The 56,905-nt window shown below is 43.3% G+C and carries 65 protein-coding genes, 1 pseudogene and 1 riboswitch (1 of these 67 cut by a window edge); of the genes and pseudogenes, 15 read left to right on the forward strand and 51 right to left on the reverse strand.

What is annotated here, in order from left to right; genetic code table 11:
- From VIS94_07820 to VIS94_07830, 3 genes are all read right to left on the reverse strand, one after another.
- The coding region (locus VIS94_07820) for a DDE-type integrase/transposase/recombinase (GenBank protein HEY9160976.1) at positions 1–182 on the reverse strand (182 nt) is incomplete at its 3' end.
- Positions 183–191: 9 nt separating this feature from the next.
- Positions 192–746 (reverse strand): hypothetical protein, encoded by a 555-nt coding sequence (locus VIS94_07825; protein HEY9160977.1) that lies wholly within the window; start codon positions 744–746, stop codon positions 192–194.
- On the reverse strand, positions 743–1,096 hold the full coding sequence (locus tag VIS94_07830; protein ID HEY9160978.1) for a transposase: 354 nt from the start codon (positions 1,094–1,096) through the stop codon (positions 743–745). Before VIS94_07830 ends, VIS94_07825 begins: the two co-directional genes overlap by 4 nt.
- Positions 1,097–1,571: 475 nt before the next feature.
- On the opposite strand from VIS94_07830, the gene VIS94_07835 reads away from it, so the two are divergent.
- From VIS94_07835 to VIS94_07855, 5 genes and pseudogenes are all read left to right on the forward strand, one after another.
- Positions 1,572–1,991, forward strand: coding sequence for a hypothetical protein (locus tag VIS94_07835; GenBank protein HEY9160979.1), 420 nt, complete (start codon positions 1,572–1,574; stop codon positions 1,989–1,991).
- 182 nt (positions 1,992–2,173) lie between these two features.
- A pseudogene (gene tnpA / locus VIS94_07840) lies at positions 2,174–2,707 on the forward strand (IS200/IS605 family transposase).
- A gap of 499 nt (positions 2,708–3,206) precedes the next feature.
- On the forward strand, positions 3,207–4,139 hold the full coding sequence (locus VIS94_07845) for a hypothetical protein (GenBank protein HEY9160980.1): 933 nt from the start codon (positions 3,207–3,209) through the stop codon (positions 4,137–4,139).
- Entirely contained in the window at positions 4,140–4,862 is a 723-nt protein-coding gene (locus VIS94_07850) for an ATP-binding cassette domain-containing protein (GenBank protein ID HEY9160981.1), read from the forward strand.
- A gap of 11 nt (positions 4,863–4,873) precedes the next feature.
- Positions 4,874–5,386 carry a hypothetical protein gene (locus VIS94_07855; protein HEY9160982.1) on the forward strand — a complete coding sequence of 171 codons (513 nt, stop codon included), beginning with the start codon at positions 4,874–4,876 and terminating at the stop codon, positions 5,384–5,386.
- 32 nt (positions 5,387–5,418) lie between these two features.
- On the opposite strand, the gene VIS94_07860 is transcribed toward VIS94_07855, so the two are convergent.
- The 3 genes from VIS94_07860 to VIS94_07870 all read right to left on the reverse strand — a co-directional run bounded on the left by VIS94_07860 (position 5,419) and on the right by VIS94_07870 (position 7,790).
- A complete protein-coding gene (locus VIS94_07860) occupies positions 5,419–6,951 on the reverse strand; it encodes an IS66 family transposase (GenBank protein ID HEY9160983.1) in 1,533 nt (510 codons plus the stop codon).
- Positions 6,952–7,123: 172 nt separating this feature from the next.
- Positions 7,124–7,477 (reverse strand): IS66 family insertion sequence element accessory protein TnpB, encoded by a 354-nt coding sequence (tnpB, locus tag VIS94_07865; protein HEY9160984.1) that lies wholly within the window; start codon positions 7,475–7,477, stop codon positions 7,124–7,126.
- Positions 7,470–7,790, reverse strand: coding sequence for a hypothetical protein (locus tag VIS94_07870; protein HEY9160985.1), 321 nt, complete (start codon positions 7,788–7,790; stop codon positions 7,470–7,472). Before VIS94_07870 ends, tnpB begins: the two co-directional genes overlap by 8 nt.
- 331 nt (positions 7,791–8,121) lie before the next feature.
- On the opposite strand from VIS94_07870, the gene VIS94_07875 reads away from it, so the two are divergent.
- The 4 genes from VIS94_07875 (at position 8,122) to VIS94_07890 (ending at position 11,119) form a co-directional block, all read left to right on the forward strand.
- Positions 8,122–8,412, forward strand: a complete 291-nt coding sequence (locus tag VIS94_07875) for a hypothetical protein (protein HEY9160986.1) — start codon at positions 8,122–8,124, stop codon at positions 8,410–8,412.
- 119 nt (positions 8,413–8,531) lie between these two features.
- Positions 8,532–9,131, forward strand: coding sequence for a hypothetical protein (locus VIS94_07880; protein ID HEY9160987.1), 600 nt, complete (start codon positions 8,532–8,534; stop codon positions 9,129–9,131).
- Between the two features lie 43 nt (positions 9,132–9,174).
- The gene (locus tag VIS94_07885; protein ID HEY9160988.1) at positions 9,175–9,555 is read left to right on the forward strand and encodes a hypothetical protein; all 381 of its coding nucleotides are present in this window, start codon (positions 9,175–9,177) and stop codon (positions 9,553–9,555) included.
- A gap of 430 nt (positions 9,556–9,985) precedes the next feature.
- Positions 9,986–11,119 carry an SMI1/KNR4 family protein gene (locus VIS94_07890; GenBank protein HEY9160989.1) on the forward strand — a complete coding sequence of 378 codons (1,134 nt, stop codon included), beginning with the start codon at positions 9,986–9,988 and terminating at the stop codon, positions 11,117–11,119.
- Between the two features lie 320 nt (positions 11,120–11,439).
- On the opposite strand, the gene VIS94_07895 is transcribed toward VIS94_07890, so the two are convergent.
- From VIS94_07895 to VIS94_07965, 15 genes are all read right to left on the reverse strand, one after another.
- A complete protein-coding gene (locus VIS94_07895) occupies positions 11,440–13,515 on the reverse strand; it encodes a PIN-like domain-containing protein (protein ID HEY9160990.1) in 2,076 nt (691 codons plus the stop codon).
- Between the two features lie 101 nt (positions 13,516–13,616).
- Entirely contained in the window at positions 13,617–14,483 is an 867-nt protein-coding gene (locus VIS94_07900; GenBank protein ID HEY9160991.1) for a hypothetical protein, read from the reverse strand.
- Positions 14,484–14,569: 86 nt separating this feature from the next.
- Positions 14,570–15,592 carry a hypothetical protein gene (locus VIS94_07905; GenBank protein ID HEY9160992.1) on the reverse strand — a complete coding sequence of 341 codons (1,023 nt, stop codon included), beginning with the start codon at positions 15,590–15,592 and terminating at the stop codon, positions 14,570–14,572.
- A 62-nt stretch (positions 15,593–15,654) separates the two neighbouring features.
- Positions 15,655–17,046: a hypothetical protein gene (locus tag VIS94_07910; GenBank protein ID HEY9160993.1), complete on the reverse strand. Its 1,392-nt coding sequence runs from the start codon at positions 17,044–17,046 to the stop codon at positions 15,655–15,657.
- 79 nt (positions 17,047–17,125) lie between these two features.
- Positions 17,126–18,739: a DUF2326 domain-containing protein gene (locus VIS94_07915; protein HEY9160994.1), complete on the reverse strand. Its 1,614-nt coding sequence runs from the start codon at positions 18,737–18,739 to the stop codon at positions 17,126–17,128.
- Positions 18,729–18,959 (reverse strand): ABC-three component system middle component 7, encoded by a 231-nt coding sequence (locus VIS94_07920; GenBank protein HEY9160995.1) that lies wholly within the window; start codon positions 18,957–18,959, stop codon positions 18,729–18,731. Before VIS94_07920 ends, VIS94_07915 begins: the two co-directional genes overlap by 11 nt.
- Positions 18,943–19,743, reverse strand: a complete 801-nt coding sequence (locus tag VIS94_07925; protein HEY9160996.1) for an ABC-three component system protein — start codon at positions 19,741–19,743, stop codon at positions 18,943–18,945. Before VIS94_07925 ends, VIS94_07920 begins: the two co-directional genes overlap by 17 nt.
- 83 nt (positions 19,744–19,826) lie before the next feature.
- Positions 19,827–20,057: a single-stranded DNA-binding protein gene (locus tag VIS94_07930; protein HEY9160997.1), complete on the reverse strand. Its 231-nt coding sequence runs from the start codon at positions 20,055–20,057 to the stop codon at positions 19,827–19,829.
- A 230-nt stretch (positions 20,058–20,287) separates the two neighbouring features.
- Positions 20,288–21,937, reverse strand: a complete 1,650-nt coding sequence (locus tag VIS94_07935) for a recombinase family protein (protein ID HEY9160998.1) — start codon at positions 21,935–21,937, stop codon at positions 20,288–20,290.
- Between the two features lie 26 nt (positions 21,938–21,963).
- Positions 21,964–22,866 (reverse strand): recombinase family protein, encoded by a 903-nt coding sequence (locus VIS94_07940; GenBank protein HEY9160999.1) that lies wholly within the window; start codon positions 22,864–22,866, stop codon positions 21,964–21,966.
- Position 22,867: 1 nt separating this feature from the next.
- Positions 22,868–24,460: a recombinase family protein gene (locus tag VIS94_07945; GenBank protein HEY9161000.1), complete on the reverse strand. Its 1,593-nt coding sequence runs from the start codon at positions 24,458–24,460 to the stop codon at positions 22,868–22,870.
- 76 nt (positions 24,461–24,536) lie between these two features.
- Positions 24,537–24,701, reverse strand: a complete 165-nt coding sequence (locus VIS94_07950) for an SHOCT domain-containing protein (protein ID HEY9161001.1) — start codon at positions 24,699–24,701, stop codon at positions 24,537–24,539.
- A gap of 15 nt (positions 24,702–24,716) precedes the next feature.
- Positions 24,717–25,088 carry a recombinase family protein gene (locus VIS94_07955; GenBank protein HEY9161002.1) on the reverse strand — a complete coding sequence of 124 codons (372 nt, stop codon included), beginning with the start codon at positions 25,086–25,088 and terminating at the stop codon, positions 24,717–24,719.
- 42 nt (positions 25,089–25,130) lie between these two features.
- Positions 25,131–25,511, reverse strand: coding sequence for a resolvase (locus tag VIS94_07960; GenBank protein HEY9161003.1), 381 nt, complete (start codon positions 25,509–25,511; stop codon positions 25,131–25,133).
- Positions 25,512–26,071: 560 nt separating this feature from the next.
- Positions 26,072–26,521 (reverse strand): sigma-70 family RNA polymerase sigma factor, encoded by a 450-nt coding sequence (locus VIS94_07965; protein ID HEY9161004.1) that lies wholly within the window; start codon positions 26,519–26,521, stop codon positions 26,072–26,074.
- 563 nt (positions 26,522–27,084) lie between these two features.
- On the opposite strand from VIS94_07965, the gene VIS94_07970 reads away from it, so the two are divergent.
- Complete coding sequence (locus tag VIS94_07970) at positions 27,085–27,411, forward strand: helix-turn-helix transcriptional regulator (GenBank protein HEY9161005.1); 327 nt, start codon at positions 27,085–27,087, stop codon at positions 27,409–27,411.
- Between the two features lie 80 nt (positions 27,412–27,491).
- Positions 27,492–27,583, reverse strand: a riboswitch (cyclic di-GMP riboswitch).
- Positions 27,584–27,743: 160 nt separating this feature from the next.
- On the opposite strand, the gene VIS94_07975 is transcribed toward VIS94_07970, so the two are convergent.
- The 16 genes from VIS94_07975 to VIS94_08050 all read right to left on the reverse strand — a co-directional run bounded on the left by VIS94_07975 (position 27,744) and on the right by VIS94_08050 (position 40,785).
- Positions 27,744–28,190 (reverse strand): MarR family transcriptional regulator, encoded by a 447-nt coding sequence (locus VIS94_07975; protein HEY9161006.1) that lies wholly within the window; start codon positions 28,188–28,190, stop codon positions 27,744–27,746.
- Between the two features lie 54 nt (positions 28,191–28,244).
- On the reverse strand, positions 28,245–28,568 hold the full coding sequence (gene emrE, locus VIS94_07980) for a quaternary ammonium compound efflux SMR transporter EmrE (GenBank protein HEY9161007.1): 324 nt from the start codon (positions 28,566–28,568) through the stop codon (positions 28,245–28,247).
- Between the two features lie 267 nt (positions 28,569–28,835).
- Positions 28,836–29,105, reverse strand: coding sequence for a helix-turn-helix domain-containing protein (locus VIS94_07985; protein ID HEY9161008.1), 270 nt, complete (start codon positions 29,103–29,105; stop codon positions 28,836–28,838).
- A gap of 4 nt (positions 29,106–29,109) precedes the next feature.
- On the reverse strand, positions 29,110–30,930 hold the full coding sequence (locus VIS94_07990; GenBank protein HEY9161009.1) for a type IV secretory system conjugative DNA transfer family protein: 1,821 nt from the start codon (positions 30,928–30,930) through the stop codon (positions 29,110–29,112).
- Between the two features lie 13 nt (positions 30,931–30,943).
- Entirely contained in the window at positions 30,944–32,377 is a 1,434-nt protein-coding gene (locus VIS94_07995; protein ID HEY9161010.1) for a DUF3991 domain-containing protein, read from the reverse strand.
- Complete coding sequence (locus VIS94_08000; protein ID HEY9161011.1) at positions 32,352–32,528, reverse strand: hypothetical protein; 177 nt, start codon at positions 32,526–32,528, stop codon at positions 32,352–32,354. The genes VIS94_07995 and VIS94_08000 overlap by 26 nt, the downstream gene beginning before the upstream one ends.
- A gap of 17 nt (positions 32,529–32,545) precedes the next feature.
- Positions 32,546–35,449 (reverse strand): MobP3 family relaxase, encoded by a 2,904-nt coding sequence (gene mobP3, locus VIS94_08005; GenBank protein ID HEY9161012.1) that lies wholly within the window; start codon positions 35,447–35,449, stop codon positions 32,546–32,548.
- Positions 35,450–35,451: 2 nt separating this feature from the next.
- Positions 35,452–35,859, reverse strand: a complete 408-nt coding sequence (locus tag VIS94_08010; GenBank protein ID HEY9161013.1) for a hypothetical protein — start codon at positions 35,857–35,859, stop codon at positions 35,452–35,454.
- 396 nt (positions 35,860–36,255) lie between these two features.
- On the reverse strand, positions 36,256–36,918 hold the full coding sequence (locus VIS94_08015) for a hypothetical protein (protein ID HEY9161014.1): 663 nt from the start codon (positions 36,916–36,918) through the stop codon (positions 36,256–36,258).
- A gap of 66 nt (positions 36,919–36,984) precedes the next feature.
- The gene (locus tag VIS94_08020; protein HEY9161015.1) at positions 36,985–37,263 is read right to left on the reverse strand and encodes a hypothetical protein; all 279 of its coding nucleotides are present in this window, start codon (positions 37,261–37,263) and stop codon (positions 36,985–36,987) included.
- Entirely contained in the window at positions 37,260–37,442 is a 183-nt protein-coding gene (locus tag VIS94_08025) for a hypothetical protein (protein HEY9161016.1), read from the reverse strand. The genes VIS94_08020 and VIS94_08025 overlap by 4 nt, the downstream gene beginning before the upstream one ends.
- 90 nt (positions 37,443–37,532) lie before the next feature.
- Entirely contained in the window at positions 37,533–37,823 is a 291-nt protein-coding gene (locus VIS94_08030; GenBank protein ID HEY9161017.1) for a plasmid segregation centromere-binding protein ParR, read from the reverse strand.
- A 4-nt stretch (positions 37,824–37,827) separates the two neighbouring features.
- Entirely contained in the window at positions 37,828–38,709 is an 882-nt protein-coding gene (locus VIS94_08035) for a ParM/StbA family protein (GenBank protein ID HEY9161018.1), read from the reverse strand.
- Between the two features lie 31 nt (positions 38,710–38,740).
- Positions 38,741–39,100 (reverse strand): DUF6103 family protein, encoded by a 360-nt coding sequence (locus tag VIS94_08040; GenBank protein HEY9161019.1) that lies wholly within the window; start codon positions 39,098–39,100, stop codon positions 38,741–38,743.
- Positions 39,101–39,113: 13 nt separating this feature from the next.
- The gene (locus VIS94_08045; protein ID HEY9161020.1) at positions 39,114–39,710 is read right to left on the reverse strand and encodes a DUF6329 domain-containing protein; all 597 of its coding nucleotides are present in this window, start codon (positions 39,708–39,710) and stop codon (positions 39,114–39,116) included.
- 46 nt (positions 39,711–39,756) lie between these two features.
- On the reverse strand, positions 39,757–40,785 hold the full coding sequence (locus VIS94_08050; GenBank protein ID HEY9161021.1) for a hypothetical protein: 1,029 nt from the start codon (positions 40,783–40,785) through the stop codon (positions 39,757–39,759).
- On the opposite strand from VIS94_08050, the gene VIS94_08055 reads away from it, so the two are divergent.
- Positions 40,784–40,918 (forward strand): hypothetical protein, encoded by a 135-nt coding sequence (locus tag VIS94_08055; GenBank protein HEY9161022.1) that lies wholly within the window; start codon positions 40,784–40,786, stop codon positions 40,916–40,918. The genes VIS94_08050 and VIS94_08055 overlap by 2 nt on opposite strands.
- 80 nt (positions 40,919–40,998) lie before the next feature.
- On the opposite strand, the gene VIS94_08060 is transcribed toward VIS94_08055, so the two are convergent.
- A complete protein-coding gene (locus VIS94_08060) occupies positions 40,999–41,535 on the reverse strand; it encodes an SLOG family protein (GenBank protein ID HEY9161023.1) in 537 nt (178 codons plus the stop codon).
- Between the two features lie 123 nt (positions 41,536–41,658).
- Between VIS94_08060 and VIS94_08065 the strand changes: the two genes are divergently transcribed.
- The gene (locus VIS94_08065; GenBank protein ID HEY9161024.1) at positions 41,659–41,985 is read left to right on the forward strand and encodes a helix-turn-helix transcriptional regulator; all 327 of its coding nucleotides are present in this window, start codon (positions 41,659–41,661) and stop codon (positions 41,983–41,985) included.
- Between the two features lie 34 nt (positions 41,986–42,019).
- On the opposite strand, the gene VIS94_08070 is transcribed toward VIS94_08065, so the two are convergent.
- Genes VIS94_08070 through VIS94_08080 form a run of 3 tightly spaced genes read right to left on the reverse strand, consistent with a single transcriptional unit; the run spans position 42,020 to position 45,455 of the window.
- Entirely contained in the window at positions 42,020–42,529 is a 510-nt protein-coding gene (locus tag VIS94_08070) for a gamma-glutamylcyclotransferase family protein (protein ID HEY9161025.1), read from the reverse strand.
- A gap of 24 nt (positions 42,530–42,553) precedes the next feature.
- Positions 42,554–43,606 (reverse strand): amidoligase family protein, encoded by a 1,053-nt coding sequence (locus VIS94_08075; GenBank protein HEY9161026.1) that lies wholly within the window; start codon positions 43,604–43,606, stop codon positions 42,554–42,556.
- 19 nt (positions 43,607–43,625) lie between these two features.
- Entirely contained in the window at positions 43,626–45,455 is a 1,830-nt protein-coding gene (locus tag VIS94_08080; protein ID HEY9161027.1) for a DUF87 domain-containing protein, read from the reverse strand.
- 461 nt (positions 45,456–45,916) lie between these two features.
- Here VIS94_08080 and VIS94_08085 point away from each other — a divergent pair, with 461 nt between their 5' ends.
- Positions 45,917–46,873 carry a P1 family peptidase gene (locus VIS94_08085; protein ID HEY9161028.1) on the forward strand — a complete coding sequence of 319 codons (957 nt, stop codon included), beginning with the start codon at positions 45,917–45,919 and terminating at the stop codon, positions 46,871–46,873.
- The gene (locus VIS94_08090) at positions 46,863–48,200 is read left to right on the forward strand and encodes an FAD-binding oxidoreductase (protein ID HEY9161029.1); all 1,338 of its coding nucleotides are present in this window, start codon (positions 46,863–46,865) and stop codon (positions 48,198–48,200) included. The genes VIS94_08085 and VIS94_08090 overlap by 11 nt, the downstream gene beginning before the upstream one ends.
- A gap of 38 nt (positions 48,201–48,238) precedes the next feature.
- Here VIS94_08090 and VIS94_08095 read toward each other — a convergent pair whose 3' ends face one another.
- Positions 48,239–49,246 (reverse strand): nucleotidyl transferase AbiEii/AbiGii toxin family protein, encoded by a 1,008-nt coding sequence (locus VIS94_08095; protein ID HEY9161030.1) that lies wholly within the window; start codon positions 49,244–49,246, stop codon positions 48,239–48,241.
- Positions 49,227–49,895, reverse strand: coding sequence for a DUF6088 family protein (locus VIS94_08100; protein HEY9161031.1), 669 nt, complete (start codon positions 49,893–49,895; stop codon positions 49,227–49,229). Before VIS94_08100 ends, VIS94_08095 begins: the two co-directional genes overlap by 20 nt.
- 456 nt (positions 49,896–50,351) lie before the next feature.
- On the opposite strand from VIS94_08100, the gene VIS94_08105 reads away from it, so the two are divergent.
- Positions 50,352–51,014: a hypothetical protein gene (locus VIS94_08105; protein ID HEY9161032.1), complete on the forward strand. Its 663-nt coding sequence runs from the start codon at positions 50,352–50,354 to the stop codon at positions 51,012–51,014.
- Positions 51,015–51,107: 93 nt separating this feature from the next.
- On the opposite strand, the gene VIS94_08110 is transcribed toward VIS94_08105, so the two are convergent.
- From VIS94_08110 to VIS94_08145, 8 genes are all read right to left on the reverse strand, one after another.
- Positions 51,108–51,698: a hypothetical protein gene (locus VIS94_08110; GenBank protein HEY9161033.1), complete on the reverse strand. Its 591-nt coding sequence runs from the start codon at positions 51,696–51,698 to the stop codon at positions 51,108–51,110.
- Positions 51,691–51,960: a hypothetical protein gene (locus VIS94_08115; protein HEY9161034.1), complete on the reverse strand. Its 270-nt coding sequence runs from the start codon at positions 51,958–51,960 to the stop codon at positions 51,691–51,693. The genes VIS94_08110 and VIS94_08115 overlap by 8 nt, the downstream gene beginning before the upstream one ends.
- Position 51,961: 1 nt before the next feature.
- Positions 51,962–54,043, reverse strand: coding sequence for a DNA cytosine methyltransferase (locus VIS94_08120; protein HEY9161035.1), 2,082 nt, complete (start codon positions 54,041–54,043; stop codon positions 51,962–51,964).
- Entirely contained in the window at positions 54,040–54,477 is a 438-nt protein-coding gene (locus VIS94_08125; protein HEY9161036.1) for a DUF4406 domain-containing protein, read from the reverse strand. Before VIS94_08125 ends, VIS94_08120 begins: the two co-directional genes overlap by 4 nt.
- On the reverse strand, positions 54,474–55,379 hold the full coding sequence (locus VIS94_08130; protein ID HEY9161037.1) for a conjugal transfer protein TrbL family protein: 906 nt from the start codon (positions 55,377–55,379) through the stop codon (positions 54,474–54,476). The genes VIS94_08125 and VIS94_08130 overlap by 4 nt, the downstream gene beginning before the upstream one ends.
- Positions 55,380–55,444: 65 nt before the next feature.
- Positions 55,445–55,897 (reverse strand): hypothetical protein, encoded by a 453-nt coding sequence (locus tag VIS94_08135; protein ID HEY9161038.1) that lies wholly within the window; start codon positions 55,895–55,897, stop codon positions 55,445–55,447.
- An 11-nt stretch (positions 55,898–55,908) separates the two neighbouring features.
- On the reverse strand, positions 55,909–56,247 hold the full coding sequence (locus VIS94_08140) for a DUF3852 domain-containing protein (protein ID HEY9161039.1): 339 nt from the start codon (positions 56,245–56,247) through the stop codon (positions 55,909–55,911).
- 86 nt (positions 56,248–56,333) lie between these two features.
- Positions 56,334–56,905, reverse strand: the 3' portion of a protein-coding gene (locus VIS94_08145; protein ID HEY9161040.1) for a hypothetical protein. 1,126 nt of this gene lie beyond the right edge of the window; 572 of the gene's 1,698 nt are visible here — the last part of the coding sequence; the start codon falls outside the window, past its right edge; it ends in the stop codon at positions 56,334–56,336.

The following is a 56,905-nucleotide window of genomic DNA, read 5'->3' on the forward strand; positions in this document are numbered from 1 at the left end:
TCTTCTTTGAATCGCCCCCACAGGTATTCACATTTTGCATTGTCATGACACCTACCACCTGCACTGTTCATACTTTGAATTATTCCATATCTTTCTATCGCTTGACGATACTCCCCACTGGTATACTGGCTTCCTCTGTCAGAATGGATAATCGCTCCTCTTAATCCAGGATAAGCTATAATTGCACTTTTTTAAGTCTCTGCACATAATCCTGTTTTCATGTTGTGTTCCATTGAAATCCCTAAAATTGCATTATCAAAGCAATCTTCAATTGCTGATATATAAAGCTTCCCATCGGCAGTCTGAATTTCCGTAATATCAGTCCCGGCTTTTTCAAGCGGTCTTTCCGCTGTGAAATCTCTTTTGATCTTGTAGTCCGACTTCATGGCTTCCCTGTCTGCTTTTGTTATCCCGTTGGGCTTGTGCTTAGGGGTGTGCACTATACCCAAACGTTCCATTATCATATACACTGTCCGTTCGCAAGGAATATGTGGAAATTCGCCTTCTACGGTTTCTTTCTTTATTTCTAAGGCTTTATGCATCCGATATCGCCCATATGTATCATTACACTCGTCTTCATCTATTATTTCGTAAATTTCGGCCGCCAGAGCTTCGTATTTCCAAGGCTTCTTCTGTGCTTCAAGGTGATTATAGAAGCCTTGTCGAGAACCCTTCAATATCCTGCAATAAAACGCAATATCGCCTGTCAGTTTACCATTTTCGGTCTTTATTGCGATGAGCTTCATTCGCTCTTCTTTGCCAACCTCTGACGGCTCGCTGCGAAAAAAGCGGAAGCCTCTTCCAAAAAGTCATTTTCTTTCTTCAATCGTGCATTGTCCTTCACCAAAGCCTTAATATCTGCCCGCAACTTCTGAATTTCCATTGCTTGAGTCATTGCAGAATCTGGAGTTTGAGTGCCTGCACCAGTATCCAAATCACCTATTTCTGCATGCTTTACCCACTGGAATAAAGTAGTCTTGGGCACACCTAATTCTATAGCCGCCTTTGTGATTCCTATCTCTTTTACAAGTTTTACAGATTCCGCCTTGTAATCTTTTGTATACTGTCTTGTAGTTCTTTTTTCATTTCCTGACATGATTGCCCCCCGTTTTTTCTTGCTTTTAGACTATTTGTTCGAGGCCTTCGTGTCAAGTATTATTATACAACATCATCATTGAACCAACCATTTCTAGGTATGACAATTCTTTGGCACATCGAAATGGAAAAAGATAAAATTGAGGAAATTTTTTCTGCTTGAAGTCAAATTGTGCTACTTTCAAAGGCATCCAACAAACCCCATGGGCAAAAATACCAAAAATTCATATTTTTATAGTTTAAATGTGAATTTTAGAGAATTTAAAAGTAATTTTCAGATAAACTATGTTAACTTGTTCTGTAAATGTTTTTCCTTTTTGAAAATTTTGCTAATAAATGATATTGTTAGACATACAAAAACTAGTTTATTGTAAAATATGACGTAAAGGAGGGGGAGTAGTATCAAGTTTTATAATTGCAGAAGATAGTTTTTACAGTTTTATTACATTCTAACTTATGATATGGAGGATAATAATATGTCAAAATTAAGGCTACGTATAGTAACATGTTTAATGGGTTTAGTCGTTCTTGCAAACTCAGTACCAACTTTTGCAGCAAGTACCACTTCAGGGCAGTCTTCTGGAGGATCAGCAGGATATGCCAATTGTAACGGCAGTATAACCGTCCAGCAAGGTGGATTTTGGAGCAATGACTCAGCTACAGCCTATACAAGTGCAGATGCGACTGGTACATACGGAGTTGCAGCCGTCGTTTGGTATAACGATGGGTCAAGCGAAAAGACCCAATATGCTGACAAAATTGTCAATAATTCTACAGGGCAGATTTCTGTAACTAGTGAGGCTCCAAACGACTATGGTAATAAAGGTACAGGTGGACACACCTACTCTTCATCAATTCGCGGATCTTGGTCAGGGAGCACTTCACAATACTTCTAACCATGTAATGATCATCGGAGCATGGAATATTCGTGCTCCGGTCATTGTTGTATACAGAAAACCACCTGCTATGCAGGTGGTTCCAAAAAGCTTTCAGCTATGAGTAGAAAAAACTACCTCTGTTTGATAAGATAGTGCAGGTTTAGCCAGCCGCACTAAATATGAAGGAGGTAGTAATCCAAATGGATACAGAAAGTTTATCACATACACAATGGAATTGTAAATACCACATAGTTTTTGCACCAAAATATAGAACACAGGTTATATATAGAAAAATAAAAATTGATATAGGAAAAATTTTGAGAAAGCTGTGTGAATATAAGAAAGTAGAAATAATTGAGGCCAATGCATGTCCAGACCACATACATATGTTAGTGTCTATACCGCCTAAAATGAGCGTATCAAGCTTTATGAGATACCTAAAAGGCAAAAGTTTGCTAATGATATTCGACAGGTACGCAAATTTAAAGTATAAATATGGTAATAGGCACTTTTGGTGTAGATGATATTATGTGGATACAGTAGGCAGAAATAAAAAGGCAATAGAAGAATATATTAGAAAGCAATTACAAGAAGATATAGCATATGATCAGATTAGTTTGAAAGAATATATGGACCCGTTTACGGGTGAGCCAGGAGTCAAGAACAAAAAGAATAATCCCTTTAGGGATTGTTTGAGGAAAAGTGCTGCTGGCAGACTATTCAATGAGCCTTGAGGCTCTGCTTAGCACCATGCCCTTATAGGGCTAGAGCAAATCACCTGCTTAGCGGGTGGGCATGATTTTTGGAGTCATGCTAGCATAACTTGGAGGTGAAAGTCCCACTATGGAGGCTGGTAGTTGCCAACTATTAGAAAATTGCAAGGGAGTCCTCCATGTTGCTCCCTAGAATCCCGTGAGTAATAATTAACCTGAAATAGTTACCATGACGAAGCCTAGCCAACAATCATGTGACGAGTATTGTATGATATATAGCAATATGTTATATGTGTACTTCAAATCAATGTCATGTGATTTTGGGATTAATTATCCTGTTCACTTTATTTGGGGCTATACTCTTCCTTCTACCTATCTCTGAAGTTTGTACTTTTGAAGCAAGGAAAACTTGAAGGAATACCAGAAAAAGCACTGAGTGAACCAAGATTATTTTTTGTATTATTAGACAACAAACACTCGGTTTTGACATTCTTATTGTTGTTATAGGGGTGATAACAAAATGAAATCTAGAACATTTAATCTTTTGGTGATTATAATAATTTTAATGTTTTTAACAAGTTGTGTCCATGAAGAAGTATTGGAATTAAATGAGTATAAAAATAAGTACAATTATGGACTTCAAGTATTTGACATGTCCATGAAAATGCTCCCTAATGCCATTGATAAGTTTTCAAAAAATAAGGACCGAATTATCAAGTTCTATAACTTGACAGATTATAAAACTGATTATACCTTTCTTGTGACATTAAACGGATATATGTGTCCTATTAAGGTTAACAACAAAGAAGTTGGAGTCTATTATAATGGCAGCACTGAAGCAAATTCTGTTACTGAGATGGAAGTCAATATTCAGTTGGATGAAGAACAGCTTCTTCCTGAAAAAAATTTTCTTGTCTTCACAGTTATTACAGAGAATCAGATCGTTACTGGTCAGGAGGATAACATGTTTTTTAACAAGGTATCCTTTGCTCATCAATTGATTGTTCCAGACACTATTCAGGTCGAAACTAATACATTTACCACCAATGAAACTGATTATTGCTATAAGAGTGAAGAGATTAATGAGAGGTATAGCAATCATCAGTTTGCCACATTACAAGGAATAGAAACAAAGAGATACGAGATGATAATTGATAGGAGTATTCAGTTTAACTATGATAAACGCAAAGAATTTAGAATAGAAGCGGTTGGAGATAAAGGAGTGTACTCTCTTCTTATATTCTGCAACAACAAACCTATCTATCTTTCAAAAGATAAATACAATTACGTATTCACATTGAGTGGAGAAAACATGCTTTCAAAAGAAATAGAATTAACAGGTGAAGATACCGAAGGAACTTTATATGCCTTAATATTTCCTTTGGAAAGTGATAATTACATGCCGTTTCTTACCAATAAATCTAAATTTGAACTGATTAGAGAGGAAAAATAAATGCTAGAGATAAAAAACTTAACAAAAAAATACCGAGATAATCATGTTATAGTAAACTTGTCTACCATATTTGATATTGGAATAACATCAATACTGGGTGCAAACGGGATTGGTAAATCAACTTTGCTTAATATTATTGCCACTTCTCTTGATTATGATAATGGTCAGATATTATACAATAATAATGATATAAATATATCAATATCCGAATACCGTAAATCTTTGGGATTTGTACCTCAATCTCCTCCATATTATCCGTTCTATACCGGATATGAGTTTCTTGAATACATATGCCTATTAAAACAAATACCAGTTAAACATATTCAAAGTGAAATAGAGAGAGTTATAAGCATCGTTAGAATGACCGAATATGCAAAGAAGAAAATAAAAGCTTATTCAGGAGGTATGAAGCAACGAATTTCTATAGCCCAGGCATTACTAGGCAACCCAGAGATTCTCATTCTTGATGAGCCAACAGTGGGACTTGATCCGAAAGAGCGAATGCTCTTCTTAGAATATATAAAAGAAGTTTCTAGTACTAAAGTAATATTATTCTCAACTCATGTCGTTTCCGATGTTGAGGATATATCAAACAAAATACTGTTATTAAAAGACCGCTCGATAATTTATGAGGGCACTGTTCCAGAAATAATTGAAGAGCATAATAAAAAGTTTCCAAAGGTGAATAACCTATCAGAGGTCTTTCTCAACATATATGACTGAGGTGAATGTATATGAACATATTGTTAGTACGTTATTATTTCATAGATTTATTCAATAAATTCAAGTATATATTCGCTGGGGTTATAATAATTTCAGCACTAATAATCGCACTACAATACTCACCCGCTAGAGAATTTGGAGAGGCATATACTCGATTAAGTGAACAATTTTCAGGTCCCTTTACAAATGAAAAATACAGGGATATAGAAGAATTAATTAGTAAATACAACAAAATGAACTCCATAGCTTATGATGATTTAGACAGCAGGTGGATGAAAAAATTTTATGAACATGAGGAAAATTATTCGGATTCCATTGAGGATTCAGAATTATGGGAAGAATCGCAAAAATTTTTAAAACAAAAGGGTGATTATGGCAACACAGTATATTATGATATGTTGATACTTTCAACTCTAATTAACTCTTATCGTGAATTGGGTCAGATAGAAGAGAGAAAAATACAAGCACGTGAAAGTATTAGGCGAAATATAGGTAAGCGTCAAAACGATAGTGTATTGACATAATAAAATAGAGCCCAGTTTATTCAGGCTCTATTTTAAATATTATTTTTCTTGGATTTGCATGTTTCAGGTATCTTATCAGACCACGGCAGCAAATCCTGCAAGAAATCCCTGCTTGTTCCCATGTAATGTTTAGGAATGGTTTCAAAAACATATACAAGATATTCATATGGTTTTAATCCATTGGCTTTTGCCGTTTCAGTAATGCTATATATTATTGCACTAGCTTTTGCTCCGTTTGGAGTATTGCAGAATTCCCAGTTTTTTCTTCCTGTTGCAAAAATTCGGATAGACCTTTCAACAGCGTTATTATCAATAGATATGCTTCCATCCAGCAAATAGTTCATAAGGTATTGTTGCTGCTTTAAAGAATAGTTAATTGCCTTGCCAATTAGAGAGCCGGAATCAATAGCTCCGGACATAGATTTTAGCCATTGAAAATAAGCATCAAGAACAGGTTTGCTTTGATTAAGCCGTCCTTCATACCTTTCCTCCGTAGATTTATCTTTTAATATGGCTTCAATCTTATATAATAGAGCAATACGTTTAATGGCTTCATCAGCTATAGTTCCTTTTCGTTCTTTTTCAGGAACACTTTTCAAACATTCATCATATCGACGCCTTGCATGTGCGAAACATCCCGATACAACTATGTTTTCAGGCAGTTTATGATAAACATCATAGCCATCTGCGATCAGATATCCAGAGTATCCTTCCAAATATTGCTTGGGATGATAGCCACCTCGGGTAGTTTCGTAATTGAATAATATAATCGGCGGTCCGTTACATAGTTCCCCAGAACGATACACCCACATCCAACTATCTGTGGTTGCTTTACGGCCGTCCTCATGTAATACTTGAACTTTTGTTTCATCTGAATGGATTGTTTTATACGAAAGAAGCTGTTTTTTCATCTCATCATATAAAAGGGATAAATATTCTTCGCTGCAACGTATCATCCAGTTAGCCATTGTCTGTCTGGATAAATTTACACCATAGCGTTGAAATTCACTTTCATGCCGTGCCAGAGGCATAGAGTTTACATACTTTCCGTTCATTATAGCAGCAACTATCGAAGGAGTAGCTATACTACCACGAAGTAACGATTGTTCTTTAGGAGCACGTATGATATTGTCGCATTTGCTATCCGCACAGCCATATACATATACCTCATGTTCCTCCCTTTCAAAGTGTGCTGGAACAAACCTGAGATAACTGGTTTTTTCTGTTTTAATAACTTTAAGTAATTTACCGCATTCACTGCAGATTCTTTCTTCATCAGAAAGTTTATGTTCAATATGTATAACAGGAAAATCGGCAAGGTCGGTTTCACGCTTGCCTTTTTGCTTTTTACGTTTAAAAGGCTTAGGAACAACTACCTCGTATTCAGGTTCAGCAATGTTGGCATTCGAAATAGCTTCTACTTCATTAAAACAAAGAGATACCTGTTCGTAACCTTCCGGATATTTGTCTTTTTCGCTTGAAGAACCGAAACGACGGTGGTTATACAGACTTATTTGTTGTATAAGACTATCCATCTTGGTACTAATTTCTTTATTCTGTTCCATAAGGAGCTTGCATATGGAAATAAGTTGTTCTTTAGAACAATCATTCAATTGTTGGTCTGTTAAGATGTTATCGTTTAATGTTTTCATATGTATATTATACCATATTTAGTGCGAAAAATCCAGCATTCATTTCGTTAAAACCTTGATAATTCAACGTTTCGCAGAATTTTTACTAAATTACAATGCCTGGATGACGTTCCTTAAACGCACTGCTTTGCTCAATGGATAATCCTTCGAGTAACCATCGAAGTTCTTTAATAGATACTTGCTTTACATCAGATGCAGTCATGGGCCATCGAAAATTTCCTTTATCCAGTCGCTTCATTAAAAGCCATAGACCTGTCCCATCCCACTGAATTATTTTTATAAGGTTATGATTTCTATTACAAAATACAAACAGACACTTTGAATATGGATCCAGTTTAAATCGAAGTTTCACAATAGCAGCAAGACCATTAATGCTTTTACGCAGATCAGTGGCACCACATGCAAGATATACTTGAGTTCCAGCACCAAAATCAAGCATACACTTCAAGTGCCTTCAATACTTTGCGAATGGTATCTACATGACAGTTATCAGGTACATCTATTTCTATTTTTCCAAGTCGTATTACTATTGGAACTGAAGTGTTAATTATAATATCTTGTGTAGTTACTGGCACAAATTCATTCGGTGCATCGCTTGATGTTATGGTTTCCTTATTAAATCTTCTTATCCAATAGTAGAGTGTCTTAATTGATACATTATTTTTATTGCACCACTCTTGTGCTTTGAGTTTGCTGGAACGATAATCAGCTATTCTTTCCTTCCAAATATCGTGTTTTATATTACTTGACATCAATACCTCCCAGAACTATTATTTTAAGGTATTATCTCAATAAATTACTCTTCACTCAAGATACAGTCGGTTTGACACTTACAAACATCCTGTCTCTGCCTGGGTTAAGACCAGAAAGCTGAATGAATATTTTATTTAGAAGAGGAGAAACGAAAATGAATAAAGAAGAAGTCAAAATACTTTTAAAGAAGTTTGGCCTATCAAAAAATGCAGCAGAATACTATTCCAATTTTGAAGTGAATGATAAGAGAATCGGGCATGGTTAGCAGCATTTCGCTTTGTCAGGCCATTAAATAATAGTCTTGAATTTTATAAAACTGAATATGGTAATGTGCTGAAGCACAGAATCGAACAAGGTTTAGATATTTCTGAAGCAGAAACAGAACTTATAAATAAAGGAGCATCTCCAGAATTATTAGGGAAATTTGCATATGAAATAGCATTAACGGCATTAAATGAAGTTTTATATCGTTTATCAGACCCTGCGGGATCCGATTATGATTTGGAAAATGAAGGAGAAGGTTTACCATCTTGGACTTTAATGGAAACAAATGCAAATTATGAGGTAACAGGAAGACATGTAACCGAACTTCATAACTTAATTCCATTTTCAAATTTATAATATGGTAATAACGAAAATAATCTAGTAATTTTTGCAGGACTTAGACACTATGCCCCCACAAAAGGCTTAATGCACGCAAATACAAGTTGACATATACGCCACATATAGGAGATATTAGAATGAATTCTATTCACAATATAAAGAACATTAATAAAGAGAGGTTAATTTCAATTATCCAAAATTTTGATCGCTCAAAAATCCAATCCATTTTCATTTGGACAATGCAGGAATATCAACAAACAGTGTCCCTATACAGTATACAAAAAGACAACCATATTAGTGAGATAGATGCATTTGTACCACTATGGTTAGCAAGTGTGATTGATTACGAAAACTGGTGGCAATTAAACAAATGCATGGATGAAAATACAGCTTCAGATTTATACGAGTATCAGCTAAAAAAATATATTGAAGACATTGATTTTGTGATTCAAGAACCGTGCTTTATTTCTCAATATTCTAAAGGACAAATTGATGAAAAGTCAGGATATGTAAAAAAATTCAGACCCAAATTTCCTTTTAGAAGTGATGATCTAGATGTTGCCTCAACATTAGATAATGGAATATACTTGAATTACAAATTCATTAATGAAGAGACTTTTAGTTTTAAGGAAGTAAAAGTGGTTTCAGGTTATCAACTACGTTTTGATAAATCATATGCAGGGTATAGAGATTTGTTTTTTGAAAGTGAGAAAGAATACTTCTATTTTACTGAGTAACTTCTGGTTTGCTACATGATCTTGTCCATGAGTACACGTTAGAATGGTTTTACCCCAACCTGATAATTATATATTAATCAAAAAGGAGATACCTGCAATGTGCATTGATTGTAGCAAAATGGAACAACTTGTTGCTGAGAATCAAATAAATTTGAATGTAGTTCAACAGTTATTAAGAGAGAATACAATAGAATTACATGCTGGAAATTGTTTGCCAGAGGAGATTGAGATGTATTTGGATAAAGGGAATCACTACACAATAAATACATATTATCAATGCAAAGTATGTAAAAAGTATTATTATATTGGATTTTGCTTATATGGGAGCCCAATTATAAAAGAAATTGATAAAATTGAGGTTGACCAAGGAATATCGCGACTAGAATGGGGATTTGTTGGTGTTCATTTTACAAATCACAAATAAAGGCTGTATTAGGCTTAGATTTTGAAGATAATTTAAATCTGAACTATTGATTTAAGAAGCGGATATCTTATCTATTGCTGGGTTTCTATGGCTTTTATTTTAAGAAACAAGTTTATTTATGAATCACGGGGTGCTCAGCAAACCTTTTCAGGGACATAGAAGGTATATAACCCTCGAATGTTTGGTGTGTGCACGTTTACAAAACTTGACGTAGCTGCAAGCACACATTATTCGCGGCAAAGTTGATGAAAGATTAATTAAATAATAAATTATAGCGATAAAATAAGGATGAAAAAATATGTCTTGTCTAGGAGTGCTCTTTGCAATTGAACAATCAGAATCCCAAAAGCTGAAAAAGTTAAAAGCAGAAGATGATTTAATATTTTTTGTTTATAAAAGGTTATAAATTTATTATTATGGAGAGTGAAAAATGGACTATAGAAGATTTCTTTCCCCAATATCAAGCGATAAGAACTTAGAGGTTGTCCCTGAAGTTATTAAACAAAAGATTAATGATTTAGAAAAGGAATTTAATATAAAACTTCCTCCCGCATATATTGAAATGATACTATCTTGTGACGGTGGAAGAATTAAAGATACATATGCATTATTCAAGAATGATAAGGGAAAAACATGTCACACCTATATTGATATTATGTATGGAGTTAATAGAGATTTTTGGAGCATTCAAAGAGCATTTAAACAAAACTGGGAATTACTCCTTGACAATGGTTTCTATGAATTTGTATATGATCTTATGTTTTATATTTTTAAATCAGGACAATTTGATAAATTCAGAGAAGAAGGTATAATACCAGAATACTTTGATAGTGAGGAACCTGATGATGAACAAATTAACCAATTTTATCAAGAGTTCCATAATTATGCGAATAAGTTAGATGCTGCAATCAGAAAGATAGAGTATACGGACAATAGAAGTTTAAACGCACGGGTAGTTGGGTATTATGAAATGGTTAAATTCTTTAGGTTATCTTTTGAATTTGCATCAGATGATGGACATGGTGCTTATTATTTCTTTTATGGAGATAAAAATGATTCGGAACCAAGCGTATGGTATGCTTATGATCTGGATTATTGGTATAAAATATCACCAAACTTTGAAGAATTTATCAAATCACTTGTTGTAAATAGAAAAGATCTATGTTTTGGTGTAGATAAAATTGATGATAATGTTTGTTCCTTTATTAATAAATTGTTAACTTCTGTCTTCGGATTTGATAGTGCTTTAACCATAGAAATTCTTCTTGATAGCATTGCAAACAAAATGTTCGGTTACGAAATAACATTGTATGATAAGTACGCAATATCGGTATCACGAAATATGTACAAAGATGGTAGCGGTTATAGGGAGACTCATTATAAGAACTATGAGTTTATAATTGAGGTTGGAGTTAAATGTTATGACGATAGTGATCAGACCTTATTTAAGGAAGCATATGAGGACAAAATAATTTCGGTTTATAATGATTTTAAAAATATAAAGCTACTCTATACAGTAGGTTATCATAGCATGATAGATGAAATCATTAAAGCTGACGAATAATTTTAATCAATCCCTTTTCGTTCCAAATATTCCAATTAGTTAGGGGGCATTTTCCCTAAACTCTGCTATACCTTTACGCAAAATCCCTAATAATTACGCGTATTTGTTTGAATTACGCGTTAAGGTTCACCCCCCCTTGTGTCATTTCCTGCCTCCACAGCACAAAAAAACACACAGGTAAAATCACCCAAAACCCGCTACACCTCACTCACCAAGCCCTTTACGCTCTATCAACGCCACCGATTCAACATGCCTTGATGCGTCAAAAAAGATGCCGCTTGAACCTGGTGGGCCCTTGGCGGCAGGGTATTTTATTCTTTTTACCGGCTGAATTTTACCGTTTTATGATACTTAATTGTCTTCCCAGTTATATCATCACATGTAATATAAGTTCCTACTAAATTTCGTCCTTTTTGCCCAAATACAACTTTCACATTATCCGGCTGAACACTGGTTATAGGAACTATAATCTCTATCTCGTAATCTCCATCAGGAATGGAATTTGAGGATACATCACTACCATATTTGAATATTTCACTCTCGAATTTTCCATAATCTAATATTTGCGCTTTTGAGCTTGCTCTATATTTAATTTTTCTATTAATAAGTTCAATCATTAAATATGTATTTATTGGTAAATTAGTCGTACCTATAATCTGCACATATTTATTTTCTATATTTTTTGCCTCACATATAAAATACACTTCTAATTCTTTTCCTGCTTGAGGCGGCAAAATTTCCATTGTCTTTGGCAGTGGATATGCATTCCCCAGCGGAATTGCTTCTCCTTCGAAACTACAATCTTCACCATTAATAACAAAGCCAATATCCTTAAATCTTTTTATCGCTAATGCGTCAATTTCATTTAAACTCAAGTTAATATTTGTTGATTGATTTTGAACCAATGTAAAAGCTCTATTTATCTCAATTAGCGAACTCGCAAAGTTCTTTGCTGCATCTATGAACATCAATGCTTCAGCACGATCGATTGAATTTTTACTCTCATACTGATCCCAATTTTTCATCATATAGTTGTATACTTGATAGTCATCTTCATTAGGTTTGATAAAAATTCCACGCTTTGATTCTAATGTTACACTCTCTAAAATACATCTTTCAAAAACCCCTGTCCTAATTTCTATGTTAGAAATATCTTTACCAAATATTTCCCCCGATGAAGCTCCAGTTATGAAACTACAATCAAAGGAAATGTTAAGTGTAAAATAAAACTCATCCCGTATATCACTTATTGTAATTCTCCCAATTTCTTTATCATTATACGCACCAACAATTTCTGCACTACCATCTAATTCAACTAAATAGTGCACCCTTGTTTTTACATCAACAGAAACACTTTTTACGATTAATGTTAAATTATTTATTTCTTTAATGCAATTAATTTCCTCAACAAATGGCAGCAAATATACATGTTCTTCAGAATTCATCCAATCAAGCATTTTCTGCTTAATATCTTCCTGGCTATTCCTTACAGCTATATCAGCATAATCGTCTTTTTGCATTTCTGCTAAACTTAATACTGTATCAACATGCAAAATCTCACCTATGTACTCTACAAATTTATCATCTGTTAAAATACAAATCTGATTTCCGTTTGATCGTTCCTCATACTCTTTCAATAATTCTTCACGGGGAGCCGTTGCTCTTTCATCTTTTTCCAAGAACCAATCCTCTTTTGTATCTGCAGTGACAAAAACTATCGGCTTTCCTTTTTTCTTACCAAAAGATATAATCTCATACCATAAAACCAAGTCTCCAAAAATGTCTACTCCGTCTTTAGTCGATTTTGAATTATTACGTGGATCATCCATATATCCTGGTGGAATTTTATATCTATAACGAATATCACCATCTTTATATATCTCAAACAAAGTTGATGGAGCTAGCTCATCCATTTCACTATGATTACAAATCAACCTAAAGAAATCTTCAACTTCCTGTTTGTCCATAAAACCGTCATTCTCTTGCTTTATACAGCTTTCACCATATCTCTCTAAAGATTTTTTGAGTATTTCTAAATCAGAAATGGACTTGCTAGAAATTTCTTGACTTTGCGCAAATTTATATTTGATAAAAAATTGCATTTGCTTCATAACTGCACTACTGCAACTATTTATTGCATTTTTTATATCTGTTACAGTTTTTTTTGCATTACTAATACGCTGATTTTCTACTATTGGCAGATTTTTTTGAAATTCGTGTCTTACTTGTGATGGTACCCATATATTCTCCTGTATAAGTCTATAAATCAAAAGTAACTCCTGACTAGATTTTCTTGAATACCGAAGTAAATTCAAGTAAATATTTGTATCAAAAATATAAACAGGATCACTACTGTATAAACTTTTAAATGCATCCTTGCTGATAAAATTTCCCACGAATTATCTCCTTCTCAAACGAATTTAAGCAAAAAACTGCTTATCCAGACATTACATCGAACCGCGTTTTTAAAAATTCTATACAAAATGAATAATGTAAATTACTCAAATAGGCTCAAACGCTCATTAATGAAATTCGCTAATTGTAGTGGAGTGAATTTCATTCCATCTATGTAACCATCTGTATTGAATACACCATCTACATGTCCTGTATCCAATCTTATATACATGATTTTATTTATTTCTTTTTCCATAATCATCTCTCGTATAGCTCTAAATTCAAGTCCACACCATTTTTTATCTTGATATTTCTCACATAAGAAAACAACAATTAATTTTGATCGATTTCTATATATGTCTTGTAAAAGAGTGTCCAATGATGGCCTTGCAAGTTGACTAATAAAATTGTTGTCATAAAAAATACGATTTTTATCTAATATTTTCTCAAGTTCTCTTACTACTTGCTCAACTATGTCTCGTGATTCCCCTGCAAATGTAAATGAAACATCAAAGAATTGCTTTATGATGTCTACAGGTCGATTTGTTTTTACAGCTTTAAGGTTAATACCTATGGATTGTAATTCCTTAAACAAATTCACTTTCTTAATTGCCCAATGCGTTCTATTAAATTCCCAATTCTTTATATCTAATTCGAATTGAAATTTATGTAATTTTTCTTTTGAAAGCACTTCTACTTTTTCAAAGGTTATTTTAATACCAACTTGTCTCACGACAATATCTGTTATATAACCAATACTAGCATCTTTATCGTAATAATCTTCATAAGCAAAAATACATAGGGAGTTTTTTATCTCATTAATTTCGTCCTTCCCAAGCTTAACAAATTTATCAACAAGATCTTTTTCCGTATATTCCACTATACACCTATCTATATCAAATATTGTTGAATTTGAGTCCCAAGCATTTTCATCGCCTGAAATAAACAAATTGTATATTTCTTCACTCATCTACAATCGCTCCTTTGTTTTATTAATAGAAGGCAATGGAATAATTATAAAGCAATATCTTCAACCTAATGAAGCATTTAACTATTTTATTTGCCAAATAGCTTTTTTATAAAGCCTTTATTTTTCTCTTCCTTAAGCTCATTTTGAAGTTTATAAATACTATCTTGGTCTCTTTGATGTTGCTCAGTCAATTCAGAATTCTTTTGAAATACTTTATTCACTGTACGTAATTTATTCTCATTTATAATAAGCTCATTTTCCAGCTTTTCATATTTTTTATTTAAAATATGTAATGAAGTCTCATTGCTTCTAATTTGTTCTTCTTGAGCTTCAATAATATTTTTATTGTTTAATATTTGTTCTTGTAGTTTTTGTTTTTCCTTTTCAAAATTTGCCAAGATTTTATACCTCTCCTCCATGTTTGATCCCGCCTCAGGAAAAACATCATTTATATATTTTCCAATAACTTTATAATTGCTTTTTTCAACTTTTTTCCTAATTATCTGTTTATAATATTCATGCTGCTCTTCATTGCTAATATCTTCGGGCACTCTTTGATTATCATATATTTTAGCTTGAAATATTTGTATTCCATTTTCAGTTAAATCATTAATTTTAGATTTTTCAACTTTATGAGTAACAGCAATCTCCAAAGCTAATTTTCCATTCCATTTGTAATAATACAACAACGGTTCTGTTCTCTCTAGCTCAAGCATTATATCAATATAATACAAATTGTAAGGTGTTCTATAAAAATACTCCATTTTAGCATTTTTGATAAAGATCATAACTTGAGTACCGAATTCATCTAAAAGCAATCTATTAGCTTCAGAATATACTATTTCATAAAGTTTATGAGTCATTGTCATTTCACTACTAATACCAGCATGCGTAGAACCAGAATAATAGCTAAAATGTGCAGACTTACCATCTATACTTGATCGTTTGGGAAACACTTTTTCTGCATTTTTTAATTCAGGAGAGTCCCAAAAATCAATTATTTCATCTTTATTATTGATTCTGGAATTTTTCATCTTTAATGCTTTATACACACTTACAGATTTCATTCCAGAATTAGATTTATAATATGCATAAAATTTCTTTACCACATTATCCCTCTCATTGTTTACTATAATGAATACTCAATTTGCTTGTGATTTTTAGCTGTCTATTATATCTTATAATTACTTGCAGAAGCCTTAGGTTTTGCATCAATAATTATAAGATGCGCTGGCTTCTCTCCTCTAGCCTTTCTTTGTTCATAGTTATCTTCTACCTGCTTAACCCTATAAGAATCCTTACCATTATCCACTAATAAAAAAATCTTACTATCGGTTTCCTCAGATTTTGCATATTCTTCGATCTGCACTTCAAATCCATGTAATGTTTCACTATTGGATGTTAGTTTTATCTCAATAACGGTTTTATCAGTGCCTCTACTAATTTTAAAATCAACAGGTCCCCTCCCCGTATTTGATTCTGGACTAATATCTAATCCATTAGCTTTGCAGTAGTACCCTGTACATCCGTGTAATGTCCTCTGAACAATTTTTTCTGCATTTCTGCTATCCGCCGTCTCTAGCACTGAATATCCTTTCTGATTTTCTACCCATTGTTTATATACGTTCAAAATCTCTATTGCTGATTCATATGAATTCTTTTGAGAAGCCACCATGAAGCTTTTTGCATTAGTAACGTTATGAATAATTTTTTCAATCAGATAATCCAAATTTTTATATATATTATAGGGAGGAACAACAGTAGCATCATAGTCAGCTATAACCTGCCGTAATATCTCAGGTTTTTTAAATATAAACTCTTTAATATAATGTTTCTTACTACTAACAGTAAGTTTCTTCCACTCTTTTCCTACCAATTCATTAATTTCAGCTCTAATTGTCTCATTTTCAATACAAACTCTATCAATATCATCCCAATCCTTCGCAATAGGAAGTTCATGTAATATGTCAATTGGTAATAGTAAAAGTTCACAACCCTTATACGGATTAATAACAATTCCGTTCTTAAATTGAATATCCGGATAATTCTCTTTATTTATCCCTATTAATTCATAAACGTGCTTAGTGTATAAAACGATATCATCATATATTAATCTAGCAACCATATCACTAAGCCGATCCGGTCCAACGTTCTCTTCAAAAAGACTAGTTAGATGGAATATTTCAGGCTGTTCTGAACCACTTTTTATGATATCAAATGCATCTTTTATAATTTGCTCTCGTAATTTTTTTCCGAATCCAGCTCCATGCGTGCCTTTAGAAAATCCGAGATTTATTCCACTCACTTCCGAAAAATTAAATTTATTAATAGCAGTTCTATAACATTTATCTTGATTATTATTAGAAGCCTTAAGCAAGATACCAATACCTTTAAAATATTCATTGATTTTATTATATGATTCAGCAAACTCAGGAACTTTTGTAAGTTTGAGTCTCTTAATATTGATAAAATAGTTGCTGTCTTCATCTAATAGCGAATCAAATACTCCCAAGTCTTCTAACTTAGTCCCTAATTCGAACTCTTCCGACACAAATACTGACATGACCCACCCACTTTCTCTAATCCTATTTGAACTTAAATAAGCTCCATAATTCAATATAATACTGAGTACCATTCAAGCTTTATTTGCTACTCCATGACCTTCCAAATAGTTCATTGCCATTTGCAGATAGTTCTAATACTTTTGTCTCTTTCAATATTTTTTGACTTTCCAAACTATAAGCTGATTTTTTATCAAATGAAATAAAAATCTGTTTACCAGCATCCTTATATTTAAACAGTATTTTTTCTATAGCTTCATCGGATATCTGCTTTAGTACAACAGAATCATGAATTAAGATAGGCAATGCTGTCATCTCCAAAACGCTTAAATCATATACTACCATGCTCTTGTAAGAGGTACCTGTACCGGTATCATCAATAGTTTCAAAGGTATATTGATTTTTATCAAAAGAAATAATTGGTGGTTTCTTTTTCCCAGAATATATGTAGTCATTTATTGTCAACATTTTAGTGTTAATCGTATTCTGAAGTTGGTGCAGTTGTTCTAGCTTCATATTATCTCTTCTTAGTTTTGCATCATCTCTGGAAGTCGTGAGGCTATCCAATTTTAGGAATGCATTATTTTCATTCTCTAGCGTTTCCATTCTTTTTTGTAAATTTGAGTATTTTGCTAATATTGCCTTTGACAGATTAGGTATCTGAATAATTTCTTTTATATTCTTTTCGATTCCATCTACTTCAGCTTGAGAAATGGAAATAAGCCTGTTTAGTTCATCTTTCTTATCCTTTAATTCAGACTTTAAAACAGTTCTAATTTCTTGATGGAACTTTTCTACTTCCGAAATGCCTTTTATGTTTGCATTAGGAAAAAAACTTAATAAATCATCAAATTGTTCTGACTTTAAGTTGGCCGTTTCTTTGATATTATTATCTATAATTGTAAGTTGCGAATAATATCTACTTCTTTGCCTTTTAGCAAGTGATAAACGCTGCTTTAATTTCATTACCTCATCAGCTTTAACTGAATCCAGATCCAATAGGCCGTTATCCAAATCTTGAGAAATTCTTTCTTTTTCTTTACTTATTGCATCTATCTCTTTCAAATTCGCATTATATTGTCGTTTTCCAATAGATGCAACAAACTTGTATTTTTGCGCATTTTTTAAGGCACTTAGTTCAGATTCTTTTTGCTTTACTAATAATTCCAACTCAGAAATTACATTGTACATATCAAACAATTTTAGTAAAGCATTAATTGGTGCTCCGGCAGATTCATTATGAACAATGTCTAATGGACGTTTTTCATTAAGATTGTCCTTTCCATATATTCTGGCAAACCTACCAACAATATCTCTAAAGCTAATATCAGAAAGTGTTATGTCATACTTGACCTTTAAAAAATTACAGTAATCTGTAAGTGACATATTGGAGATAATATTATATTTATTATCACATTTACTTACATTCTCTAAATCATCAGTATTTCTTAAGAAATAATATCTCTCATTGTCAAAAATGAAACAGAATTTAATTATATGCTGTCCTACATTTCTTTGAATATCTGTAGATTTTAATATATAATCTTTTCCGCCAAACACAAAATCTATAATCATAAGAAATGTAGACTTTCCTATAGAATTGCTTCCTATATCATCACCTAAGACAGTATTTAAATTGGCACGAAATTCAATTCTTTTCTGTTTAAATTGCTCACAAATAATTTCAAATAGCATAGTAAACTCTCCTCATCTCATAACTATATTCTATTTTTCCTAATGCATATAAACATTCTACTGCCTCTAAAAATTCTGCAATATCCTCGAATTTGTTAATTACATTTATATATAGTTCATAAATAGTTAAATGCTTTTCTTGCTCTAACGCATTTAATATTATTGGGAATTTACTAATTATGCTTTCTCTATAACTAAATAGTTTATTTGGTAATTTCATGGAACACCTCACAACTCTGCACAAAATACGAAATTACTGCTTCGCAAGCTTCATTTGATGAGCCTATTGATTTGGACTTTAACCACTTTACCAAGGAATCAAATATTTCACTCTTACTAATCATTTCTTTTTCGCATTTTAAAAAGCTTGTCTTTATTTCTGATGCAACTAAATTAAAGTTTAATTGTCCAGCTTGATCCAAATTTTGAAATGTTTCTTTTATAAAATTGAAATAAATGCAGACATACGTCTCAATCTTGACTTTTAAAATCGCATATGTATTTTCAATTTTATTTGAAATCTTCAATGCTTGGTAATCCAGTTTCATTTCTTCCAAAGTATTTTGATCAATTTTGGAAAGTGCATTAATAACAATAATTATTTCTTGCTCCAAATCCTGGTGAGAAGTTACTATTTTAGTTTTAGACGCACTCAGCAACCCCTTCTTGATCGTGAGTAAATTCAAATACTCATCTTTAGTTTTATGATCATCATAATACCCATGGCAATCCTTGCATAATGCGATTTTATTTTCAAACTCTTCACAGTTAGCGCCAAGTCTTTCAAGTCCTTTAAGTTCCAGCACTTCATTAGGGGTAGGGCTGTTAGGATAGATATGTGCAATCTGATACTGTTTATTCATACGCTTTCCCTTTGCGGCTAGCATGTATTTACCACATAAAGGACACAAACCACCAACTTCCAGTAAATATGCGTTATCCATGTTATCTGTAATCGCAATACGTGCCATTAAATATGTATCTGTTGATTCTACTTTCCCCAATATAGACCCTCCTAACTAATATAAAAATATGTGATATCAACTTGTTACTGCTAACGGGTTCTTTTGTGTAATTAATAATTATCTTATTTCATGTATCTTTGCTGACCAGAAGAAGTCTTTTCTATTGGGGTCACCACATTATTTATTGAATTGATGTAATTTAGGAATAATGTACCTAGCAATAGCCGATCACTTCTTGATATTCTATTCCATTCATAACCCTTGAATAGATCTCTTAGCAAAAAGATTTCGCCAGGATTGACGCTAGATATTTCATATATTGCAGTTTCTAACAGTTCATTAACATTTGGCATTTATTAACCCCCATAAAGACAATAACAATATGAACAACATTGTTATTGCAATTGTATAACTTTGGGATATTTATTTCAACAAGAAACGCTCAAATTTACCAAATTTTATTAAATTTCTATTTATAATCTTAAGCTACCAACACTAAAACCCTCAGTATTAAACTGAGGATTTTAGTCTTAACAGCTTTTTTAGCAGGAACAGTAATGCTATAACTGTTCCTGCCTATATCTCACTCATAATAAGAAACTCTCTGTTTCATCACGATGCCGGATTTGAACTGTATTTCAATCGTATCTTCACTTATAACCTTGATACTCTGTAGCAGCCGCCGTACCAGATCATTGTCAAAGTCCCTCACCTCACAGGATGCTTTTTTCAGGCATGTATCCATGTCGTTGACCCTCTGCTGAAAATTCGCAGCCTGCTTTTGTTCCTTTATAATATCCAGCTTCTTTTGCTTAAGCTCTTTGATCTGCTCAGCAATTTTCTGATACTGCTCGTCAAAATCATCGGTAACCGAACCCTTTTTAGCATTTTCTTCAATCAGCGCCAGCATATCCCCTTGAAGTTTTGCGATCTGTTCATCATGCTCAGTGGGCACTTTTTTTGTGGAGTAACTTCCGATGACCTGAATCACATTTTCTCGGAAAGCACCTACAAAATCGCCCCTATTTTCGACGACACTGTTGATGGCAGTCATGACCGCTTCATTTAGAATTTCCTCTTTGAGAGTAGGGGAGTGCTGGCAGTGCTTGGTTCCATTCTTCAGGCGGTTTTCGCATCTCCATACGGCACTTTTCTGACCATTCTTCGACCAAACCTGTCTGCGGTAGGGCTGTCCGCATTCCCTGCAGATCATGATGTCGGAAAGAGCGTACTTGGAGCTGTACTTACTCTGCTCTTTCTTCGCCCTCCTGGTTGCCGCGGATTTGCATAAGCTCGCCCTTCTGGCCTTTTCCTCCTGCACCCGGTAATAAAGCTCTTTTGGAATAATGGCTTCATGATTATCCTGTACGTAATACTGCGGGACAATGCCCTGATTCTTTACCCGCTTTTTGGTGAGGAAGTCCACCGTATAGGTCTTTTGCAGAAGAGCATCACCCATATATTTTTCGTTGCTCAGCATATGGTCAATCACACTGGGGTGCCAGTCTGTCTTGCCGGTTACTGTGAATATACCTTCACTCTCCAAAATCTTGGCAATCTGGACATAGCTGCTTCCTTCAAGGAAGAGCCGGAAAATTCGCCTGACGATTTCGGCTTCCTCCGGCACGATGATCAGCTCACCGTTTTCATCCTTGGTGTAGCCCATAAACTTGTTATGGTTCACCGAGATGATTCCGTTTTCAAAGCGTCTGACCAGTCCCCATCGGGTGTTTTCACTCAGGTTCCGGCTTTCCTCCTGTGCCTGGCTGCTTAAGATGGTAATCAACAGCTCTCCGCCGCTCTCCATGGTGTTTATGCCTTCCTTTTCGAAGAAAATGGGGATATTCCTTTCCTTGAGCTTTCGGATATTTTGTAGGCTGTCTACCGTATTTCTGGCAAACCGGCTGACGGATTTGGTGATGACCATGTCGATTTTTCCTGCCATGCAGTCCCCGATCATGGCGTTAAAATCATCACGCTTTTTGGTGTTGGTCGCGGACTTACCATCGTCGGCATAGATACCGACCAGCTTCCAGTTTGGATTGCTTTTGATTTTTTCGGTGTAATAGGATATCTGGGCTTCATAGCTGCCTTCCTGCTGTTCCAGTGTTGTGCTGACGCGGCAGTATGCAGCTACCCGCAGAGCCTTGTACTGAACCTTAACACTCCGGTCGTATTCCGGTTGAGAAGGTATAAACGATATGTTTTTCTTTTTTGCAGTCGCTGTCTGCATAAAATCGCATCCTTTCTTTTTGTTCTTTAATGGGGAATCTCAACCTTCATGGAGAGACTGTTGATAAATTCAAAGGTCAGTTTGCCATCATGAACTATGACCTGACGAATAACCGTGCGAAACAACTCAGCATCAAATTGGGATAAGGTATTCCTGTTTAAAAATGACTGCTTCATTTTTTCAGTGTTGTACTCACGGTCATCTATCTGAGCCGTCCTATAAAAGGCTTTTGCCCTTTCAAAAATAAGAGCCGGAAGCTCATTGGACGAATACCGTCCTTCTGCCTCCAGCTCTTTTATTTTCTTGTCCAGTTTTACAAATTCAAAATCATTCACGACTGGTTCTTTTTTTGAGGTTCGATCAAGGCATTGCTTTCTTGCCAGAATTCGATTGGCTGCTAACTGGAAAGCCGATCCTATTTGTTCATCCGTAAGAAAGCTATTACAGCAGCAAACCTTATTTTTATCGATATATCTCTTGCATTTCCAGAAGGTCCGTTTTGTCGGTCTGTCACCATGCTCCACATATTTCCGATAAACATCACCGCATTCACCGCATCGCAGGATACCTGAAAAAACGGACTGTCGGCTCATGCTGTTATACTGCAGATTTCGTCCCAGCTTTTCACATTGCTCATTTCGACGTTTCTGTACCATGCTGAACAGTTCTTTGTCGATTAACTGCGGATAAAACTCATCGCCCTGATATTTCACATTATCCAGAATCCTACTTACCGTTCCGTGGTACCAGTATGGCTGATTGTTAGCATTCAGAAAACCTTCTGCTGACAGCTCCTTTGCAATGACCAGCAGGGAAGCACCTGTTGCATAATCCCGAAATATCCTTTTTACTGCATCAGCTTTGGGATCATCTATCTGAATTTTACCATCCACCAGCTTATAGCCGATGGGCATATGTCTCTGTGCCATATCAATCATTCTCCTTTCCGGTAACCTCTGTCAGCTCCAGCTTGTTAATCAGCCGGAAGGTAATCCGGTCACTTTGTATGATCACATTCTCGACAGCCTGTGAAAACAGTTCTTCGTTGTATTTCTCAATGATGCCAGGGTAATTTTTGATAATCCCCAAAAGAAGCTCCGTTCCGGTGATTTCCTGCTCAAAGCCGTTGCTGTCCAGCAGCTGGTTCCTTTTCTTTTTAGCCGCCGCAAGCTCAAGCGTAAGGGTATTCTGGCGCCCTATAAAAACAGCAGGGTCCATGTACCCCTTCGATATCAATCGGCTCAGGATATGTCCCTGCTCTGTCAATTCCATTATCTTGTTATTACAGTCCTCAATTTCCTGTTCCTGCTGCTCATCCATCCGAAGCTTTTTCAGGACATCCAGCAGAGGGAGAAGGATTTCTTCATAGTTGCTGATCAGCTTATTCCACATAAGGATGAACACCTGCTGGAGAACATCCTCGCGTACAGCCTTCTGACTACATTTTGTTTTATCCTCGATATGCTGGTGGCAGCACCATTGTATTTTCTCATAGGGCTGGTCGATGTAGATTTTCTGCCGACGGAAGGTACTGCCGCACTCGCCGCAAAGGATCTTTCCGCTGAAGCCATAGCGGCTCTGGCACTTTTTAGAATCAAGACCATGCTGTTTTCTGCGATATTCCATGATTTCCTTGACTGCCTCTGCCTGTTCGGGCGATATGATCGGTTCGTGATTGTCCTCAATAAAATACCGAGGCATCTGCCCTCTGTTGTGCTTCCGCTTAAAGGGAAGTACCTCGGTCGTATAAGTTTTCTGTAACAGCAGATTACCGGAATAAATAGGATTATGCAGAATTTCCTTGATTACACTGTCATTCCACTTTTCAGCGGTACGGATGGTAGGGAAGTGTTCGTCCGTCAGTTCCTTTGCAATCACATAGGTACCTTTCCCGTTTAAATAGTCCCGGAAAATCCGGCGTACTATAGTTGCTTCTTCCTCCTGAATGACCAACTCACCCTTCTCATCCTTAGTGTAGCCATAAGCAGGACAGCTTAAAATGAACGTCCCATCCTGAAAGCGTTTTACTGCCGCCCATTTGTTGTTGGTGGAGGTGTTCTCCGCTTCTCCCTGCGCGATGGAGCTTAAAATGGACAGCATCTGCTCACTTTTTTCCGACAGGCTGTTTATGTGCTCCTTTTCAAAATAGACGGCAATTCCAAGCTCCTTCAGCCTACGGATCGCTTGTATGCTGTCCACGGTGTTTCTTGCGAAGCGGGTAACGGATTTAGTAATGATCATGTCGATCCGCCCGTCCTCACAGTCCTTCATCATCCGTAGAAAGTCATCTCTCTTCTGCAGCTTTGTTCCGCTTCGCGCTTCATCGGCATAAATTCCGACAAACTCCCAATCTTCCTGTTTCTCGATGAAGGTTTTGTAATATTCCATCTGTACAGAGAAGGAATTATGCTGCTCGCGGGAATCAGTACTGACTCTGCAATAGGCACAAACCAGCTTTTTAGGCTGTAATTGTCTGATGACCTGCTGCTTAACAGGATTAATAATTTGTACATTCTTTGCCATAGAATTCTCTCCTTTCTTTTTGGTGGTTCTCCTGTTAGCAACACACATTACCACACCATTTTCAGGAAAGCTAGTGTTATTTCACATATACCTGAGAAAGTTCAGGTGTGAAGGTTTGACGGTTCAAATTATCAATTTTTTTATATTCATCCGTGGTGATTATTCCGTTTCGAAGCAGGATATTTAACAGCTTTATGGCAATTTTATACTGTACTTCATTGGCTTCCTGAGTTTTTGACATGCCAATGCCTCCTTCCTATCGCAGAAAGAGACTCAGTCTCTGCTGTTCCAGTCGGATTTCTCCTTCCAGAGGAGAATAAACCGTGATACCTAACTGCTTTAAATTCTGCAGGAGCTCTATTGTTTTCAGAGTATCCCGGCTTATCCGATCAAGCCTTTTCACCAGCAGGACATCTATTTTTCCATTTTCCGCAGCCTGCAGGGCCTCCAGAAGGCCAGAGTGATTCATCTTCAGACCGCTTCCGGTGTCCTGAGAGCTTCCGGTCACGATAAAGTCCATCTGTTCCGCATAATTATAGAGTTCTTCTTTCTGGCTTTTCAGACTGCCGTGCTCATCTTCTGGTGCGTCAATCCGGCAGTAAATCCATGCGCGTAGTTGTTCCTTCATAGGTAACCCTCCAATTCATAATAATTGTCAAAAGTGCCAGAGCTACAGCATGCGCAACTCGGTTTCTGTTACTCTCTGATCTTCCTCATACAAAAGCTTTTGAAATTCTTCCTCACTGGCTGCTACAATCTCGGTCGGTTCTTTTTCGCCCATCTGCAGGGGAAGAAGCTCTTTCAGTACTTCCTGCAGGAACGTCTGATCAGGACAACAGTTGATGAACTCTCCAAAGGTGTTCAAAATGAGCCTGTCCGCCAGATCTGTCAGAATCATATGGTCGGCATGCTCCTTGTGCAGCATAATGAAATTTGCAGTATTTGCCGGGGACTTCTCGAAATAAAACACTTGGCGTTCTCCATCGTAACCGTAGACATAACCGATGACCAGGTCTTTTTCCAACAATTCATTTAATGATTTTTTATTCATAGATGTAACCTCCTAATTTCAATGTTTAATCTCACAAGGACGCGGCAGGACGAGAGCGAAAAAAATTCAAATCCTGCCGCGTAGTTTCTAAGATCAAACGATCTTGCTTGTTCTTCATTTTATAGCTTCTATTCGGCACTGCTTCCCGAAGCCAGGGCGACAGCATAAACGGCTTGTAGTCAGCAAGCCTCATAGGAATTTCACCTCTCCCAGGTTCTCTGCGAGCCGCCCCCATTGCGATGTCTGTGGCTGGGCGGAAGTAGCATTATCACTGTCCGTTTCATGGCAAAGCAGTCCACCATGGACTGTTTTATGACCAGGCTTTACCGCTCGTCGCCTTCGATACCATCGGTTCGACGAATGTCTAAGGCGGCATATATGCCGCCTTACGCATCCGCAGGTAGTCTTAGCGTGCCCGTCAATGTCGCTGCCGCTCATCACGGCCGGACAGATCATGTATTTAAGCTGCCGGATATGAAATTTTCAAGGAGCAAAAGGGAGAATAGAAAAACCCCCTCACTTACTTCCACGTTGAGTGAGGGGGTTGCACGGAAAATTTTTTACTTTTCCATAAGTTTTTTTAATTTATAAAGAATTTTGACCTTTCTGTCATGGATGGTCATATAGGGAATGCCTGATTCTGCTGACAGCTGACGCTCACTTTTGCCGTTAAAAAACAGTTCAGCGATTATCTCCTGTTCTTCCGGTGTAAGCAGCTTGAGGTAGGTCAGCATTTTCTCAATCATCACGGCCTTCACAGCGGCGTCCTCAACGCCTTCAGCATCGGCGGCGAACTGCCTGTTTTCCTCCAGAAGCCGATCAAAGGAGTCTTCCCGGCTAGGGAGGTATGTAACGGTTCCTTTGGCGTAGTCAATCCGGTATCTCTCTATCTTCAGGTCGTATTGCTGGTAATCCATCTTTCGGTCGCTTTTTTCCAGCACCTCAATAATTTCATCGCTTAAATCGGGATATTTCTCCCGATAATTCGTCTTTTTATTAAAATTAGCCATAGGCTTGTCCTCCATTTCGTGATTTTTAAAATCCGGAAATGAAGAACAAGTGGAGGGGAACGGCATCCGACGCAGTTTCCCTTTTTACGACAAAAAAAGCCCACTTGGATACAATCCAAATGAGCTTTTTCTAATTTTACGATTTTGTATATCCTACTTATACGTTCTGACAGTTCTAATTGATGGCCGCATTTGCCCTCTGACCAAAACAGGCTATTTTTTAGCAGTTTACTGTTTACGATGCGGCATAAAATGAAGTCCGCTTCATCACGCCCGGCCGCTATTCAATAGCGGTCGCTGAATTTTTGTGGCATACTGAATAAGCATAAAAAGACCCTCCAAGCTTGTAAGCTTGGAGGGGTAGCGTTTAGGCATGGAAAAAGTCCCGCCAAACTCACGTTTTTTTTGTTGGCGGGTTCGCCTTGTCCTGTTTCGACTTCTATTTAAGCCGCATAAATACGGTCTTTTACATTAATACGTGCTAATAATTCCTGTTTATATGGTTCTGTCATATCGTTTCACCATCCAAGTAGGAACTGTAGACTGTTATTGGAGGTGAACTAATGAAACTTAATAACTTTGACAGGCTTGGCATTATCCTGAAGACTGCCCGAAAAGCCAAAGGTCTTGCACGGGAGCAGCTAGCTGAAATCATAAACATAACGCCTCGCTATCTGATGTCCATTGAAAACGAGAACAAGAAGCCAAGTTACGATGTCCTGTTCCGGCTTATCCGAGAGTTGGGCATATCTGCGGATACAATCTTTTATCCTGAAAATCAGCATGTCGATACCAAGGTTGAGCAACTCGTGCGATCATTATATCTGTGCGATGATCGGGAACTGAAGATTGCAACTGCAACAATACAAGCACTGCTAGACAATAAATAGCTACTGTCGAAATACAACCATTCTTAAAAAAAGATAAACCTGCCGCGAAATAATCGGGCAGGTTTCGTACAAATAATCACTCAAGCAACCAGGCTATCATAGTGTATTTCTACACACCTTAGACCCTATGGCTTTGCGTCCCTGTCTTTAGACAGGTTTGCCCTTAACACTATAATTCAGTTTTAATTTATAGCAACAACATATGTTGTTGCATAGTCATTTCCTATATTTACAGCATCCAAACATGATTTTATATGGCGCTTTTACGCCAGTAATAAAATTTCGACATTCAAACATATTTGGGCAATTTTATATCTTAACCGCTGATATCATTATTTTAAAAGAGATTTATCTAAGGAGCCAGCGAGTAAAGAAAACGTTTCGGATATAGCCATACGTTGTTCCTGTGGGATACTGGCAAAGGCTTCTATTTCCATTGATCTGAGTTCTTCAAGTATGCAGTTTGCATATTGCGCTCCTTCTTCTGTAAGCTTTACAATCTTATTTCTACGGTCTTTGGGATTCGATTCCCTAAAAATAAAGCCCTTTTTCTCAAGTCCAGAAAGAACTAATGAAACCGTTTGCTTGGGTAAAAGTAATTTATTCCCGATTTCGATCTGAGTACAATAAGGTGTACTTGTGTTTATTACATATAATACAAACACAGTTGTTTCATTCGTGTTGTGATTCTGCGCCCAAACACGATATACATCATTAACCCGAAACCAAAACTCATAATAAATATTAATTTGTTCTATTATTTTATCTTTCTCATTCATACAAATAATCCCTTCATGAATCATTGAATAACTCTGCAAATATTTATTGGCTAATTAATGAGCAACACCACCTAAGTTCAGGCCTACAACCCCTGCTACAATGAGAAGTATAGATACTACTTTTATTGCGTTGACATTTTCTTTAAAAAATAAAACTCCAATCACCGCTATAGCAACTATTCCAACTCCAGACCATATAGCATATGCTGCACTAACCGGTATTTTTTTTAATGCTAATGCTAAAGAACCGAAACATAGGATAAATGCTATGAACATCCCTGCACTTGGTAATAGCTTTGTAAGTCCATCAGACATTTTCATCAATGTTGTTCCAGCAAGCTCAAGTACGATAGCGACTGCTAAAAAAATCCATTCCATTATATACCTCCTAGTAATATTTATTTTCAATATTAGTCCATATCTGGACTAATATTAGTATAAGGTTTATTTTTTGATTTGTCAACAATAAGCATGCTTTCACGGATGGAACTCTGTAAAAGATTCTCCTATAATACTCTTTGTCTTTTCTCTGTAGTTAAATATTCATAGAGTGGGAGGTTCTCATTCATGGTTCACCATGAACTCTCCCATAGTCCACTGAATAGTCAGACCTTCCCCTTGGCGGGAAGGTCCTTTTTTGTCCGCTCAACTGGAATCCAACCGATCCAAATAATACAGGTTGCTGCTCTTGCCGCCGTTTTCACGCCATCGCTGTTCCCGGCGGAGATGACCGTCTTTTTCAAGGTCGGCAATGGCGCGCTTGACCGTACTGCGGGACAGCTTCAATTCTCTGGCGATGGTACCAATCGCCGGGTAGCATTTGCCGTCCTTGTTGGAGCGGTCAGAAAGATACATATAGACAGCTCTTGCGCGGTGTGGCAGCTCTGAGGAATAAAGTGAGGTAAAGTGCCCCATTGAGTCACCTCCTAATGCTTTCCTGTTTTTGAACAAATGGATCTAGATTAATTGCTGTTCCCTGTGTATGAAGCATGCCGCCTGATGCAGGTTCAGGCACGTTTGGTTCCTCAGGCACTTCCTCACAGGCAGAATGGCGCCGGATTATTTCTTCCTCCAGGGTGAATCGGTCAGCGTACTCCACGCTTCTAGCAGACTGCTCTTCTATTTCGTATGGCTTCCCGAAGACAATACCCCATTCCAGAAACAGCTTTAACCGCGTCTTCATCGGATATGCCCCTGTCTTTGTCACAATAAAATGCCCCTTGGGCATGGATTTCAATTCGTCAGGGGTCATCAACGGCCGCTCGATCATCTGCAGGGATTGGCTGGGATCGTTTTTGCCGCGGCTGACGGAGCCGCTCATAACTGTTTTGTTGCCGAGAGCCTTTGACAATATCTGTGCAGATTCACTGTTGGGGGCAAAACCGCCGAACACCGTACCCTGACAATTATCGATGATGATGGCGGAACCCTCCCGCCCGTAGTTTTTCTCCAGCTGAGCGAATGATTGTATAATCGCTACAATGGACACACGGCGGGAACGACTGGCGCTGAACATCATTTCGGCAGATTCGATCTTTGGTATGGTGCCGATCTCATCAAGAAACATCATCACACGGTTCGGCAGCTTGCCGCCATGCTCGTCAGCCACAGATAGGATTTCCCGGTAGAGCTGCTGAACGATCAGGCTGATGATGAAATACTTCGTGTTATCTTCCTCCGGCATGACCAAAAAAACGGCGCTTTTCTCAGTGCAAAACTTCTCTGCATCGATGGCCGTATCAAAGCACAGCACCTGCTCAAGCTCGGAGTCCAGAAAAGCGTTGAGCCTTGAAAGGGCAGTGGAAAGGACACTCTGCATGGCCTGCTCCGCAGAGTTGAGGGCCGCACCCGCAAACCATTTCGTCTTGTGCTCATCCGGCAGGTGTGCCAGAAGGAGCTGGAACAGGGTGCGTCCCTTGACGCCGCTGGGCGCCAGCAGATCCTGAATCAGCTTGAACACGGACACAATATGTCGCTGCTTCGGTTCGCAGTATTCTGCAATGAGCAGGATAACAGAGGTCAACAGCCCTTCGGCAGCATCATAGAAAAAGGCATTCTGGCCTGCAGAGGCCACATCAAACCCTCCAGAATTGATGATGGTTTTAGCAGTAATCTTAGCATATTTCTCAGCTCTAGCCTTATATGCCAGGTTTTGTGGATTGGCTGTGTGTAAATCCATATATCGGTTAACCAAGTGAAGCAGGTTATTACCGTCCGAGCGGGTGGGGTTTCTCAGATCGATGACGGCTACATGGTAGCCGTAGTATTCCTTGGCGATGCTGGCATAATTACGGTAAAGGTCGCCTTTGGTGTCTGTGGTGATAAAGCTCATGCCGCAGGCACAGGTATATTCCAGGTTTGGATAGAGGAAATTGGCAGTCTTTCCAACACCAGCCGCACCGATCATCAGGCAATGGATGTCATCGTCATCCACCAGCGCGTAGCCATGGGGCGCCGACTTGTCAAACAGGGAAGCCCTTCGCCAGCCGGCAACCAACCCTTGGGCATCAGGAAGCTTTTCTCCCTTGCGCCACAGTTCCGGTTCGAATCGGACTTCCGTATAGGTATTTCTGATCTCCTGTTTTGATGCCCAACGTGCCGTCCCATGTTGTCCATCACCCACGGTCTTTGACTTGATACCGTTAAGTGTATAGTAATGGGCCAGCAAGGATAAAAGGCCGATGACGCCGAACATGGTAAGCCCTACAGCGATCAGGGTTATGATTTGGGATGCTTGCACTTTGATCCCTCCTTTACATCGTCATTATTATATTTTTTGGTTGCTCCTGTTTTGACAGCATTACCTGCGGTTCCAGCTCAATGAACATCCTCGCCCTGATACAGTCAAGAGCCAGGCGAAGATATGAGCTGCCAAGGCGCCGCTGATCTTCTATTCTGCAGATACCGGGCGTATTCACCATGTGGTTGATTTCCTCCAGCACGCTCCGGATATCCTCCATCCGGGTACGGAGCCAGCCTCTGTCCTCATGTGGGCGGTAACTGAACTGTAGCCTTTGAACAAGCTGCTCTGTGGTCACGGGACGCTCCAGCTGTCGGCACAGCTCCTTCGCCAAAAGCAGCGAACCCGCCGTAATGCACTCCAGACATTCTCTAACGGCGGTGGCGTTCTCCGGTGTGACCTTCCCGGAATTCACAAGAGGCTCCAGAGCTTGAAAGCAATCCGTCAGGAATGTACGGATATCCCTGTTTGCCTTGAGAGCTTCACACAGATCGGGCAGCACAGCGCATACCTGCGGAAGAAGCATCATCTTCGGATGTTCTTCAGAGGGAATCGGCTCCACGCCGTGTTTGGCTTTTAGATCCTCGTTCCAGTCCTTGTAGCTGGATTGCATGATTGCTGTGTTTGTGTATCCGTTTTCTACAAGAATGCCCTTCAGACGTCCAACGGCTTCGATCCCAGCCTCGTCATGGTCCAGGCAGAGAACAACCTCATACAGATGCGGATTTTGTCGAAGCTGCTGGAGTAGGGCGTGTTCCGACACTCCGTCCAACGTGACATAGCTGTGTTCTTTCCAGTCCTTTAGGTGAAGTGTGATGAAGGACAGCATATCCACGGGAGCCTCAAAAACGTACAGTTTACCGCTCTTTCCAATCCAGTGAAAGCTGTATCTCGGGTCGCTGCCCTCCACGTTGCCCTTGTATGGTGCGCCTTGGGTATAAGTTCCCCGCTTATGGGCATGCCGGGCGATTCCTTTTTCGTCCAGCCCAACAAACACAGCGTTGTGATATTCCTTGTCCTCGTAGATGAGCTTCTCATGGGCGAAGTGCGCGAGCACATCCCGGTCAATGAACCGCTGTTTGATAAGATAGGCGAACACCCGGCGCATGTCGGAATTGACCTCCGGCAGTGCGAAGTCTTTTTTAGGCGTCGGTGCGCTTTTAGAGGTCTGGTTCCACTCCACGCCAGCGTCACCACCGAGCAGCCATTGCACTGCTTCGGGAAAGCTCACGTTATAAAACTCCTGAACAAAATCAATAGCGTGACCGCCCTCCTTACGGCTGTGCCGGAACCACTCGTTCCCGCGGACGGTCACGCTGTCATGCCGTTTCCATCGCCACTCAGGACCAGACCTCGTGAGCTTCTCTCCCTGGCGCTCAAGAAAGTCCACCAGGTCGACGGAGTTGGCGCGCTGTTTTTCGTCATCTGTAAAGTGAATATATGACATCCATTGGCACCTCCTTATCAATGTACCTGCGCTTTCCGCAGCGGCGAAAAAAAGCCACCCGCTGTCTGGCAGGTGGTGTAAATGTGAAACGGTTGGGTTTTGCATCAGGCAGCACTTTTTTCTCCTGCCTGATAGGGTATTTTTTTTTCATAAGAGCACTCCTTTGCTTTAATAAGTGGTAAGCCTTTGTTCGTGGTCATCCGGGGCATGGCCCTGGGCAATCTTTTTCTCCCTGATCTTCCGCCGCAGTTTACTTTCTGTCTGCATGCCCGGTCCCCTGGGAAACCTTTGTTCTTCCTCCCGGAAAATTCGACTCATATGGTGCAGGAGCTTCGTTGCTGAAAGGAAGAGGGAGGGATCACGGAAAGAATCCAGATGATCGAGAAAAAATTGTGCATAGATATTCCCTTGCTCTGCGGAAAGGGTTAACCAGCGTACCGCAGTTTCTCTGTCACGTGGAATATCCTTACCCATCAAATAAAGCTTGCCAAGAGCATATTGGGCATATTGATTGCCTTGCTCCGCAGATGAAGACAGCCATTTCATAGCAGCTTCCACATTCTTCGGAACATCTTCACCTTGCAGATAGAGCTTTCCAAGTTGATATGCAGCGAATGAATTGTTCTGTTCCGCCGCTTTCGTGAACAGTTCTATCGCTTTGGAAACATCCCTTGGTACATCCTCTCCGGTAAGATATAGCTTAGCGAGTGTATATTGGGCAAACTGGTTTCCAAGATCAACGGACAGCATTAGCCATTTCAGGGCGGAATCCATATTTTTTGGTATCTCGGTCCCGACAAGAAACAGCTTACCGAGGGCATAGGCTGCATAGTGGTTGTTCTGCTCCGCCGAGAGGGTAAAGATAAGAGTAGCTTTTTCTATATTCTTCTCTATATGGTTTCCGTCCCTGAAAAGCTTTCCAAGAGCGTATTGCGCCAAATCATTGCCATTATCTGCGGCCTTTGTAAGCCACAGGATGGCCTGTTCAACATTTTCATGACCGCTATCTGCATCCATGTATATTTTGCCGAGCATGTACTCTGCATGAACATTTCCCAGACGGGCCGCTTTTTCAAAATAAATGATGGCAGCTTCTACATCTTTTTCCGTCCCGGTGCCGGTGTATAGCATCTGACCCAGTCGGTATTGGAGCTTATCGTCATGGCTCTGTTCCTCCAGTCTCTGAAACCCAAAGAAGGCTTCCTCAAAATGTAGTTCAGCTTCCTCGGTATTTCGCGCGGTACCTATACCGTCCCGGTACATTTTTGCCAGTTCATAATGGGCATACGGAACATTCTGTCTTGCAGATCGGCGGTATAGTTCGAAGGCGGTCTGGTAATCCTGCTCAACACCCTGCCCCCGGTAGTACAGATCGGCAAGCGAATACTGCGCGTACTTATGATTTTTCGAAACAGCTGTATCAAACCAGCCGGCCGCTTCCTCATAGTCCTGTGCCGTGCCGAGTCCTGCCGCGTGCATTTTTCCGATGCGGTACTCTGTGTACCGGTTTTCTTTTTCTGCTTCAATATCCATAAACGCAAAGAGAGCTTTCTCATACCAATAAAAAGCGGTATCTGTATCAATCTCCATGCCAAGCCCATCCGCATACAACCTGCCGAGGTCGTGCATGGCGAGAGCGTTGCCATCCTCGGCTTCCTCCAGAAACAGCCGGAGGGCCTGTTCAAAGTCCGGCTCCTTATCATCGCTGCCATAGAGAAAGGTTCGGGCTTCTTTATATCGGTCGCTCCATGCAATATGCGGTTTGCCGGGTTCTATTCCATCGGAATCCGATGAAGATGCGCAGCCTTGAGTGTCAGAAAAGTTGTAATCCTGACCTTCCACTGCTTCTTGAAACACGGCTCCCGACTCTGCCAAGAGCTGCTCCGGCTCATCATCCAAGACAGCGGTTTCTTCCTCGTAGGTTGGTTCAGCGTTTTCATCGCCTTCAAAGGTGAGATGATTATTACCGAGGTCTACCGCCTCGGCAATCACCATGTTCTTCATCTGCTTGAATTCCTTCTGCTGTGAGAGCGGAAGAGGTTCGGGCAGTTTGTCCTTATAGGTATGCAGAACCTCATTGCGCAGCTCACACCATTTGGCATAGGCTGCCGCGACGCGCTCATCCTTTGCCAGCTCATCCAGAATTTGATTGACCAGCTCCTTCAGCGGGACCTGCAGATAACCATATTGCTTTTTTCCCGTGGTATGCTTCAGTTTCTCCGCCAGTCTGGACATCAGATCCTCGATCACCGGGTTCTCGCAGGTTCCTGTACGCATCTGTTCCAGAAGCTCCCGCAAGCTATTCCGACTCTGCTCTGTCAGGGCGCTTCGCTGGGTGGTCTGCTCCGAGTAAATTTGTAGCAGATCCTGGTGAAAGATCTCCCGCGCCAGGCTGCTCCGCATCTTTTCAATGGCTTGCTTGGTGACATATCCCTCTCGGGGATTAATCGAGTAAACAACCATATGGCAGTGCGGATGATGACCCTCATTATGAAAGGCGGCATACCAGCTGAGGTTTTCCGGTGCAATTTTCATCTGTTCCGCAAAGATGTTGCGCTGCTGACGAAGAAGGGCGATCCATGCGGAGGCGTTATCGTATCCCAGCCGGGCCGCGTCCTCTCGCTTCATGGAAATGATGGGCGTCCAGATGTTACCGATATGCTCCGCCACTTTTTCGGCTACCTGAGACAGAACCAGCGGCTCATCCTCATCAGTGAACAGGCCGTGGCTGCCCAGCTTTTCGGCGCGGGGACGGGTGGCAATGTAGTTGACGTAGACCTCCTGATGAGTCAGCTGATCCAGATTATACTCAATGGTTGCGGTAATAAATGCTGATGCATTTTCGAGAGTCGGCTTATTTTTATAGTCCTCATATTCAAACAGGCTTTTAGAATCGGGAAACTGGGTGAGAATATCCTTAATACGCTCGATCTGCTTTGAGGTGGCAGGTTGGCTTCGTCGGTACTGAGGGAGCTTTTCCACGCCTTCCCGCGTCCCCACATACTCAATCAGGTTCTTTATATGCTCCGGATCATTTTTAATATAACCGCATTTTAAGATAATCCTTGGCATGATTAATCACCCTTTTGGAATTTTACGACATCCTCAAAAGTCACGGAGCCAACCGATTTTTTCACGTCATTCACGCATTTGCCCCGCAGTCGACGCAGGGTGTTTTCATCAATGTCCGCAGTGGTGGCGAGGATATTCATCATCATGGACATTTCGACCGCCAGCTTGAACATCAGCCGGGCCATACGGTTTTCCGATGAGCTGACAATGCCCGACATAGCGGAGGTGATTGCGGTCGGCAAATATTTCATACCATCCTCTGCGGAAATATATCCGCTGTAAAAACGGATTGCTTTTTCAATAAATTCACTGCGGCTTTTACAGTTATCCTTTTCCAGGATCGCATCCATACCCTCTATGGTGCTGGGATAGAGCCAGAGCGGGATTCGGGTTTTGATTTCTTCACTCATAATTAGCCTCCTTGTCTGAAAAGCTCCCGGAACCACCTGACGGGTGTACCCCGGAAAAGCTTTGTTTTCTAGGTCAAGCGGCAGGTTGGAGAGAGTTCTGACCACCCAGGAGGTGACCAACACCCTATTTAGGTGTACCCGCCGGAACATCCCCGACCCGCGTTGCGGGGCGGTGTTTATCGGTAGGTGGGCGCAAAGCGACCACCTGCCTTTAACCAGCATCGTTTTCATGCCCATGGTTCACCCCCGGAAGCCAGAATGATGGCTTCCCTCAACCCGTCGCACAAAGCCCCAACACGGGGCCTTACTTTCTCAAAGGTGTTACTGTGCCATCCCTGCCGGGAAAACGCGACACAGGGGCACACAGGCGACAACACGGGCGATGCTGTCATTGCGCTACTGCATGGTCATCATCTGAGGGTCTTGCTCCGGCGTCAGCTCTCTGCCGTCGAGGTGCTCGCAGAAGCGATTCCAGCGCTGATCCACCGGAAGGTAATCGGCGCGATAAGCGTGATAGGCCGCGGTGCTGGCATCCTTCATGGAGTAGGTTTTCCAGCCGTCCATGATATGGACACCGGAGATTTCCTGCCTGTCAAAGTCCATGTCGAATACCCCGGTGATTTTTTCGGTATTGTCCATGCGTGTCCTGACATGTTCCTCGAATTTCTGAGCATCGATGGGAATGGTATCCCGAAAGGAAGCGGCGAAGCATTCGGGTTTCTGTTCGATCTCTCCGCGCTGGTATCTGCGCAGAAGCCATGAGGTCTGCATCAGCTCCATGGGGAGATCGCACTCGAAGTAATGCTCGGCGCCATTTTCCGTGATGTGATACACCGAAAAGGTGCGCATTTCTCGGGCGCGCTGCTCGTCCGCAAGGCGATCAGCCTCGATCCGGCTGCTGATCTCCGCTTGTTCCTGTTCCGGTACCGTCTGGAGATATAACTCCGATAGCTTTTCCTGCATCACCGCTTCAATATCTGTTCCGTTTTGGGTGAGAATGCGCTCCAGCGCATCGTGCTGATATTTGTTAAGCCACAGTTCAATAGACGTATCGCTCATATGTCATCCTCCTGTTTCATGTCCCTCTGGAGCCCGCAGCGCGAACAGCAGAGAGAAAAAAATGAGCTACATGCCGATGGTCTGCGTCGGGCAGTCCAGTGAGGGTTCTGCCGTAAGCAGATACCAGTTTCCATCGGCCTCATTAAAATTGCAGCTTTCAACGGTCTGGTCTTTGAGTTCCTCCCAGGAGACCGGAATTTCCGTACCTCTCACACCTGCGTGAGCGTATAACTGATCCAGCGGTCTGTCGGGAGAGATGGTGACATAGCCTCCGGGCGACATGATTACGATCACATCGTTCGGATGCTCCAGCCGGAACTGCTCCAGCGTCATCGGTTCTTTCATAAGCCGGTGCCTCCTTCCTGACTGTCAATACCAGCCCTGATTTCAGCTGGTACATGCTTTTCATAAAGAGTCTGCAGCTGGGTTTGCAGCTCGGCCTGCAGTGCTGTGTCATCCATATACTGCCGAATGATGCACAGCTTTTCAGTGTTATACCGGATTTGAATGGTATCCAGCTTCATGAGCTTCGCGCTCCTTTCCATGTGTTTTTGAGAAAAAATTGCCATGATGGTATACTTTCACGACGAATGCCGGGAAGTATACCATCATGGTTACAATTCATCCAGTGCGTTGATCAGGCTGCTGGGAAGATCGCTCAGTTGAACAGCCCCATCCGGTTCCTCATGTGCGTCTGTTGGAGTCAGTCGTAGCTTTCTTATTTCATCCCTGATTGCTTTTCGAACAGATCTTTCCAGATGCTCTGCCTGATTTGCTGAAAGGATGCAGGTGATTACAAAATCGGAACGCTGTCTGGCAGCCTGCTTTAAGTAGAGTGCTTCGGCTTCCCGGTGTCTTGGATTGTCCCTGTCGAAGGATAAAAAGTAGCGTTTTCGTTCTGCCATATCATCACCCCATCAGGAGCTTATACCCGTCTGCGTTGGCAAACCGGTTCAGCACTGCTACCGTATTCAGGCTGTCATTGTACAGCCGGGATTCCAGCAGCTCCGCGCCGCCGCCCGCGAACACCGTGGGGAGCTTTAGGTCCAGACCCCTTTCTCGCAGAGCATTGAACAGCTCCTTACAATAAGCCGCCACCGTCTGATCTACCACAACCGCAATCTGCTTGCTGTCGGTGTGCTGGATTTCGCCGCGGATGGCGTCTGTGATGAGTTCATCGGACAACAGGATATCACTTTTCTGGAGCGCATCCTGTATGCGGCTATACAGAGTGATGGTCCCCATGCGCAGGCTGGCGCAGCTCGACCTGTCCAGCTTGAAATTGTGGACTGTGAGCACATCCACGGTATATCCTCCGATGTCTACCAGCGTTATGCCCCGGTATTCTGACAGCCGCGGATAATACCGGCACAGTGCGGCATGCCCCTGGGCGAACACCTTACATTCCGTGATGTGGCAACGGTAGGAGGTGCCCTCGAACATAAACGAGACATTGCTCCGCAGAAAGTACCTGCGGAACGCTTCCTTTTGGGTTCCATAACTGTCGATGGGCAGCCCCACGCCCAAGGCTATTTCCGTGTTGGTCGCGCCGGCTTTTTTCATGGCGTCCGCGATGGCCGGCAGCGTCAGAAGAAACGTATCCGGTTCCTTGGTTTTGTCCTGCTGGAAACGCAGGCGGCGTTCCCCGATGGCGTAGTATTTTCCCTCATAAAAGAGCTGCATCTCCGGCGTAATGAATTCCTTGTCGCTCACTGCGTAGCCAGAGGCATAGAGCATCCCCTCTGAGGATTTAACGTTGTAGTTTCCATTGTCCACTCCGAGCTTGATCATGATTGACACCCCCTTTTTCTTTTTCTGCAGATCACATGTTCATGGTCATGCCCTGATTTTCCTGCTCGGCGGGACCTTCGGACTCGGAAGGAGCTTCCGGGACAGAGGCCGGTCCAGGCGCGGCCTGTTCCCTCTGGCGGCGGGTCTGCCGTGCGGGTCGCTCCCTCGAAGCGGCAGATTGTTCCGGTTCCTGCGTCTGCTGCTGTGCGGGTATCTGCTCCATGCGACTCTCCACAAACTCCCGCACCTGTGCGGGTACCATCCTTTCATAGGTCTTGTCCAGGTAATCCTGCAGCTCCTGTTCGATTGTCTGGTCCTTTTTGCCGATAAAAAAACGGAGTGCCTCCAGCTTCTCCGTAGGGAAGGATACCTTTAATTCAGTCATACTCATGATTATTTCCTCCTTAAAATTTCATTGTCATGCTGGATTCCTCCGGCCCCTGCTCAGTCGCGCCCTCCTGAATGTTGGGACAGTAAGCCGAGAACATGACCATATCGAACCCATACTCCATGGGTTCGACCACCGCCATTTCACGTCTTGCTTCTAAAACATTCAACAACATGGAAGTAATGTTGCTGGTAGGGTCAAGGGTAACATGATACTTGTCTCTGATTTCTCCAAAGTGAACGGCCCAGACGCCGCTTCTGGTGTTTTGCGTCCCCTCCCGGACGAGTTGATCAGCCAGCTCATTCAGCCGGGCGGTTACAAAGTCTCTCGCTCCCGGCAGGAGGCTGGCATACCTGGCATAGTCATAACCTTCGCTTTGAACAAGAACGCCTTCCGTGCTGTTTTCACCCAGCACTAAAAGGCAGTGCTGGATGCCGTTTTCATCCTGATACATTCTGTTTTTATTCTCTGCGATGAAATCGGCGTCCCGGATCAGGTTGGAGCGAAAACGGGCATATTCTGTTGCCGGAAGCTCCACGATGTTTTCGATGACACAGTCTCTCACAGGAAATTCGTTGGTCTTTCTCTCAAAGACCGCCTTCAAATGCAGCATGGTTTTCTCCTTTCCACCTGTCCATCCGACAGGCCGTGGGTTGATGTTATTTGGTTTCATAGCTGATGTACGGAACCTCCAGCCACGCTTTCCAACCGCGGCCTTCGAGCTTTGTTTTGACGACGCCGTATTTTGTTCCCATCGCTTCGATCACTTCTCCATTGCCGATGTATACACCGATGTGCCCCGATTTCCAAACGGCCAAGCCCGGTGTGTCAGGCATGGTATCCATGGAGCCTTTGACGGTAGCGGCATTGTACATACCGTCCGCACCCACATCCGGCATGCCGTTGGTTCCATACTCAATTGTCTTGGTGTCCGGGTTATACCAGCCATAGCCTTTGATGAGGCCGACACAGTCCGTTGTCCTGCCGCCCAGCCAGTTCTCGCGGATGAAATCTTCATAGTCACCCACGCCGTCCGGGTACTGCTTCAGCTTGTATTCGAACAGCAAGTCTGTCAGAACATCGCCGTAGGTTCCCCATACATACCCCCAGCCACAGTTAAAGGCATTTTCGGCATAGGTCACCAGATCCAGGTTGTTTTTGGTTTCCGGATGGAGCAGGGTTAACCCGTCTAATGCTGTGCCGCCTTTGCCGCCGTATTCTATCTCCCCGGTGTATGATCCGGCACCTCCATAGACAATCCTTTGATAGATCTGCAGGGCATTGGCCTTTGACTCCTTCGAGACCGGAATCCCTGACGCTTCGAGATTTGCGTATGCCGTGTCCAGACTGGCTGGGACAGCAACCGTGTGATTCTCGGAATCCTTTTCATAAGTCACAAAGCAGTTCACGAAGGCACTGGCCTCGGCGTCGGACAGGGAGAGATTTTTCGCGCCGAAATACAGAGAATAAAAAATGGATTTGATGCGGACATTGTCCAAAGCGCCGCCGTTCATTCCGGCCTCCGTATCAGCGATTGCCTGATCCAGAACAGAAAAGCAACTGCTCATGTCCTTAATGTAGACCGTGTAATCGGCAGGGACAGCGGAACCAGCAACGCCGCCATTGAAACACAGGTCAATGGCGGCGTTGTTGTGCTGTGATGTGCCGGAGAGCAGGCTGAGTATCATGACGATCACGAGGATAAAGGGCGTCAAAATGGCGGCGATCAGGACGCCTACCGCCTTCCACGTTCGCTTGTCAGTAGCGGCAGCGATGGCGGCTTTCACCGCAAGGGTAATGGTTGCAGGGTCTGCCACTTAGTTTCCTCCTTTCAAAACGAAACAGGGTGCCTCCGACTCAGCGGAAAGCACCCTGTTTTATGTACTTAGTATTTTGTTGTTTTACAGCTTCATGGGATCAATCATCTGAATTTCTTTACCTCGGTGCCGGGCAAACCGCACCGTATTGGACGTGCTGCCCAGCGATCCATCCCACACAGCGATGACAAAGCGGCTCTTGTTGACCATATAACCGTTTCGCTTCTGCATGCAGTCACTGGTATAGTGCTTTTGCAGAAGGGTTTCCTTCGAGCATCTTTCCAGAATGGAAAAATATCGTTCACGCTGCTCCACCGTCCAGGCTTCCGCCTGGGTTTCGTAGGGGAGCGCACATTCCAGGGTTATTTGCGGAAACCGCTCCTGCAGTGACAGGACGGCTTCTGCAGCCCATTGGTCAACACCGAGGGCCATCCCGCAAATAAAATGGGTTACCTGCTGCTCGGTGATCATGTGAATGATCTCCTGCTCCAGATGATTCTTGATCCGCTTGCAGAACTCGTTGCTCTCATCAAAGCCGAAGGGCATTTTCTGCGGACGAAGGCCGGTAAAACAGCAGGTATGATTGATGTCCAGTTCCGTTTTCTCCAGTTGATCGTTCATACTTCACACTCCTTAGTAAATTCTCTTTATGATGTTAGCTCATAGGGACATTATAAATCTCTATTTGCTTATTTTCAATTCCCAATAGACCCTCTAAGCTAATATCGTAAGGAGCTGATAGCTATGAGTACCATATTGGATAAGGGTGAGCTGGGTTCAGCTATCCGCGCCGCGCGATTGGAGAAACACTTATCGCAGGAAGAACTGGCGGAGCTGGTCGGAATTACACCGACACACATCAAACACATCGAAAGCGAACACCGTAAGCCGTCCCTTGAACTTTTATACCGGCTGGTCCGGACATTGAACCTGTCACTGGATACGCTGTTCTTTCCCAAGCGGGAGGATGTAGCCTTTAGCAAGACCGAGCGGCTGATGCGCCGGTGCAGTGACAAACAGCTTAGAATCCTTCACGCAACCATTGAGGCAATGTTGAAGGAAGGCGACTAAGAGATAGGTCGTACCGAAGGGTACGGCTTGTTTTTTACCACCATTTCAGATTTGGATCAAACAAGGTACCTTGTTCCGGCTCTGCTTCCTGCTGCTCCTGCGCCAGCCGGATGGATTTCTCCACAGCCTGTTCCAGAAATTCTGTGTTAAAGCCGGATGAGCAATAGCCTTCCATGATGGTATTCAGGTAATAATCGGACGGAGCTCCGAAGGGATGCCCATCGTTCATGATATAGATCATGGCGGAGGTTGTTTTTCCTTTAAGTTCCACCGGAAGGATTTCCTTGCGGTAAAAGGAGGGGTATCCCTCATAATGGTCGAGGGCCTGCAGGTCACGTTCCTTTAGCTTCCACAAAAGCACAGGAACACTGGAGCCCTTCAGCGGCTCTACCGTCGCTACGGCACTTCTTGGGCTGCCGCGGAACAGCAGCTCATAATCCTTGATTTCGCTGGTGCCGACCACCCTGGCGGTGGGGCAGCGGAAGGACATCTGCGGCAGGTTCAGATTACTGCCGTAAGCAATGTACAGCGTTTCTTGTTTCATATTGGTTCGTTCCTCCTTTAAACATTACATGGACATAGAAAGACCGAGGCTTTGTTCTTCCGCCTCGGTCCGTTCCTGTCCACTTTCAATTGTCGGCACCGGCTGCCCCGATGCCCTCTGCGCAGCCTCGGCCAGCTCTTTTTCTTTTTTCTGTTTTAACCTTTGCTTTTGCTGTTCGGCCTGCGCCGGGTCTTTCCAGGCGATGCAGCCATCCAGGTGCTCCAGCAGGTGGAGCCGCGCCGTTTTGAATTCATCCCCGATCAGCCCCAGCCGCAGGAGCCAAGTGCGAAAGGTGTACTTTTCGTTGGTACTGCGGGTCTTTTGCCGGCTGGCACATTTTTGATTGAGGGCCTGCGCGGAGATGGCAAGGCAAAGTTGGATATAAGCCTTGACCTTGCCGGCGTGGGTGGTGCTGTTGAAGAGCCGAAATTCTATGGTGCCCTTTTGAAACACGCTGTGCAGATTGAGGCAATGGTAGCGGCTGTCGTGATAGTGTTCATTTCGCCCATCCACACCCTCGTACCAAATGCGGCTGACCGCGTCTAAAGTTTTTGGCTTTTTCCGGTTGAGTTCATCCAGAAAACTCTGTTCAACCTTCTTACAATAACGCTGTTCTCTTACCACTTCCACTTGCATTGCTTTATAGATCAGATCCTCCTTGGAGGCCATGATATTAGTAATGTTCCGAAGGGTCTTTGCATCGTGCGGGGAGGCATCTACATGAATGTGAATGCCGCATTTGTTGTTAACGATGGCACCTGCGCTACGCAGCTTACGAACAAGCTCCTGAATGGTTTCAATATCACCATACCGACAAATGGGACTTACCATTTCAGTTTTATATTCGTCATCAGCTTCAACAACTGATCTTCCTACCTTTTGTTGGGCGGTTATGCTGCTGTCATATACGAATTTCCATTTTCGCCCTTGTTGATCCAGCGCCGAATAGGTTCTGTATGTATACCCATCATAATTTGCTGCGGTGCCAAAATATAAGGCAGCAACATTGGCTGCCTCCTGCCTCGTTATGCCGGTCATTTCAATTTCAATACCAAAGCGCTGCTCCTTCATCTCCATGGTTTATCACGACCTTTCATTATCGTCCACCTGCCTTTCCAAACAGCTCCGACTTGTATTCCGGCGCCTGGACCATGAGGTTGTACCGCTCATTGCCGCATTTGTACAAACACACGCCACGCTGCGGGTATTTGATCAGGTCGTATTCTGACTTCTCCAGTTGGAGTGTATCCATGTAGAAGCGGGCGTCAACGGAACCGGCGTTGAACAGGAATTGATGAGTCGGAATGGAGAACAGGGGCTTCGTCAGTTCCTTGATATGTTCCACGTTGAAATCCTCCAGATTCTGCGACGCGAGGATGACCGCGCTTTCCTTTTTGCGGACGCGCTTCATAAAATTTCGGATATACTCAATGGCTGTCAGATTGGTCAGGAACAGATACAACTCGTCAATGCTGGCCGCGGTGTTCCCGGTGGTGAGCAGTTCGTTTGACATGTACGACAAAATGTTGAACAGCAGGGCATTGCGCAGGTTTTTGCTGGCCTGCAAAAGCCCTTTGACGCCGAATGTCACAAATTCATTGCTGATGATATTGGTGTGCCCGTTAAAAAATTTAGACTCCGCGCCCTTGCACAGGGAGTGGAGCCCAAGGCAGATTTCCCGCAGGATATCGGCGGTATAGAGCTGACGCTTACCCTCATCGAAGGTCTTGTATTCCTGCTCGATCAGGTCATACAGGTCAGACAGAATCGGATAGTCCGTGGGCTTTAAACGGTCAAAGTTGCTGTGATCCGTGATACCCCATTTATCGTAGAGCTTACCCAGCATGATTTCGATGGTATCGATCTGGCGGTCATTAAAATCCTTATAGGCACGGAAGAAATCTTTCAGGAAGCTGATGTGCTGACTGAGCTTGCTGGTCTGACGGAACGCCTGGGGCGCTTCCGTGTCCTTGGGATCGCCACTTTCATCCCATGACTTCGGCTCCAGAACATTGATGATAAATTCACCGCTCATCAGGTCAATGAAACATCCGCCAAGGTTTAAGGTCAGTTCCTCGTACTCCATCTCAGGATCAAGAGCCAGGATATGCATACCTGTTTCACGCAGGTTGGTCAGGATGAGTTTTAGCAGATAGCTCTTACCCTGGCCGCTGTTTCCGAGGATGAGGATATTGGCGTTGGTCTTGTCATCAGCACGGCGGTTGAAATCCACGAGGATGTTGCTGCCGAACTTATCTCGCCCGATGCAGAAACCATTGGGATCGGTTTTCCCGCTGTAGTTGAAAGGATAAAGGTTTGCAACAGAGCTGGCAGGCAGCACCCGTTCAAACTGATCCCCGAACACGTTCCAGCCAGAAGGCATGACCGAAAGAAATCCCTGCTGTTGACGGAGCAGGAGTCTGTCCACATTGAGCTTGCTCCTGACGAGCTCGGTCAGCACCTCTGTTTGCAGGAGTTTGAGTTGGTCGAGGTCATGGGAGAACAGCTCGATATATACTGCTGTGTGCAGGAGCGGCTCTTTGCTCCGGTGCATCTGCGCTACGATATTGGCAACATCCTGCAGATTGCTTTCGGCCGTGACCGTCTGCTGGAGATCCTGGGTGCTGCTTCTTTGCATCCGGTTTTTATTGGCAGCATTGCTAATGATCTTCTTTTCCTCCACGGGGGACACATGCCGGGTGTAAATGTGCAAGGTTACGCCGTCCTTTTCCCCCAGGTGCCGCAGGATGGCCTGCTCACTCGTTTCTGTTGGATATTCGCGCAAAGCCCATACGCATCGGTATGTGTTGCCGCAGATAAAATGATCTGTGTTGAATTTGACTACTGAGGGCGCGATCATGTCGAGGAATTCCTGAATTCGGATATCCTCCTGCGGGATACTCTGTGGTTTGATTTTTCTTGACATTGGCTTACCATCCTTTCCGATTTTGTTTGAAAATAAAAAACTACCACATTGCGGCAGCTCAAGGATAAATGATTCATTTATAAAGTGTTCTACGATACAATAATATGGCATTTCCGACAATAACAGGTATTGTCATTTGCTTTGTTATGGCAAACGCAGTCCGCTTATTCGAACTCGTATAACTGTGAGGAATGTGTGATTTATATATAAGAAAAGCCACTACGATTAGAACGGTTTGGGTCTGTTCGTTTGGGAGACATGCACATGATTTCTACCTTTTTAATAATATACAATGTGGCAAACTGAAACTGGCTGAGATAATTGAATGTTTAGCATAATGAACCTGAACTGACAGGTTGTTTTTGTACCATGAAAGCTACTAGTTAAGGATGGTACATAATGTTATTTCTTAATGTCTAGGTATTATATCTTATATCTCTTAAAAGACTGAGGTGATGAAATTGAGTGATGGAAAATATCAAAATATAAAAACCATGGGAGGACTGACTGATGTTCCCGGTATCCTGGTGGGACACGCTGAGGACAGAAGCGGCCGTACGGGATGCACAGTGATTCTTTGCCCGGCTGGGGCAGTCCCCGGCGTAGACGCAAGCGGAGGTAACCCCGGTACCCAGCAGACCGACAGCATCCGTCCCGGTACTGCGGAGTATCCTGTATACGGCGTTCTCCTCACAGGTGGCAGTTTCTTCGGACTGCCGGCGACAGGCGGTGTGATGCGCTGGATTGTTGAACATGGGCTCGACGATGTACCTCTGGTACCTGCAGCGGTCATTTATGACCTCCCTTACGCCAAGGGTTCATCCCCACCGGATGCCGCCCTGGCTTACACCGCCTGTAAGGCTGCAAATGCGGGTCCAGTGCCGGAAGGAAATGTAGGTGCTGGGGCGGGAGCAACAGCTGGTAAAATCTACGGGACGCCCATGAAGAGCGGACTGGGCACTGCCTCTCTTCACATTCCCGGTGGCCCCGTGGTGGCGGCCTTAGCAGTAGTCAATCCTGTCGGAGACGTATGGGATCGGGGACGTATCGTCGTAGGAGCGCTGCGCCCTGATGGAACTTTCGTCAATCAGACAAGGGCGATGCTAGACGGAGTGCCATCACCTCTTTTAAAATTGAATACTACAATCGCCGTAGTGGCTACCACAGCGAGGCTAACAAAGGCTGAGGCAAACCGGGTGGCAAAACTTGCCGACGATGGAATGGCCCGGGCCATATCTCCAAATCATACTCAGTGGGACGGGGACACGGTCTTCTGCCTTGCTCTGGGTTCATACGCCAGTAACCTGTCGAGTGATGGCCTCGTTACACAGGTGGGCACTGCCGCTGCGGTGGTCCTTGAGCAGGCTATAATAAGAGGAGCGCTGGCAGCGCAATCAGGTACCTATTATGAAAAATGATATAGAACTTACAGGACGTATTGTGATCCCCGGGGATCGTAAATACAGTTCGGCACGTAAGGAATTTAACACGTTCTTCAACAGATATCCGTGTGTCATCGTCTTCGCCCAAAACACGCAGGATGTTGTCAACGCCGTGCTTTGGGCGCGCGAAAAAGACAGACCGTTCCGCATACGCTCCGGCCGCCACAACTATGAGGGGCTTTCGGTCGTCGATAACGGGCTCGTTATTGACGTCAGCGATATGAAACGTGTGGAGGTGGACAGTCAAAGCGGCACTGTAACGGTTCAGACCGGACTGCGTGATTTCCAGTTGGCCGAGGCACTGGGAGCCAAAGGGCTGGTCGTTCCGCCCGGCCTTTGCCCGACCACAGGCATCGCTGGTTTTACTCTCGGCGGCGGTCAGAGCAGTCTGTCCCGTCCGTGGGGCTTGGCGACTGACAACCTGATCGAGGCGGAGATGGTTGACGCCAACGGCCGCGTGCTTCGCGCAAATGCCAACCACAACGACGATTTGTTCTGGGCCCTGCGAGGGGGCGGCAACGGAAATTTCGGAGTCTGCACCTCCTTTAAATTCCGTACGCACCAAATCGACACAGTTGCCTACGTCGCAATAAACTGGGATCTGTGCGATTTGAAGCCGGTGCTGAAAACCTGGCAGGAGTATACGGTCCCCGATTCCGATAATCGGCTTACCCCGCTGCTCACAATCGCTTCAGGGCAGCAGTCCCTTCTGATGATGCAGGGGGTCTTCCTCGGCTCTGCCGAAGACCTGCGCCGCCTGCTGCAGCCTTTACTCCAGGCTGGTACACCGCAACAGGTAACAATTGAAGAAATACCTTGGCTTGAGGCCGCGGCCCGTATTGGAGCCACTCAGCCGGATACTCCCGAGCCGTTCAAGAGCGTAGGACCTTTCGTTAATAAGCTGCTGCCGGATGAAGGTATAGACATCATTCAACGTTTCATCAGCGAGCCGCCTACTTCTTCGGTCAGCGTCTTTTTCCACGGCCTTGGCGGAGCGGTTGCTGAAGTTCCGAATGATGCAACGGCATACTTTTACCGCAAGGCTCTGTCGAACATGTCCTTTTTTGCAACTTGGAGTACACCGGAAGGGGCTACTCCGGGCATCCGCTGGGTGGAGGACTTCCGAAGGGCGATGCGCCCGTTTACCCAAGGCGTATACGTTAATACGCAGGACCTCTCGATCAAGAACTGGCCTGAGGCGTATTATGGCAGCAATTTCAAACGATTGACTAAGGTTAAAGCCAAATACGATCCTGAGAATGTATTTCACTTTCCGCAGAGTATACCGCCTGCATGCAAATAAAAAATTGAAAGCAGTAGTCCATTCTTCGACCACTGCTTTCAGAACATTTGCTGTTGCGGGCCTTCACTGGTGGTCTGTGTCATTTGTAGACCTTCATCCAGTTTAAGCAAGGATTGATTCAGTGCGCTCATGGACACAGACAATTGTGTGGGCGAAAGGATATCCCTCTGTGAAAATACATAAATCTCCTGCATCTTTGAAAAGGCTGCAGAAAGTTCTGCATCAACATCAATTGCCTGAAACAGCTGAAATTCGGAAAACGGTTTTTCCGTAAGATCGCTTCCAATTCTTTCTTTTTCTTCTCTGCGCTTGTAGGCAAGCATTTTTATCAAGTCCTCCGGTGCAGAAAGTAGAGTCTGTATTCTGTCCTGCTCCATCATCGTGGTCAGATCGTAAAGATGCTTTGCGGTGTCAAACAGCATACGGCGCTGGTAGTAAAACTCTGCAGCCAGTATTTTGTCTGCAAAAATCCGTTCCATCTTAATGGTCCCGATCACAAACGGTCTGACCTCATAACTGCTTTCCAGGACTTGACGTTGTAATTGGGTAGCTTCCGAATAGAGCAGAGGCGAGATCTCAAGGGTTTCAACAGGCTCACTGATGGTGAAGGATGTCGCCTCAACTTTCACATATCCAAACCGTTGAAGCGCATCATCAGCATCAATGTTGGTAACAGGATCATATTCATATACACTGGTGATGCTGCCCCTTTGATTGCTTTCCTTTGTTTTGTCTGCTGTTCTCAAAAGGGTGATGTAGCCGTTCGCCGCTACCTCCAGACGCTTTTTCCCTTGACTTTTTGAGCAGTTCTGTATCTCAACTGTAAGATCGATATCTTCGGAAAAGCGCTTCATACGGCCTATTGCTTTATACAAGGCGGTACCGCCCTTAAAGTATGCCGGAAGCGTACCCTGCTTTTCCGCCAACTCCCATAGAAGCAGAGTAAGATAATAATCTTTCTCTATGATGTCGCTTCGAATGCCGGTTCTCCGGCTGATATCGGAAAGCAAATCTCCAAACGCTTCTCTATCTTGATGTAGCTTCATTTTTCACCTCCATGAGTAAATCAATGAGCGGCAGCACTATTTTCTGTGAGTAGTATCTGCGCGCTGTGAAGATCAGTGTAAGGCTGTCTAATTGTTGCCTTTTTGCATACTGCAACAGCAACTGCTTCGGGTTTTCCGCATCTGTATGCGCATCTGGCAGTTCGTCAAATATATCGATGAACTGAAGGTATTTCCAATTCTCGTCCGTCACAACCGCAGGCGGCTTTCGCACTTTGATATGGCAGCCTTCCGGCAGCTTAGCTCCATAACGGTTTGTAGTGATTTCTATGTCACGGGGAATCAGGGTTGTCAGCCCCAGCTTGTTGAACAGGGAAGCCCCGGATTCATAACCTATTTTTACACCATTTTGTATCGTTAGTGTTTTTAACAGCACCTGGTCGATGCTGGGCGTGACCTTCCCAAAAACGGTTTGTTTTACATGGCAGTAGACACCTTTTTGCAGTCGCTCAATCTCGCCCTTGTCCGCCATCCGTTTCAGCTTGACGTTGGTTAAGGTCTTGGCCTGATCGTATGGAAGTGCGAACTTCTCAGCCAACTGCTCCGCAATGTCCTCGGTTTGGATTGCTGCTTCGTAAGGCATATCTTTGACGGTTTGGGCAATGTGTTCTCCATATCCGGTCTGTTCCATATTTTCACCCCCTAAAGTGATATTATAACCATGATTTTTATCTCATATTCTTGCCATCATAATATCACTTTATGCACCGAAAGTCAATTTGCTGTGCCATTTATAAATAATAAATCTAAAATAAAATTTCAACATTGCCATTGGATAATAGCGTTTATCTCTTGACTTTTCTCTCTGTCAGAGCTCATATAGACATCAACGGGGATTTCTCGGAAAAATAAAAGCATCATGGCAGGCGAATATGTTACGAGCATATCCGCCCTGCACAAGGTGAGACAAGCACCCTGCACAACCGTTAAACGGCACCATGACAAGGTTATTTTACCTCGTTTTTTATGGCTGCACAAGGATAAACTTTCGCGCGTGCAAGGGGAACGGGCGTGAACCGCCCTCACCTTTGCATGTGTTTTTATACACAGGGAAATTTCCGACCATATTATGAAAGGTCGGGATCATATGAACATCTTTGAAAACAGGAACAGCTTTATTGGCACTTTTGAACCAGAGCGTATAAAATGCTCTGTTCAAAATCTCTTTAAGCTTGCAAAAGAAATCCGTGAAAAGCTCGGCAAGCAGGGCTATCTGCTTGACAGCTATCTATCCTACGTGCTGGAAGCCGCCAACAACACCTTGCTCTACGAAGCCGCAGAAAAAGGCTTTGAGGCAGGTTCTGAGCTTCAAAATCTCTGCTATGCCGTGATGGATGGCAGCGGGGCACTGGAAGAACACCCTTTTTATCAAACTGTAAAACAGTCCTTCGATTTACAGCAGGACACCTATCAGGAAAGAACAACAATTATGAGCCTGCACAGCGCTTTATTGGCCGATGCGTTTATGGAATATGCCACTCAGTCTTATGTGCGAGAACAGGTTGGTATGTTGAATATCCTGGATGATGTAAAGCTGTGCGAGCTTTATAAAAAAATCATTCTCCTTGTTGATGAAAACTTGATGGAACAATTAAATCTCGCGCTTAAGGAACGGTTTTTTATTGTGCCTGTGGTTGCAGGGTTCATGCAGGGACTCACCAACGATCTTTTATACAGCTTGACCTATCGTGACAGTGAAACAAGCAGACAAATATTTCAGTTGATTATGGATGCCATGTCTATAGAATAATTCATATATGAAAAGGCAACCGGCAAGCCTATGACAGGAGCATTTGCCGGTTGCTTTCTAATGCTGTTTTTTCTCTCTGTAAAAGCGGGAAAATCAATCATTTAAAATCATCCATCTTTCACCGTCATATTCTTCAAACTTTTCAGTAGTCACGTTCTGCTCAAAATAGATCGCCAGCAAGCGTTTGATGTCCTCCTTGCCGGCGCGCTTAGTAGAAAAGCCCTGCTCACGCAGAGTTTTTTCTATGCGGTTTAAGTAGGGGAACACCTCGCTTTCCTTCTCATTTCGGAGCCGGATCACCACCAGGAATTCTCTGGCCGTCGCCATCTGCACCTGTATCCGGTCAAGCTGAGTCAGATCCTGCTCCAGCATCCTTCTCACTGCCGGGTTACCTTCCTGTTCCAACCGGGTTCTGAGAAACTGCTTGTTGTCCTCAAAGTTCTCCCGGCTGTTCAAGCATAAAAACTCCAGCTCGGCCATACCCTTGAGCACTGTCATCAATGCGTAGATCCTGGCGGAGATGCTTTCCTCGGAAAGGACGGAAATATTGGTCGGCTTGACGCAGAAGTATACTAACTCGTCGCCCCGGTTCGTCGCCAGGCTGTAGTCGGTGACGGCCCTGGTATTGATGAGCTGTCTTGTAAACTGCTTTTGCTTGACTTTTTTCTTTTCTGTTTTATTCATACTTGGTGTACCCCCATTCGTAGACCTGCTGTTTCGTAAAGAAAAAGGCGCAGGCATATTTGATAAAGTCGAGGATGCTGGTATCGTCAAACCGTATGGTCAGAAACGCATACAGGGCGGTGATGACGATGGGCGGCAGGAAACGGAGCTGAGCCAGCGCAAACACAGAGAGTAAAAGACCGATGCCGATCACGCCGATGTCGCGGAGCTGCCACAGCCACAGCACCGCCTTGGATTTCAGGTTGTCAGGGTAAATGTACATATCAGGAAGCCTCCTTTTCTTGCTTGAATTTCTGTAAAAAATAGGCGATCCCCCGGAGCACATGCTCCACACAGGGAATCGCCACACTATTGCCGAGTGCTTTGTACCGGGCGCTGTCCGATGCATCGGGGATGTCCGTCCAATAATCCGGAAACCCTTGAAGCCGTTCGCATTCCAGCGGCGTCAGTCTCCGGATCAGCTTACCGACGCGAACAGGATGCACGTTGTTGAGGGAGTACCCACCATCCGTTTTAGACTGGAGGGTTCCACACAGATCGCCGTTTTCCACACCGTTCCGGCAGTCCAGCCCGGCGACGTCAGATTCGCACACTAGGTCGGTTGCATCCTTGTACTGTCTTGCGCTTTGGGTGCTGACCACCTCGTTTTGTGCATATTCGTCACTTCGCTGCTGGGAAAAGACACAATGCCGATCAGTGGCCGTTACGGTATAGCTGATGTCAGGCTGTACGCCGATGCCGTTCCCGCCGTTATGATCCTGCCGGTCGATAATATTACCGGCGATACAGTAGGTTTCGTCAGGTGACAGATCGGCACATTCTTCATCTGGAAGAACAGCCGGCTGGGAAATCAGCGGCACGTTGTTACCCCCCGTGCCATATCGGGCGGACATCGTTGAGACTATCTCATGGGGGCCAGTATAGCGCGAGTCAATGCCATGGTTCTCGAACAGTTCCGGTTGGTTCCCCAATACAAGAGGGGGATGTCCGTCCATCTGCGCCCGCAGCGTAGCTGTGATATTTTCAGTGATATCCATACGGTTGCCGCCCTGGTCATTCAGGCACAGCACCGATGGTACCATGTTTGTACCGCTTTCCGAAGCCTTTAGCGTTGGCGCGCATTCTTCCTGATAACCTATGCCTCCGGCTTTCGAACCCTGCCCGGCAGAAAAAGAAGCCGCAAACAGGAGTCCACCCGGATTTCTTCCACCGCCGCCGTCTGCGCCGGCCAAGGTTGGAGCAATACTTTCTGGCGTAAAAATTCTATCCTGTTGAGTATCCCAGGGTGTTAAACAATTTGAGCAGTCCTGATTCGGTGTTTCGGCAATAAAGGTCTGCTGCTTCATGCCGGGCTGAGCTTGTATCGTACCAGCCACGTCATTCAGTTCCCGCACTTCATCCCGCTGGTTACAGGCGAAGGCTACCGGCAGATTATCCGAGCAGGACAGGTTTTCTTTTTCTGTTGTTACATAACCATGTCCGCCGCCACCACCACCGCCGCTGTAAAGGGAGGGCCAAACACCGCCGCTTTCATAAATACGGCGGCTCTGCACATCCCACGGTGTCAGACATTCTCTGCCGTTATCTCCGTGATTGGACGGATTCCCGCCTGTATTTCCAGTGCCTTTTTCAGGACAGGCGGCAGCTCCTTGCCGCGTTTCTTCGCTCTCCGCAGAATCCCCAAACAAGCGGTCTTGCTCAAATAATATTTGGGGTGCGGTTCGGCCTGCAAAATCTGCAACAAGGTAGATACGTTTCCTCCGTTGCGGGGTGCGGGGCCAGTATTGAGCATCCAATACTCTCCAAGCAACGGAGAATTGATCTCCCAATATGGCCCCAGCAGATTGCCATACCCCTCCCGGAGGTCGAGGTATAGATACGGTACTGTCAGCAATTCTGCAGGTTTCTTCGAGTACCGCCCTGAAATCCTCGGAGTCTGAGGAACTGAAGGCTCCGGGAACATTTTCCCAGCACATATACCGAGGTCGAACAGCGTCAGCTGTCCTTCCGTTTGCTTTGTCATACGCTCTCATCTCCTTGATGACACGAACCTGCTCCATGAACAGCCCGGAACGTTCGCCTTGAAGGCCGGCGCGTTTTCCTGCCACACTAAGATCCTGACATGGACTCCCCCCGCAGACCACATCCACGGGAGTCAGTTCGGCACCTTTCAGCTGTGTGATGTCGCCAACATGGAGCATATCCGGAAACCGTAATTTCGTGACTTTAATTGGAAACGGTTCGATTTCGCTGGCCCATACAGGGGTAAAGCCCTGCCGGACGCCTGCCAGCGGAAATCCACCGATCCCGTCGAACAGGCTTCCGAGGGTCAGCAGTGAAGTCACAGCTGCAGCTTCATGCCGGAGGAGGGCGCTTCCTCCAGCTCGATCTCCCTTTCTTTTCCGCAGATTGAGCCGGCGCTCTGCCGTGCCCAAATACCGTACTGCTTCATAGCGATTCCTCCTTTTATTTGTTCTGTTGATATGTTCCGTATTGGAATGCCGAGCCGCTCGGCCTCCGCGATCTCACAGCCCATTCCGTGGCTGATCCGCTCACCGCAAATCCATACCTCATCGCAGGAGGCCAGTACTCGCAAGCCCATCTGAATGCCGGCCTCTCTTTCAGCGGGGACTGAGTCATCCAAGATTTGCGGGTACAGCATATGGACAGCTATGGGCGCACACCCTTGATCCGCGGCATAGCGGCAGGCGGCTCTGGCAAACCGAAGATTGTTTTCGATATCTCCCGCGAAGGGAGAACAGATATATACCAGCTTCATTTCGCAGCCACCGCCTTTACCACAGTGCGTGTCATATTGACGGCGGTCTGAGCGGTATATACCGCACTCATGAGGTTGGCCTTGGTGCTGGTATCCAGTCCAAAGGCTCCGGCGATGCGGGGGATTTCTCCGGCTGCCAACATCAACCCCAGCCCCAGCAGAACGTGGTCTTTGATTACCATCAGACCTGCTATGAGGATTGTGGACTGGAGGAAGGCCGTAAGGCACAGGCCGATGATCTGCTTGCACCAGCTGACAAAACCGTCCAGATAGCCTCTCGGAACACTAAACATATAAAGGCTGCCTACAGCTATTTGGATGAGCAGGATACCGCCACGCTTGAGGTTGGCGAAAAAAACCTTGATCACTGCATAGCCCATCATAATAAGAATAAACAGCATCATGATCGGGTTGATTGTGCTTCCGGCGCCTCCAAACACGCCGGCTGTCCCTGCGCTGTCCAGGCTTCCAGCCGAGGACAGCTGGCTGATGATGTTACCCGCGAGAGTATCAACGCCGGAGCCATATCCGGTAATGCCGGCTGTGAAACTGCTCTGCAGGGAAACGGAGAGCTTATACAGCTCCACCGGTACCGTGGAAAACAACCCCACCGCCAGAAAGCCCTTGAGAATGTTGAGCGCTGTGTCCTTAATGCTTCCTCGGCCGGACTGATACTCGATGCCGCACTCAAAGACGGATACCACCAACCCTGTGCCGTATAGCGCCCAAGCCAGATAGAAAAAGAACAGGACAATGGAGTTCACCCAGGTCATTTCGAACAGATCGGCGCCCATATTACCCATAGCAGAAAAAAAGTTGCCGAGAAAGCCAATGATCTGACCATAGACCCAATCCAGAATCTGTTTCAGCACGGTATCGGCTGCAAAGTCCCATATAAACATGGGCATCACCTCCTTGACAAAAAAATAAGGAGCCTGTCATTTTACAAGCTCCCGAAAAGGTTGTTTTAGATACCTTGCATTGTCAGGCCGTTTTTGCTCTGTCCGGACTGCTCCATCTCCTGCGAAGGTTCCTTGAACACGTCAAGGTAATTGTTGATGGCCTCGGATATCTGATCATAGTCCGCTTTATTCGGCTTGTAGACATACCAATCGATTTCCTCCCCATACTTCCATATGTACGGGGTTACACCATTTCTGAAGTTCGGGTTGCTGACCGCTTTCCTGCCAAACAGGTCGGAAAAGCGCAGAGTTACAGCGTCTACCGGTCCGTCATTTCGGTTGATGACGGTTGCCTTGATCGCCTCGTAATGGTCCGCTGTACCCATCGTGACGAATTCAATTTTCACGCGGAGGTTGTCGGTGAGCTTCCCGAAGAAAGCCCTTCCGACAAACTTTTTATCAGAGATGGTTGTGTCATTTCCGAACAGCCTGCGAAGCTCCTGTTCAAAGTAATTCATTTTCATACCTCCTACATTCCAAGGATAGTCCAGATGTAAAGCGGAGCCGTTAACGTGAATACTAAACAGGCGAACAAGATCGCCGGCGCGGCCCATTCAAATTGACCATGCTTCCGATAATCGAAATAAGCGGTCCCAAGTTTGGCGAAGAAAAACACCGCCAGAACCAGGTCTATCGCAGGGAATACAACTTTATTGACCACTGTTTTAATCTGGCTGGAGGCATCGTTCCATGTGTTCTCTATCGCACCAGCCACATCACCGGAGGGTGCAGCATAGGCGGTTGTTGCAAAGAGGCAGGCCAGAAGAAGAACGATACAGAAAACCGAGAGAATACGTTTCATTTTCATAGAATACTTCCACCTTTCCATATAATTTTTTACATGAAAAAGGATCGCAAAGTCGTTTACTCTGTGATCCTTTTTCTTTCCTGAAGTTAGGGTTTTACAGGGGCGATATGCCAGTCCGACCACAGGTTGCCCTGTATGTTGACCGAGTCTGTGAGGTTGGCTGACAACATTCCGGCTGGCGTCCAGCAGTCAATGAGCCATGTATACGCCGTGTAGCTTCCGTCCGGGAACCAGATGGGCGTAAAGTGTGTCCGGCGCTTATAGGTCGAGTATTTGTTGGATGCGAACTCAAATTTAGCGTTGTATCCGGATTGCGTCTGCTCTAGCAGCCGCCAGTATGTCTTATATTGAAATTCGGGGAAATAGGTTACGGCAGTCTGTGCATCTGTCACTGCCGAGGACTGGTTGGTACTGACATTTGCCGTGGTGGTCTGGTTGATGCCATAGCCCGATTTCATAGTCTCGCCCGAAGCGGTGGGGTCTTTGGCATCGGGAACAATGCTCATTGCGGCGGAAAGGCTTGCCCTATAGGAAATCCAGTCGAACTCCCACCAACCTTCGTCTACCCAATATCCTGTATCTTCACCCGTAGAAATCCATACCCAATTGGCATGCCACCAGGGATGCCAGATTCCCCACGATGCAGAGGTATTCTGCG

The organism is Desulfomonilia bacterium, assembly GCA_036567785.1.
In the GTDB taxonomy this organism is placed as follows: domain Bacteria; phylum Desulfobacterota; class Desulfomonilia; order UBA1062; family UBA1062; genus DATCTV01.

What these genes read in the sequence shown, in the direction of transcription:
- VIS94_07975 (HEY9161006.1), bottom strand. Translation starts at nt 28,190, where the DNA reads ATGAATGAGAAAGATAAAATAATAGAACAAATTAATATTTATTATGAG.
- VIS94_07945 (HEY9161000.1), bottom strand. Translation starts at nt 24,460, where the DNA reads ATGGCAAAGAATGTACAAATTATTAATCCTGTTAAGCAGCAGGTCATC.
- VIS94_08055 (HEY9161022.1), top strand. Translation starts at nt 40,784, where the DNA reads ATGACGATCACGAGGATAAAGGGCGTCAAAATGGCGGCGATCAGGACG.
- VIS94_07835 (HEY9160979.1), top strand. Translation starts at nt 1,572, where the DNA reads ATGTCAAAATTAAGGCTACGTATAGTAACATGTTTAATGGGTTTAGTC.
- VIS94_08105 (HEY9161032.1), top strand. Translation starts at nt 50,352, where the DNA reads ATGAACATCTTTGAAAACAGGAACAGCTTTATTGGCACTTTTGAACCA.
- VIS94_08090 (HEY9161029.1), top strand. Translation starts at nt 46,863, where the DNA reads ATGAAAAATGATATAGAACTTACAGGACGTATTGTGATCCCCGGGGAT.
- VIS94_08020 (HEY9161015.1), bottom strand. Translation starts at nt 37,263, where the DNA reads ATGAAAGAACCGATGACGCTGGAGCAGTTCCGGCTGGAGCATCCGAAC.
- VIS94_08040 (HEY9161019.1), bottom strand. Translation starts at nt 39,100, where the DNA reads ATGAGTATGACTGAATTAAAGGTATCCTTCCCTACGGAGAAGCTGGAG.
- VIS94_07960 (HEY9161003.1), bottom strand. Translation starts at nt 25,511, where the DNA reads ATGAATAAAAAATCATTAAATGAATTGTTGGAAAAAGACCTGGTCATC.
- VIS94_07900 (HEY9160991.1), bottom strand. Translation starts at nt 14,483, where the DNA reads ATGAGTGAAGAAATATACAATTTGTTTATTTCAGGCGATGAAAATGCT.
- VIS94_08130 (HEY9161037.1), bottom strand. Translation starts at nt 55,379, where the DNA reads ATGTTTATATGGGACTTTGCAGCCGATACCGTGCTGAAACAGATTCTG.
- VIS94_07965 (HEY9161004.1), bottom strand. Translation starts at nt 26,521, where the DNA reads ATGGCTAATTTTAATAAAAAGACGAATTATCGGGAGAAATATCCCGAT.
- VIS94_07915 (HEY9160994.1), bottom strand. Translation starts at nt 18,739, where the DNA reads ATGCTATTTGAAATTATTTGTGAGCAATTTAAACAGAAAAGAATTGAA.
- VIS94_08140 (HEY9161039.1), bottom strand. Translation starts at nt 56,247, where the DNA reads ATGAAAATGAAACGTATTCTCTCGGTTTTCTGTATCGTTCTTCTTCTG.
- VIS94_08135 (HEY9161038.1), bottom strand. Translation starts at nt 55,897, where the DNA reads ATGAATTACTTTGAACAGGAGCTTCGCAGGCTGTTCGGAAATGACACA.
- VIS94_08115 (HEY9161034.1), bottom strand. Translation starts at nt 51,960, where the DNA reads ATGTACATTTACCCTGACAACCTGAAATCCAAGGCGGTGCTGTGGCTG.
- VIS94_07885 (HEY9160988.1), top strand. Translation starts at nt 9,175, where the DNA reads ATGGTTTTACCCCAACCTGATAATTATATATTAATCAAAAAGGAGATA.
- emrE (HEY9161007.1), bottom strand. Translation starts at nt 28,568, where the DNA reads ATGGAATGGATTTTTTTAGCAGTCGCTATCGTACTTGAGCTTGCTGGA.
- VIS94_08060 (HEY9161023.1), bottom strand. Translation starts at nt 41,535, where the DNA reads ATGAACGATCAACTGGAGAAAACGGAACTGGACATCAATCATACCTGC.
- VIS94_07825 (HEY9160977.1), bottom strand. Translation starts at nt 746, where the DNA reads ATGAAGCTCATCGCAATAAAGACCGAAAATGGTAAACTGACAGGCGAT.
- tnpB (HEY9160984.1), bottom strand. Translation starts at nt 7,477, where the DNA reads ATGCTTGATTTTGGTGCTGGAACTCAAGTATATCTTGCATGTGGTGCC.
- VIS94_07870 (HEY9160985.1), bottom strand. Translation starts at nt 7,790, where the DNA reads ATGTCAAGTAATATAAAACACGATATTTGGAAGGAAAGAATAGCTGAT.
- VIS94_08035 (HEY9161018.1), bottom strand. Translation starts at nt 38,709, where the DNA reads ATGATCAAGCTCGGAGTGGACAATGGAAACTACAACGTTAAATCCTCA.
- VIS94_08080 (HEY9161027.1), bottom strand. Translation starts at nt 45,455, where the DNA reads ATGTCAAGAAAAATCAAACCACAGAGTATCCCGCAGGAGGATATCCGA.
- VIS94_08050 (HEY9161021.1), bottom strand. Translation starts at nt 40,785, where the DNA reads ATGATACTCAGCCTGCTCTCCGGCACATCACAGCACAACAACGCCGCC.
- VIS94_07920 (HEY9160995.1), bottom strand. Translation starts at nt 18,959, where the DNA reads ATGAAATTACCAAATAAACTATTTAGTTATAGAGAAAGCATAATTAGT.
- VIS94_07935 (HEY9160998.1), bottom strand. Translation starts at nt 21,937, where the DNA reads ATGCAGACAGCGACTGCAAAAAAGAAAAACATATCGTTTATACCTTCT.
- VIS94_07985 (HEY9161008.1), bottom strand. Translation starts at nt 29,105, where the DNA reads ATGGGGCACTTTACCTCACTTTATTCCTCAGAGCTGCCACACCGCGCA.
- VIS94_07940 (HEY9160999.1), bottom strand. Translation starts at nt 22,866, where the DNA reads ATGGCACAGAGACATATGCCCATCGGCTATAAGCTGGTGGATGGTAAA.
- VIS94_08070 (HEY9161025.1), bottom strand. Translation starts at nt 42,529, where the DNA reads ATGAAACAAGAAACGCTGTACATTGCTTACGGCAGTAATCTGAACCTG.
- VIS94_08100 (HEY9161031.1), bottom strand. Translation starts at nt 49,895, where the DNA reads ATGGAACAGACCGGATATGGAGAACACATTGCCCAAACCGTCAAAGAT.
- VIS94_07860 (HEY9160983.1), bottom strand. Translation starts at nt 6,951, where the DNA reads ATGGAACAGAATAAAGAAATTAGTACCAAGATGGATAGTCTTATACAA.
- VIS94_07995 (HEY9161010.1), bottom strand. Translation starts at nt 32,377, where the DNA reads ATGTCATATATTCACTTTACAGATGACGAAAAACAGCGCGCCAACTCC.
- VIS94_07955 (HEY9161002.1), bottom strand. Translation starts at nt 25,088, where the DNA reads ATGAAGGAACAACTACGCGCATGGATTTACTGCCGGATTGACGCACCA.
- VIS94_07890 (HEY9160989.1), top strand. Translation starts at nt 9,986, where the DNA reads ATGGACTATAGAAGATTTCTTTCCCCAATATCAAGCGATAAGAACTTA.
- VIS94_08065 (HEY9161024.1), top strand. Translation starts at nt 41,659, where the DNA reads ATGAGTACCATATTGGATAAGGGTGAGCTGGGTTCAGCTATCCGCGCC.
- VIS94_08025 (HEY9161016.1), bottom strand. Translation starts at nt 37,442, where the DNA reads ATGAAGCTGGATACCATTCAAATCCGGTATAACACTGAAAAGCTGTGC.
- VIS94_08015 (HEY9161014.1), bottom strand. Translation starts at nt 36,918, where the DNA reads ATGAGCGATACGTCTATTGAACTGTGGCTTAACAAATATCAGCACGAT.
- VIS94_08075 (HEY9161026.1), bottom strand. Translation starts at nt 43,606, where the DNA reads ATGGAGATGAAGGAGCAGCGCTTTGGTATTGAAATTGAAATGACCGGC.
- mobP3 (HEY9161012.1), bottom strand. Translation starts at nt 35,449, where the DNA reads ATGCCAAGGATTATCTTAAAATGCGGTTATATTAAAAATGATCCGGAG.
- VIS94_07950 (HEY9161001.1), bottom strand. Translation starts at nt 24,701, where the DNA reads ATGTCAAAAACTCAGGAAGCCAATGAAGTACAGTATAAAATTGCCATA.
- VIS94_07880 (HEY9160987.1), top strand. Translation starts at nt 8,532, where the DNA reads ATGAATTCTATTCACAATATAAAGAACATTAATAAAGAGAGGTTAATT.
- VIS94_07930 (HEY9160997.1), bottom strand. Translation starts at nt 20,057, where the DNA reads ATGCCAAATGTTAATGAACTGTTAGAAACTGCAATATATGAAATATCT.
- VIS94_08125 (HEY9161036.1), bottom strand. Translation starts at nt 54,477, where the DNA reads ATGAAGCTGGTATATATCTGTTCTCCCTTCGCGGGAGATATCGAAAAC.
- VIS94_08000 (HEY9161011.1), bottom strand. Translation starts at nt 32,528, where the DNA reads ATGAAAAAAAAATACCCTATCAGGCAGGAGAAAAAAGTGCTGCCTGAT.
- VIS94_07845 (HEY9160980.1), top strand. Translation starts at nt 3,207, where the DNA reads ATGAAATCTAGAACATTTAATCTTTTGGTGATTATAATAATTTTAATG.
- VIS94_08030 (HEY9161017.1), bottom strand. Translation starts at nt 37,823, where the DNA reads ATGGCAGAACGAAAACGCTACTTTTTATCCTTCGACAGGGACAATCCA.
- VIS94_08045 (HEY9161020.1), bottom strand. Translation starts at nt 39,710, where the DNA reads ATGCTGCATTTGAAGGCGGTCTTTGAGAGAAAGACCAACGAATTTCCT.
- VIS94_07855 (HEY9160982.1), top strand. Translation starts at nt 4,874, where the DNA reads ATGAACATATTGTTAGTACGTTATTATTTCATAGATTTATTCAATAAA.
- VIS94_07970 (HEY9161005.1), top strand. Translation starts at nt 27,085, where the DNA reads ATGAAACTTAATAACTTTGACAGGCTTGGCATTATCCTGAAGACTGCC.
- VIS94_07850 (HEY9160981.1), top strand. Translation starts at nt 4,140, where the DNA reads ATGCTAGAGATAAAAAACTTAACAAAAAAATACCGAGATAATCATGTT.
- VIS94_07830 (HEY9160978.1), bottom strand. Translation starts at nt 1,096, where the DNA reads ATGTCAGGAAATGAAAAAAGAACTACAAGACAGTATACAAAAGATTAC.
- VIS94_07910 (HEY9160993.1), bottom strand. Translation starts at nt 17,046, where the DNA reads ATGTCAGTATTTGTGTCGGAAGAGTTCGAATTAGGGACTAAGTTAGAA.
- VIS94_08010 (HEY9161013.1), bottom strand. Translation starts at nt 35,859, where the DNA reads ATGAGTGAAGAAATCAAAACCCGAATCCCGCTCTGGCTCTATCCCAGC.
- VIS94_08110 (HEY9161033.1), bottom strand. Translation starts at nt 51,698, where the DNA reads ATGAATAAAACAGAAAAGAAAAAAGTCAAGCAAAAGCAGTTTACAAGA.
- VIS94_08095 (HEY9161030.1), bottom strand. Translation starts at nt 49,246, where the DNA reads ATGAAGCTACATCAAGATAGAGAAGCGTTTGGAGATTTGCTTTCCGAT.